General features: G+C 55.6%; 42 protein-coding genes and 3 tRNA genes (2 of these 45 only partly in view). 34 read left to right on the top strand and 11 right to left on the bottom strand.

Features of this window, described 5'->3' with window-relative positions:
- From D8M41_RS07500 to D8M41_RS07445, 12 genes are all read left to right on the top strand, one after another.
- Positions 1-1,006 carry the 3' portion of an LLM class flavin-dependent oxidoreductase gene (locus D8M41_RS07500; protein ID WP_004006498.1) on the top strand. 422 nt of this gene lie to the left of the window's left edge, so the window shows 1,006 of its 1,428 coding nt (coding positions 423-1,428); the start codon falls outside the window, past its left edge; the stop codon is at positions 1,004-1,006.
- Between the two features lie 136 nt (positions 1,007-1,142).
- The gene (locus tag D8M41_RS07495; RefSeq protein WP_238693494.1) at positions 1,143-1,580 is read left to right on the top strand and encodes a YchJ family protein; all 438 of its coding nucleotides are present in this window, start codon (positions 1,143-1,145) and stop codon (positions 1,578-1,580) included.
- 20 nt (positions 1,581-1,600) lie between these two features.
- The gene (locus D8M41_RS07490) at positions 1,601-2,278 is read left to right on the top strand and encodes a hypothetical protein (protein WP_126499519.1); all 678 of its coding nucleotides are present in this window, start codon (positions 1,601-1,603) and stop codon (positions 2,276-2,278) included.
- A 113-nt stretch (positions 2,279-2,391) separates the two neighbouring features.
- A complete protein-coding gene (locus D8M41_RS07485) occupies positions 2,392-2,904 on the top strand; it encodes a hypothetical protein (protein ID WP_126926708.1) in 513 nt (170 codons plus the stop codon).
- Between the two features lie 783 nt (positions 2,905-3,687).
- Entirely contained in the window at positions 3,688-3,903 is a 216-nt protein-coding gene (locus D8M41_RS07480; protein ID WP_037288439.1) for a bacteriocin, read from the top strand.
- 29 nt (positions 3,904-3,932) lie between these two features.
- A complete protein-coding gene (gene lanM, locus D8M41_RS07475; RefSeq protein WP_126926707.1) occupies positions 3,933-6,941 on the top strand; it encodes a type 2 lanthipeptide synthetase LanM in 3,009 nt (1,002 codons plus the stop codon).
- Between the two features lie 694 nt (positions 6,942-7,635).
- On the top strand, positions 7,636-7,824 hold the full coding sequence (locus D8M41_RS07470; protein ID WP_006888468.1) for a hypothetical protein: 189 nt from the start codon (positions 7,636-7,638) through the stop codon (positions 7,822-7,824).
- A gap of 41 nt (positions 7,825-7,865) precedes the next feature.
- On the top strand, positions 7,866-10,925 hold the full coding sequence (gene lanM, locus D8M41_RS07465; RefSeq protein WP_006888423.1) for a type 2 lanthipeptide synthetase LanM: 3,060 nt from the start codon (positions 7,866-7,868) through the stop codon (positions 10,923-10,925).
- Positions 10,926-10,928: 3 nt separating this feature from the next.
- Positions 10,929-13,304, top strand: a complete 2,376-nt coding sequence (locus D8M41_RS07460) for a peptidase domain-containing ABC transporter (RefSeq protein WP_006888614.1) — start codon at positions 10,929-10,931, stop codon at positions 13,302-13,304.
- A gap of 284 nt (positions 13,305-13,588) precedes the next feature.
- The gene (locus D8M41_RS07455) at positions 13,589-13,990 is read left to right on the top strand and encodes a LytTR family DNA-binding domain-containing protein (RefSeq protein WP_198430012.1); all 402 of its coding nucleotides are present in this window, start codon (positions 13,589-13,591) and stop codon (positions 13,988-13,990) included.
- On the top strand, positions 13,987-14,379 hold the full coding sequence (locus D8M41_RS07450; RefSeq protein ID WP_037232940.1) for a hypothetical protein: 393 nt from the start codon (positions 13,987-13,989) through the stop codon (positions 14,377-14,379). Before D8M41_RS07455 ends, D8M41_RS07450 begins: the two co-directional genes overlap by 4 nt.
- An 82-nt stretch (positions 14,380-14,461) precedes the next feature.
- A complete protein-coding gene (locus D8M41_RS07445) occupies positions 14,462-15,343 on the top strand; it encodes a CPBP family intramembrane glutamic endopeptidase (protein ID WP_006888449.1) in 882 nt (293 codons plus the stop codon).
- Positions 15,344-15,484: 141 nt separating this feature from the next.
- Here D8M41_RS07445 and D8M41_RS07440 read toward each other — a convergent pair whose 3' ends face one another.
- Together D8M41_RS07440 and D8M41_RS07435 are read right to left on the bottom strand one after the other, a co-directional pair.
- Positions 15,485-16,954 (bottom strand): NCS2 family permease, encoded by a 1,470-nt coding sequence (locus tag D8M41_RS07440; protein ID WP_006888601.1) that lies wholly within the window; start codon positions 16,952-16,954, stop codon positions 15,485-15,487.
- Between the two features lie 211 nt (positions 16,955-17,165).
- Complete coding sequence (locus D8M41_RS07435) at positions 17,166-18,638, bottom strand: NCS2 family permease (protein ID WP_126926706.1); 1,473 nt, start codon at positions 18,636-18,638, stop codon at positions 17,166-17,168.
- Positions 18,639-18,946: 308 nt separating this feature from the next.
- On the opposite strand from D8M41_RS07435, the gene D8M41_RS07430 reads away from it, so the two are divergent.
- The 10 genes from D8M41_RS07430 (at position 18,947) to D8M41_RS07385 (ending at position 27,039) form a co-directional block, all read left to right on the top strand.
- Positions 18,947-19,282, top strand: a complete 336-nt coding sequence (locus D8M41_RS07430) for a DUF2218 domain-containing protein (RefSeq protein WP_006888504.1) — start codon at positions 18,947-18,949, stop codon at positions 19,280-19,282.
- A gap of 347 nt (positions 19,283-19,629) precedes the next feature.
- Complete coding sequence (locus D8M41_RS07425) at positions 19,630-20,220, top strand: YagU family protein (protein WP_006888385.1); 591 nt, start codon at positions 19,630-19,632, stop codon at positions 20,218-20,220.
- 233 nt (positions 20,221-20,453) lie between these two features.
- The gene (locus D8M41_RS07420; RefSeq protein ID WP_023133615.1) at positions 20,454-21,857 is read left to right on the top strand and encodes an FAD-dependent oxidoreductase; all 1,404 of its coding nucleotides are present in this window, start codon (positions 20,454-20,456) and stop codon (positions 21,855-21,857) included.
- Between the two features lie 1,138 nt (positions 21,858-22,995).
- A tRNA-Glu gene (locus tag D8M41_RS07415) sits at positions 22,996-23,068 on the top strand.
- A gap of 61 nt (positions 23,069-23,129) precedes the next feature.
- Positions 23,130-23,203 (top strand) — tRNA-Asp (locus D8M41_RS07410).
- A 66-nt stretch (positions 23,204-23,269) separates the two neighbouring features.
- Positions 23,270-23,342, top strand: a tRNA-Phe gene (locus D8M41_RS07405).
- Between the two features lie 338 nt (positions 23,343-23,680).
- On the top strand, positions 23,681-24,586 hold the full coding sequence (locus tag D8M41_RS07400) for an ABC transporter ATP-binding protein (protein ID WP_126926705.1): 906 nt from the start codon (positions 23,681-23,683) through the stop codon (positions 24,584-24,586).
- A gap of 1 nt (position 24,587) precedes the next feature.
- On the top strand, positions 24,588-25,280 hold the full coding sequence (locus D8M41_RS07395) for an ABC transporter permease (protein ID WP_094758626.1): 693 nt from the start codon (positions 24,588-24,590) through the stop codon (positions 25,278-25,280).
- A complete protein-coding gene (locus D8M41_RS07390; protein ID WP_126926704.1) occupies positions 25,277-26,035 on the top strand; it encodes an ABC transporter permease in 759 nt (252 codons plus the stop codon). The genes D8M41_RS07395 and D8M41_RS07390 overlap by 4 nt, the downstream gene beginning before the upstream one ends.
- Before the next feature lie 83 nt (positions 26,036-26,118).
- Complete coding sequence (locus D8M41_RS07385) at positions 26,119-27,039, top strand: ABC transporter substrate-binding protein (protein WP_193901407.1); 921 nt, start codon at positions 26,119-26,121, stop codon at positions 27,037-27,039.
- Between the two features lie 87 nt (positions 27,040-27,126).
- On the opposite strand, the gene D8M41_RS07380 is transcribed toward D8M41_RS07385, so the two are convergent.
- Both D8M41_RS07380 and D8M41_RS07375 read right to left on the bottom strand, forming a co-directional pair.
- Entirely contained in the window at positions 27,127-27,609 is a 483-nt protein-coding gene (locus D8M41_RS07380; RefSeq protein ID WP_126926702.1) for a hypothetical protein, read from the bottom strand.
- A gap of 128 nt (positions 27,610-27,737) precedes the next feature.
- Positions 27,738-29,585: an alpha,alpha-phosphotrehalase gene (locus tag D8M41_RS07375; RefSeq protein WP_126926701.1), complete on the bottom strand. Its 1,848-nt coding sequence runs from the start codon at positions 29,583-29,585 to the stop codon at positions 27,738-27,740.
- 356 nt (positions 29,586-29,941) lie between these two features.
- On the opposite strand from D8M41_RS07375, the gene ilvD reads away from it, so the two are divergent.
- Positions 29,942-31,786 (top strand): dihydroxy-acid dehydratase, encoded by a 1,845-nt coding sequence (ilvD, locus tag D8M41_RS07370; protein ID WP_126926700.1) that lies wholly within the window; start codon positions 29,942-29,944, stop codon positions 31,784-31,786.
- Positions 31,787-31,888: 102 nt separating this feature from the next.
- Here ilvD and D8M41_RS07365 read toward each other — a convergent pair whose 3' ends face one another.
- Positions 31,889-32,185 (bottom strand): putative quinol monooxygenase, encoded by a 297-nt coding sequence (locus tag D8M41_RS07365; RefSeq protein ID WP_094758633.1) that lies wholly within the window; start codon positions 32,183-32,185, stop codon positions 31,889-31,891.
- A 327-nt stretch (positions 32,186-32,512) separates the two neighbouring features.
- Here D8M41_RS07365 and D8M41_RS07360 point away from each other — a divergent pair, with 327 nt between their 5' ends.
- A complete protein-coding gene (locus D8M41_RS07360) occupies positions 32,513-33,709 on the top strand; it encodes an RNase H family protein (protein ID WP_094758635.1) in 1,197 nt (398 codons plus the stop codon).
- 57 nt (positions 33,710-33,766) lie between these two features.
- Here the strand turns inward: D8M41_RS07360 and cls are convergent, their stop codons facing one another.
- Positions 33,767-35,245: a cardiolipin synthase gene (cls, locus tag D8M41_RS07355; protein ID WP_037285659.1), complete on the bottom strand. Its 1,479-nt coding sequence runs from the start codon at positions 35,243-35,245 to the stop codon at positions 33,767-33,769.
- Between the two features lie 109 nt (positions 35,246-35,354).
- On the opposite strand from cls, the gene D8M41_RS07350 reads away from it, so the two are divergent.
- The 10 genes from D8M41_RS07350 to D8M41_RS07310 all read left to right on the top strand — a co-directional run bounded on the left by D8M41_RS07350 (position 35,355) and on the right by D8M41_RS07310 (position 49,924).
- The gene (locus tag D8M41_RS07350) at positions 35,355-36,026 is read left to right on the top strand and encodes a TetR/AcrR family transcriptional regulator (protein WP_006888639.1); all 672 of its coding nucleotides are present in this window, start codon (positions 35,355-35,357) and stop codon (positions 36,024-36,026) included.
- 2 nt (positions 36,027-36,028) lie between these two features.
- On the top strand, positions 36,029-37,795 hold the full coding sequence (locus D8M41_RS07345) for an MDR family MFS transporter (RefSeq protein WP_006888378.1): 1,767 nt from the start codon (positions 36,029-36,031) through the stop codon (positions 37,793-37,795).
- Positions 37,796-37,934: 139 nt separating this feature from the next.
- Positions 37,935-38,888 carry a phosphoglycerate dehydrogenase gene (locus D8M41_RS07340; RefSeq protein ID WP_006888487.1) on the top strand — a complete coding sequence of 318 codons (954 nt, stop codon included), beginning with the start codon at positions 37,935-37,937 and terminating at the stop codon, positions 38,886-38,888.
- A 187-nt stretch (positions 38,889-39,075) separates the two neighbouring features.
- On the top strand, positions 39,076-39,234 hold the full coding sequence (locus D8M41_RS11575) for a hypothetical protein (protein WP_006888594.1): 159 nt from the start codon (positions 39,076-39,078) through the stop codon (positions 39,232-39,234).
- Between the two features lie 124 nt (positions 39,235-39,358).
- Positions 39,359-40,354: an ABC transporter permease gene (locus D8M41_RS07335; RefSeq protein WP_006888500.1), complete on the top strand. Its 996-nt coding sequence runs from the start codon at positions 39,359-39,361 to the stop codon at positions 40,352-40,354.
- A complete protein-coding gene (locus D8M41_RS07330; RefSeq protein ID WP_006888615.1) occupies positions 40,351-41,409 on the top strand; it encodes an ABC transporter permease in 1,059 nt (352 codons plus the stop codon). Before D8M41_RS07335 ends, D8M41_RS07330 begins: the two co-directional genes overlap by 4 nt.
- A complete protein-coding gene (locus D8M41_RS07325; protein WP_126926699.1) occupies positions 41,406-43,523 on the top strand; it encodes an ABC transporter ATP-binding protein in 2,118 nt (705 codons plus the stop codon). Before D8M41_RS07330 ends, D8M41_RS07325 begins: the two co-directional genes overlap by 4 nt.
- A 396-nt stretch (positions 43,524-43,919) precedes the next feature.
- Entirely contained in the window at positions 43,920-45,614 is a 1,695-nt protein-coding gene (locus D8M41_RS07320) for an ABC transporter family substrate-binding protein (protein WP_023133626.1), read from the top strand.
- Between the two features lie 394 nt (positions 45,615-46,008).
- The gene (locus D8M41_RS07315; protein ID WP_006888381.1) at positions 46,009-47,703 is read left to right on the top strand and encodes an ABC transporter family substrate-binding protein; all 1,695 of its coding nucleotides are present in this window, start codon (positions 46,009-46,011) and stop codon (positions 47,701-47,703) included.
- 523 nt (positions 47,704-48,226) lie between these two features.
- Positions 48,227-49,924, top strand: coding sequence for an ABC transporter family substrate-binding protein (locus D8M41_RS07310; protein WP_006888627.1), 1,698 nt, complete (start codon positions 48,227-48,229; stop codon positions 49,922-49,924).
- Between the two features lie 339 nt (positions 49,925-50,263).
- On the opposite strand, the gene D8M41_RS07305 is transcribed toward D8M41_RS07310, so the two are convergent.
- From D8M41_RS07305 to D8M41_RS07285, 5 genes are all read right to left on the bottom strand, one after another.
- Positions 50,264-52,348: a glucose PTS transporter subunit IIA gene (locus D8M41_RS07305; protein ID WP_126926698.1), complete on the bottom strand. Its 2,085-nt coding sequence runs from the start codon at positions 52,346-52,348 to the stop codon at positions 50,264-50,266.
- A gap of 389 nt (positions 52,349-52,737) precedes the next feature.
- Positions 52,738-55,293, bottom strand: a complete 2,556-nt coding sequence (locus tag D8M41_RS07300; protein WP_126926697.1) for an HAD-IC family P-type ATPase — start codon at positions 55,291-55,293, stop codon at positions 52,738-52,740.
- A 187-nt stretch (positions 55,294-55,480) separates the two neighbouring features.
- On the bottom strand, positions 55,481-56,242 hold the full coding sequence (locus D8M41_RS07295) for a heme ABC transporter ATP-binding protein (protein ID WP_126926751.1): 762 nt from the start codon (positions 56,240-56,242) through the stop codon (positions 55,481-55,483).
- The gene (locus tag D8M41_RS07290; protein ID WP_238693493.1) at positions 56,242-57,393 is read right to left on the bottom strand and encodes a FecCD family ABC transporter permease; all 1,152 of its coding nucleotides are present in this window, start codon (positions 57,391-57,393) and stop codon (positions 56,242-56,244) included. Before D8M41_RS07290 ends, D8M41_RS07295 begins: the two co-directional genes overlap by 1 nt.
- Positions 57,393-57,671 carry the end of a heme/hemin ABC transporter substrate-binding protein gene (locus tag D8M41_RS07285; RefSeq protein WP_126926696.1) on the bottom strand. Its footprint extends 885 nt past the window's final position, so only the last 279 of its 1,164 coding nucleotides appear in the window; its start codon lies beyond the right edge, outside the window; its stop codon occupies positions 57,393-57,395. The genes D8M41_RS07290 and D8M41_RS07285 overlap by 1 nt, the downstream gene beginning before the upstream one ends.

The raw sequence follows: 57,671 nt of genomic DNA, 5'->3' as shown, positions 1-57,671 counted from the left end.
CCTGCCTTCCGCAGCCGAATGTCAGGGCCTTGAAACCCAGATTGAGCACGACACCCGATACGAACTCGCCGAAGAGTTCTTGGACGTCTGCTACAAGCTCTGGGAAGGCTCCTGGGAAGACGGCGCGGTCGTCAAAGACCGCGAGAAGGGTATCTACGCCGACCCCGCCAAGGTGCACCCGATTCAGCACAAGGGTAAGTACTTCAGCGTGCCCGGCGCGGGTCTGACCGAACCCAGCCCCCAGCGTACTCCCGTGATTTTCCAGGCGGGCGCATCCAGCCGCGGGCAGAAGTTCTCGGGCAAGCATGCCGAGGTTGTGTTTATCGGTGCGCTGCGTCCCGATCTGACCCGCATTATTACCGACCGCATTCGTGACCGCGCCGAAGAGAACGGCCGCGGCCGCGACGAAATAAAGGTTTTCGCGATGCTCTCCATTATTGTGGACGAGACCGAAGAGAAGGCGAAGGCAAAGTACGAAGAGTACCGCAAGTACGTGAACCTGGAATCTTCGCAGGCCATTATCGGTGGCTGGTCCGGTGTGGATCTTTCGCAGTTCGACGAGGACGAGGTTCTCAACTATGTGAAGACCGAGTCGATTCAGTCCTTCCTCACCCCCTTCACCCTGCAGGCCAAGGATAAGCAGTGGACGCGTAAGGATATTGCCGAGCACTGCACTATCGGCGGTATGGGCGAAGTTATTGTGGGCGACCCGCAGCAGGTGGCCGACGAACTCGAACGCTGGATTGATGAAGGCGGACTGGATGGTATTAACCTGGCATACCACGTTTCACCCGGCTCCTTCGAGGACTTCATCGAGTTCGTGGTTCCTGAGCTGCAAAAGCGTGGACGCTACCGCACCTCCTACGAGGGCGAGACCCTGCGCGAAAGCCTGTTCGGTAAGGGACAGACTAAGGTTGCAGACTCCCACCCGGCCGCGAAGTACCGTGGCGCCTACGTGGGTAAGCCCTCCACGGCAGATACCCCGGCACGCGCTATCGCCAACTAAACCCGCTGCGCCTGCGCGCATGGTTGTAAAATCTTCCCTCCTGGGATGATAAAAAGAGCCTTTATTTGAATAAAGCATTAAAATGCCGCTTTATTCGAATAAAGGCTCTTTTTCACGCACGTTTAGAATGGGGTGCATGAGCGAAACAACCCTGTACGACCCTCAAGCCCGCTGTCCCTGCACAAGCGGCGAGGTATACGGTGCCTGCTGCGGGCGGTACCTGGGCGAGTTTGCCGCATCCGGAACCCTGAACGCGCCCACACCGCTGGCCCTGATGCGCTCGCGATTTACCGCTTTCGCCCTGCACGATGCGCCCTACCTGCTGGCAAGCTGGCACCCGCATACGCGCCCCGCCGAGCTGGATACAGATGAAACATTGCGCTGGTACCGGCTGGATATCCTGGGCTCTTCGAGCGGTCCCTTCGATGCGGCGGGCACGGTCGAGTTCGTGGCGTACTACCGCTCGGTTCCCGGCACGCCCGCCGAAGAACGTGTGAAAGGCACCATGCACGAAAAATCCCGCTTCAAGAAAGTAAACGGCACCTGGTACTACCTGGACGGTGAGGTCAGCTAAGTTCTTCCCAACCGGGTGGCATGGCAAAAACATTCCTCTTATGGTATGTTTTTGCCATGATGTCAGTCGCGGAATATGCCCAGCACGCCGGGGTGAGTCCCCGAAGCGTGCGTGCACGCCTTGAACGAGGGTCTTTGCGCGGACAAAAAATCGCCGGGCGGTGGATGGTTTCAGATAACCCGCACGAGCATTACTCCGCACATGGGCGCAAAATCTCGATGGCATCCTTCAATCAGCTTGCCGCCTATCTTGACGGTAACAGTGCATCCCTTACCCCCGATGCACGCCGCCGTGCCAAAGAACGTGCACATAACATCTCCGAACGTGGGGTAGAAGCTCTTAGGCAGTATGCAGTGCGTGCAGATGCGAAACCTCAATTCTATGCCGTGCCTTCTGCTGACCTGCATGACCTGATGGGCGAACGCGCATTAGTGCTTACGGGTGTCAGTCACGAATATTCGGAAATTTACGGGGCTACCGTAGACGCATATGTAACTCCCCGCGACCTCGAATCCCTGAAATTTATCTACGCACTACGTGAAGTTCATGCTCAGGATGCCAACGTCATTCTTCGCGTAATCAAAGAGTTACCTAAGATTCGCCCCTTGCATGTTGCAGTTGATCTCCTAATTTCCAAAGACCCGAGAAGCGAGCGGGAAGCGGAACGCCTAGTGAAAGGACTCATAAGCCGTGCCTGATCAGAAAACGGTGAAAATCCCAGCCCAGGGCGCAGAGCTTGAATCCTGACTACATTGTGAGCTTCCTCAATGAAAGTCTCAAAAACTAGTCCAGCGTTTGCTATGTTTATGCCATGAGTGACGTTATCTCGCAGGAATCTTTCAACACGCTCGCCCTCTATTTCAACGGGGGAGGGCACCTGCTTACCCCGGACGCGCGCCGCAGCGCCGCCGAACGCGCCCGCATCCTCTGCGCCTACGGGATTGATACACTCCGACAGTACACGCACCGCACTGGGATGACTATGCATTACTACATGGCACCCTACGATACGAGTGACCTGCTGCGAACAGGCGCGGATGCGCTCGCGCTCACCGGGGCTCGGCACGAACTTTCGAGGATAAAAACTTCCCTGATCGACGCCTACATTCTGCCCGACGACCTCACAAAATTTGCCCCGAGTTGGGGCCTGGAACCTGCCCCTCCCGAGCGGGCGAACGTGATTTTGCGTGAGGTTTCTGCCCTTCCACGGGTGCTGCGCCTGCATGTGGCGGCGGATATGCTGCACGCCTATGAGGCTGGCGCCGCTGGCGAGAGTGCCCGAAAAGCAGCCCAGCGCATCCTGAGTGAGCTGTGCAGTTCTTGAAAGCTGCTGTCAGTTTTGGTGTGCACCACCGGGTAAATAGGGGGATTTACCGCGGAAATAATGATTACCCCGCGAACCTGCTTCGGCTCTGAGAAAAGTTTTGGAAATTATGATGAGGATCTATTGCATACTTCCCCGGCGGTTTGATACAGTTGAGGAGCTAGCCAGAGTCGCAATAAGTTTATTACAGGGACGAGAACTTATTGTGGGTGTTCTATTGAGGATGCAAAGAATGGATAGCATTGAGAGCTTCCGAAAGCTGATATTGGGCTCCTATTGTGTGATAGGAACAGTTTTACACTCTCACATATCCTAAGTTTCCATTTGATGTCGCACCACTTTGTGATGTGGTGGCCGTAGTATAGCGCCATTAATGCACAGAGCAAGTGTATTGTGGCGTGGTAGCTAGGTGATAGGCATCATCGTAGAGGAAATATACTTTGCTGACAAATATAGAGAGCTTAACTTTTTCTAGCGAACTCATTCTTCAAGTCTTTTAAAGATTAAGCGGCAATTATTTTCTGCTGCAATTTTTAATAGCGGAATGTTTTGGGGAACTGCTGGCTAGGTCTCTATTCTCGACCACCCAAAATGGTCATTAAAAACTCTATAAGTTTCCTTTTGAGGGGGTTGCACCCCTGCAATAAAGGAGGTGGGTTCCAAGCTGTCACCTTTGGAACGTTGTCATCTTGGAACCCAGCCAAAGTTTGATGGAAAACATCAAACTATTGATTAACCACAATCATTCCTGAGGCTATTCAGGAATTCATAAGGAGGATAACCATGGCTAAGGATACCATGTTCATGGAAGAACTGACCGACCAGGAGCTGGAGCAGGTTAACGGCGGCTGTTACAGCAGCTGTGGATACTACGGTGGCAGCTATGGCGGTAGCTACGGTGGCAGCTACTGCGGCGGTGGCAGCAGCTACTACGGTGGCAGCAGCTACTACGGTGGCGGCTACTACTACGCTGCTGTTGGGTATGGCTACTCCTGCTAATAACAAAACATAGACAAGGGGAATACTGAGTGCTAATCAGGGAACTTCTTCCTGAGCTGGATGATGAACAGTTCCAGCAACTGGTGTCGGATGTGTCAGACGTTTCTTTACTCGACCGGTTAGACACCACCTCAGATTCCCCACCTGTAGGGCGGCCGTCAGCTCCAGTGCCTTCAGCACTGGGGCCGACGGCCGAACCTGCTATGTTTTACACGCTTTTTGCGTGGCTTTTTGAGAGTGAATATAAGCGCGTAGTACAGGCTGTTCGTGCCTCACACTATGTTGATAAAGAACACTTCCCAAACATTGTTGGTGGGCTCCTTGACGAGTTCACGGTGCGCCTGGCGAATTTCTATATTCGGCCGCTGGTCGCCCATATTAAGAAAGTTTCCTCTGAAGGGCTGCTGCAAGGGGACACCCCGGAAGAGCGGTACATAGACTACTGCCGCCGCTGGCCTAAAGATTTCATGGATGGTTTCTATGCTGACTATCCTCTTCTGCGGCGGGTCCACAGCATTATTGTGCACCAATTCCACGCTACAGTGGCGGAGCTTTTTGAGCGAATCCAGGCCCAAGAAAGCGGCATTCGTGAGCTTTTAGGAGCACAAAATGCTGAGCCCCTCACCCTTGAGTCCCTCACCATGGCGGGTGACTACCATAACGGTGGACGCACCGGCTGCCTGCTGGTGTTTAGTCAGGGGACGGTGGCTTATAAACCACGTAGCGTTGATGGTGAACGGGCGTTCTACAGGATCGTTCAGAAACTTGCGGAACAGGGCGCCCCCCGCATGCGTGCCGCCCAGGTCGTTCAGGGTGAAGACTACGGGTTCATGGAGTTTATCGAGAGAGAAGACGTAGACTTCACGGCCGAAAAATTCTTAGAGTCTTCGGGGCAGCTGTCCGCTCTTTTCTACGCTCTGCTGGGCAAAGACATGCACGAGGAGAACCTCATCCCAACGAGCGAGGGCGCTGTCCCTATTGATCTCGAAACAATACTGCACTGCTCACACCTTCTGAACGATGGTAAAGCAGACATGCCCGACAACAGCGCTCTGTTACATAAAGAACGCGGTATTTGTACCAGTGCTTTACTGCCCACCCGGCTGGTACGTAAAGACCCCTCAAAAGGGTATGTTGATATTGGCTTTATCCGGGGTGAGCAGGGGGCAAACCCCTTCAAAGGTACGGTAGTTGAGCAACCTTTCCGCGATGATGCTATTGTCCGGTCTGTCCGGTACTCTGACCTCGGCGGCCCTCAACAGGGTGATGAGCCGGATGCTCACGCCCTTGAGAAACGGCGCGCCACGGAGGTCGCCCGTGCCCGCGGTTTTGTGCGCGGGTTTGAGCAAATGTACCGGTGGGTGTGTGAGCACCGTGACGCTATGCTGGAGCTGGTACGCAGTGAATGCGCTGCGCTGACTCTTCGGGCCGTGCTGCAGCCTACCATGCAATACGAGCAGCTGGTACGGATGCTCGGCAGCCCCGAGGCGTTATCCTCTAAGAGTGTTTTTGCGACGGTGGCGCTACGTACCGCAGCTTTTGACGACGATCGTTCCCTGGAGTTGGTCTTAGCAGAAGTAGAGTCCCTGTGGCAGCTCGACATCCCGTTCTTTAAACATCGGGCCGATCGTACCGCGATCATGACACCTGACGGGCAAGAGGTGGGCTTGGGCATTAAAACCAGCGCTCTTGAGGAGACTCTTAACCACATTTCCCACATGGATGAAGACGACCTTGACGAGCAGCTGAACCAGATCTGGTCTGCTTTTATCTCCCCGTACCCTGCGAATACTCTAGCGGATGAACCGGCAGACATCCGACAGGGCCGTGGGGGAGAGCAGGAAGAGCGTGAACTCAGCACCGCGATCGCCGACCGGCTGGCGGCTACGGTTCATTCAGGCACCGCCCCGGAGGATCCGTGGACGTGGGTTAGCCCTGTCCCGAGCAGTCAGCAGCATCATCATGGTATTTGGAATACTGATGTTTTGCAGACGGATCTCTACGGCGGCTCAGTGGGTATTGCGTTGGCGTTAGCGCAAGCGGCACACGTGCTGGGGCACCAAGAATATGCTGAGACTGCTCACCGCGTATTCGACCCGCTAGCTGAGACTATTCTTTCGGGGGAAAAGCCGCTTAAGCTGCCTGAGTATATACGCGACATGGCTTTTGCCGGTGAACCCGGTATCGCTTTCGCTCTTGCCGGTGGCGCCCGCTACCTTGGTGATACGCGGCTCAAAGATGCCGCTCTTGAGCTGGGGAACCAGGTGGCTGCACGTATAGCGAAGGCGGAGCACCCAACCCCCGGCTATCTGAGCGGTCATGTGGGTGCGGCAACTCTTCTGTTGGGGCATGAGCTGGCCACTGACTGTCAGGCGCTGCTGGCCGTGTTAGACCGGCACGCCCAGGACGTTATTGCTGGCCGTATTGATGATGCGTGGTGGGTACAGAGCGGGTTTGCCACCGGCATGAGCTCGTCAATTTTCGCCCTCAGCCGGTGGAGCCAAGACATGCCCTCACCAGAGCATGCCCGGCAGGCAGTCGCCACTTTGCTGAACCGCTTGGATGAACTTGATAACGGGGAATACTGGCAGATGCGGGTACCTATTGGGGAGAGCGCCCACGACGGCACCTGGTGCCACGGTAGCGCGGGTGTCGCCTTAGCCTTAACGGCTGTTCACTGTTGGCTCCCTGAACTTTCTAACCGCGCGAGCCTTGACCGGGCAGTCCGGCGTTCCCTGCAGGAGGGAACCAAGCGTAACTTCACCTCTTGCCACGGTGCCCTGGGAACCCTTGACGTCCTTGAATGGGCGGTCTCGCACGTTCCCGATGTGTCCAATGCGGAGGCTGTCCATAATGCCGTCAAGAACGGTTATAACGTTTCCCTGCTGCGCGAAACGCTGAACGATAAATCTGTTCGTTACTCTCTGACGCCTTCTCTGATGGTGGGCACCTCCGGGGTGCTGTCGTGGTTGACTCGCCGGGCAGGGGATACCCGCTTATATACCCCCATAGTTCCTGACTCGGCCGAGGCTCACTAATAGGCAGTGCTCGGGGTTATTTTGGTGTAACGGATAACACCTCTCATTGAGGGTGGAATACTCTGATTTTCCCAGAAAATCTATTGCACCTACCCCGGGGATTTGTTATAGTTGAGTAGCTAACCAGAAACGCAATAGATTTATTACAGGGACGAAAATTTATTGCGGGTATTCTATTGAAGATGCAAAGAATAGGTAGCGTTGAGAGCTTCCGAAAACTGATATTGGGCCCCTAAATTTGATAGGGAAAGTTTTACACTCTCAAGCATCTTAAAGTTTCCACATGACGTAGCGCTACTCTGCTGTGTAGTGGCCATGTTGTTGCGCCAAAATAGTGCAGACAACATGTACGACACAGTGTGTGGCGTGATCTGAAATTGGACTTTGCCTTACTGACGAACACATTTACAGATCTTTAGAATACCTATTTCCGCTGCACATTTCTTTAGCGATGGAATGTTGTCAGAGGTGACTGGTTAGTTTATACCTTAAACCCCACTGGGGAATTAAAACTTTACAAGTTTCCTTTTTGTTTGGGTTACCTAAAACCCAGATGAAAAGGAGGTGGGTTCCAACGTGGCGCCTTGGAACGTTGTCATTGCGGAACCCAGCTAGAGTTTGATGGTAAAACATCAAACTGACACCGATAATACTATTCCTGAAATTGGTTCAGGAATACATAAGGAGGATAACCATGCCCAAGGATATCACGCTTCTGGAAGAGATCTCCGATCAGGAACTCGGTCAGGTTAACGGTGGCGGCTCCCACGGTGGCGGCTACTACAGCTCCGTTGGTGGCGGCAGCTACGGTGGCGGCTACTGCGGTGGCGGCTGCGGCGGCTACGGCTACGGCTTTGGCTTCTGGGGCGGCAGCTTCTCCTAAATCCAGAGGATAAGTAAATACGATAGATAAGGAGAATTCAGGTGTTAATCAGGGAACTTCTTCCTGAACTGGATGAGGAACAATTCCAACGCCTAGCATCTTACGTATCTAGCACTTCGTTACTAGAACGGATAGGCACCACCGCATCCGAAGCGCCTGACTCCGATTTTATTGTACGGTTGTCGGCTCCGGTGTCTTCGGCACTGGGGCCGACTGCTGAACCCTCCATGTTCCACGCGCTCATCGCCCAACTGGCGGAGAATGAACGTGGAAACGTCGAACACGCCATCACCTCATCGGGCTACGCTGTAACGTCGCAGATCCCCCGTTTAACCAACCAATTCTTGGATAACCTAACGGCGCGTTTAAACAATTTCTACCTCAGACCACTGGTTGCCCACATCAAAAAGGCCTCTGCGCAGGGGCTATTGCAGGCAGACACACCGGAAGGGCGCTACGAAGACTACTGCCGCCGCTGGCACGAAGAACTAAGCGATGACTTCCACGCAAGCTACCCACTTCTGAACCGTATCCACCAGGTGACGGTGCTGCAATTTCACGCGATGATCGCCGAGATTTTCGAGCGTATCCGCACCCACGAAAACGATATCCGTGAGCTTTTGAACACCACGGATACCGCACCACTTCAGCTTGAATCTTTCGGGCTGCCCCGAACTCGTTACGGCGGCGGGCGTGCTGGCTGCCTCCTTAAGTTCACGCAGGGCACAGTGGTCTACAAATCACGCAACGTTGAGGGCGAGCGAGCATTCTGGCAGATCGTTCAAGACCTTACTCAGCAGGGGGCACCCGCTATGCGTGCCGCCCGGGTAATCCAGGGTGAGGGTTACGGCTTCATGGAGTTTATTAAAGCTGAGGAGGTAGATTTCTCAGGCGAAGACTTCTTAGAAGCCTCCGGTCGACTAGCGGGTTTGCTCTACGCATTGCAGGGCAAAGATATGCACGCCAAGAACCTGATCCCCCTGGCCACCGGGCCCGTGCCGATTGACCTTGAGACGGTGCTTCACCCCATATACATCCTCGCCGACGACACCCCTCAACCGCCTGAAGGCAGCGCCCACCTGCGAAAACTCCGTGGGATTTCCAATAGCGCGTTTCTGCCCACCCGTATTACGCGCCGCGACGCTTCCCTGGGGTACCGTGACGTCGGCTTCCTCCACGGGGAGCAAGGGAATGACCCGTTTAATGAGGTCATTGTTGAGCGTCCCTTCCGGGACGATGCTGCCGCCCGAATGAACCGCGAACCGGCCCCAGCCCCGGAGGAGAACCAAGAAGCGGCAAGCATGGTGGCACTCGTCGGCGACGAATCCAGCGCTGAGGTGCTGGAAGAGCGGCGTCTCTATGAAGCGGCCCGTGCCCGTGCCTTCGCCCGAGGGTTTACTCAGATGCACCAATGGATCTGTGAGCACCGCGAGGCGATGCTTGAGGCGGTTCGCGCGAACTTTACCGGGCTGATGCTTCGCGCCCTGCTGCAATCAACCAGGTTTTACACCCAAATCCTTAAGATGCTCAGCAGCCCTGAGGCGTTGGCATCCCAAGAAGTGTTCGCCACGGTAGGGCTGCGCGCCGCCACCCTAAGCCACAACCGCCCCCTGGATATGGTTGCGGCTGAAGCGGAAGCTCTCTGGCGGTTCGACGTACCCTTCTTCATGCACCGGACGGATGGCTCTGACATCGTATCGTTTGAGGGTAAACCGGTGGGGCTCAGCATTAAAGGCAGCGCCCTGAAAGAAACCCTGCGGCATATTGCCGCCCTTGACGAGAATGACCTAGAGGAGCAGCTCCAACAGATCTGGGCCGCCTTCATCTCACCCTACCCGGCGAACACCCTGGCCAATAGCCCGGCAGAATTACTCTCCGCCGGGGAAGACAAACAGCACGAACGGGAGCTTTGCGCCGCGATCGCAGACCAGCTGACGGGCACTCTGCGCCTAGGAGGCAGTGAGCAAGACTCCCGGACGTGGCTCGCACCTAACCCCGGGCTCTGGCAGCAGCATATTGGCGCATGGCAAACCACGGTTCTTGGGATAGACCTGTACACCGGGTCGGTCGGGCCTGCGATGGCCCTAGCCCAGGCAGCACACACGCTAGGAAACGCGGAGTACGCTCAGGCTGCGCACCGTGTGTTAGACCCAATAGCGCAGGATGTCTTCGACAAGAGGCTCTTTAGCATTCCCCCGGAGACCTGCGACGGTGTCTCAGGCGGTGAGGCGGGTATCGCGCTCTCACTTGCCAGCGCCGCAGAGTACTTGGACGACCCCCGGCTGAAAGAAGCCGCCATTATGCTTGGCGACCGGGTTGCCGCCCGTATGGAGCAGGTGGAGCATCCGATGCCGGGGTACCTGGATAATCAGGTAGGTGCCGCCACACTACTTCTGGGGTATAACCTCGCCACCAACCGCGCCGCCCTGCTGGAGGTGCTCGAAAAGCACGCCCTGGATATTGTCGCTGGCCGGGTTGAGGAGAACTGGTGGAATGTGAGCGGGTTCGCCTACGGTGTGAGCGGGTCAATTTTTGCCCTGGCCCGCTGGGGGCAGGAGATGCCCACACCTGGGCGCGCTCAACATGCTGTGAAGATTCTCCTGCAGCGGCTGAACAGTTTCAGGTGCGCGGAAGGCTGGCGGGCCCAGCTCTCCGAACGCAGCGGCACAGGCGACGCGCACACCGGCGGCACGTGGTGCTCTGGCTCTGCGGGTATCGCCCTTGCACTCGCAGCCGTACACGTGTGGATGCCGGAGTTCTCCCCGCGTACTGAGCTCGACCGGGCGGTGCAGTACGCATTCCGTACCGGAACTAGGAGTAACTTGACGTTGTGCCACGGGGATTTAGGAACCCTGGAGGTGCTCAACTGGATTATTGCTCGCGTTCCCGATGTGTCCGGCGCCGAGGATATCCGGGCAGCCGTCAAAAACGGGTACGGCCCCTCAGCTATTCGCGCGACACTTGACGATAAGTCTTCGCGGTACTCACTGACCCCGTCACTGCTGGTGGGTACCTCCGGGGTACTGTCGTGGCTGGCTCACCGTTTAGGGGGAGGGCGTTTATACACCCCCGTCATTCCTGACGTGAGTGAGGACCGGTAAAATATGGGGTTTCCAGCGGTTCTCCAAGCGGCTGCTACTGAGTGCGGGCTAGGTGTCGGCGCGTCCGTATTGCAGCATTACGGGCGGTATCAGACGATATCTGATCTGCGCCTCATTGCCGAACCCGGGCGTGAAGGCCTGAGTATGCTCCAAGTGCGCAACCTTCTCATGGCAGAAGGCATGGATGTCGGGGCGTATAAAGCTAACTCGCTGGAACAGCTGCGCGATATCGGCAAGCCGGCTATTCTGCACTGGAATAACTCCCACTATGTGGTGCTGGTACGCATCCGTAAAGACCGCGTACATATTATGGACCCCGCAACGGGGATGAAAGTTATCCCCCTTCAGGAAGCTGAAGGCTCTTTCTCCGGTAGCGTGCTGGTTCCCACCCCCCGGAAAGACTTTAAAAAGAAATCCCGAAAAGTCTTCCAAGACTGGCAGCTGAACACGTTCTTCACGAAAAAGATGTTCGCCCAGTACGCGGTTTTCGTGGTGCTGCTGGTGATTACCTACAGTGTCACGTTCGCCGTGCCGGTGGTGATCCAAAGCGTGGTGGATGCCCAACTCAGAGGCCATGAGGACGCCATTCTCGTCGCAACTATCGGCGTGGTTGTTGGCGTGGCGGGCTACTACCTGGTGTCCATCGCCCGTGCCGCGGCTTTGGCTAGTATCGTCTCGTCCATCGGGTACCAGCTGCTGGGCGGGATGTTCAAAAGGCTGCTGAAGCTGCCGCTGACCTACTTTGCGCTCCGCTCCCCAGGCGATATTCTGTACCGTCTTTCCAGCGTCAATACGCTGCGGAACTTTCTGTCCACGAACCTGACTGAGCTCGTGATTAATATCGGTACGATGATCGTGATTCTCGTCTTCATCGCCCAGCAGTCACGCGAAATCCTCATTATCACCTTCGTGGTACTCGCCGTGCTGATGCTGATCTGGTTCGTGACGGCACGCCCCACCTCCCAGGCGCTCGACGCCGAATATGCGCACGCCTCAGAGGCTCAGGTGGTCGAACTTGATGCTATTAACACTGTGGCATCCATGAAAATGACTGGTTCGGCAAGCTCCACATATGAGACGTGGCGTGAGGCGTACAAACAGTCGCTTGCCTCAATGCGCCGCCGCATGGTGCTGCAGCAGGGTGTGCTTGGTTCCGCAGCTTCCGTGGTGCAGCTGGGCGGGCCGCTGATTCTGCTGCTGGCTTCGCTTCCTCTGGTGAATCAGGGTGTGCTCACGCTCGGGCAGGCTATTGCCACCGAGGGTATTTCTGCCATGCTGTTCTCCTCTATTTCGTCAACGATGTTCGGCATTATGAACATTATTGCCGTGGACCGGGCGGTGGCGCGTATCGTTGATATTCAGCGTTACGACCCTGAGCAGGATGGCGGCACCATCACTAAGCTTGCCAGCAGTGATATTGAGCTTGAGAACGTGAACTTTACTTACCCCGGCGGAACGCAGCCCGTGCTTTCTGAGGTGTCTATTACGGTGCCAGAGGGGCATGACATAGCCCTTGTGGGCTCATCCGGGTCGGGCAAGAGCACGCTGGCTATGCTGCTATGTTCGCTGTATAGCCCAGTGTCCGGCACTATTCGGATGGGCGGGATCAATGTGCAGGATTATTCCTTGGATGCGCTTCGCTCCCACATTGGGTATGTTCCGCAGCAGTTGCAGACAAGGGGCGGCACCCTGTACGAGAACCTCACGGCGGGGCTTGATGATGGCCGAACCCGCGAGGAGATCGAAGCGGATGTGCTGAGCATGGGTATTCTGGATTTTGTGAAGGGTCTGCCCATGGGGTTTGACACGATCATGTCCAGTGATGGTGAGAACTTCTCAGGCGGGCAGCGTCAGCGCATCGCCATTGTGACGGCGCTGCTGCGGCGCCCGCGCATCCTGGTGCTGGATGAGGCAACGAGCGCGTTAGATACCACCACTGAGCGTCAGGTGACGGAGCTGATTGCACGGTATAAGTGCACGAAGGTTGTGGTGGCGCACCGTCTCTCCACTATTCGCAACGCACAGCGGATTATTGTTTTGGAGGGCGGGCGCATTATCCAGAGCGGAAGTCATGATGAGCTGATCCGGGTCCCTGGCCGCTACCGGGATCTGTACTACCTGGAGGACCCTGAAAGCATCGCACAAGAGATCCGCGCCCATGAGGCACCGCAGACTCAAGGGAAGCCGCAGGTCCAGGAACCCCAGGACGAGCAGCGGGAATACGAAGAAAGCCTGTATGACCATATGGCGTGGGTGGGGGTTGAATCTGCCCCGCGGTTTAGGTGCAGGACCTCATTCTGGAGCAGCGGCTCCAGGTACCGGGAAGCTACTGCGGCCAGGATGCATAAGGCCGCCGATAACTCCCGGTGGCTGGGGTAAGCCTGCCTTCCGGCGAAGAAATCGGTATGTGCAGGAATCTGCGGGGCATGTCAGTGAAACTAACGATACAGCTGCCATGGCATGACGGGTAAAACATGACGGCACACGCTCTCTAAACTGTGGTGAACAACCTCTATGGGGGGGGGTATTTCTGTAGCTTGGTCGTGTCTTCATGCAGCTTAGTCGATACCCATCCTGCATAGGTTCGCCGCATGTTAGGCTGTGCATGAGGTGATGTGGTGAAGCTGAGATTATGCGAGGATCCTGCCTATCAGGAACCTGAGGTGAGTATCGTTTATGCCCAGAAGGATGTGCGGGTCAGCCGCATCGTCGATTTTGTGGAATCGGTGGAGCAGCGGATTAAATGCGAAAACGGAAGCACCGACATCATGGTGAACGCTTCAGATATTTTCTATTGTGAAAGCGTTAAGAAAACAACGTTTGTGCACGTAGCAGGAAATACGTATAGGACCGACCATAGGCTCTACGACCTTGCGGAGAAACTTCAAGATTGTGGATTTGTGCGGGTGAGTAAGTCATGCATTCTCAACATTAACGTTCTTGAGAGTGTTAAACCGCTTTTTAATAGCCGCATGGAAGCCATATTAACAACCGGCGATAGAGTCTATATAAATCGCACATACCTCAAAAACGTCAAACAAGCGTTGAAAGGATACGGTGCATGAGAAAACTTGCTGTTAATATTTGTGCGACCACGGGTATCTCCCTCATTTTATTGGCCGTCATCGGTCTGTTATCAGGTGGAACGTATCTTTACCTTGTGGGAGTTTTCCAAGTCCTTACGACCAATATGATGATTCATGTGGGTATGCTGCTGGTTTCGCGCATGGCACTGAAATATCCCTTACTGGAGGCGCTTGTCGATATAGCCCTTATCCTTGTCATGATCTGCGGCAGCGGGCTGGTATTCGGCTGGTTCTCCAGCACACCGCTCTGGATCCTGTGCATTCTGGGAATCGTGATGTATGGCGCCTCAACCGCCCTGAATATTTTGCATATGCGCCGGGAGGTTCAGGAAATAAATATGCTCATTGTTCGACGAAAATTTACTTAAAACCACTATCCCTGAAAGCAAAATATTATTTTTGCGGTAATTTTTGCGCCCTAAAACCACTATATTTTGTGGAGTATTTCGTATGCGTCTTGAAAAAATTAATGTTTTATACTGCGTGCTGGCCGTGTATTGTGTATGCTTTATTTTTCGCATATATGAGTATTTTGTGCTTCGTACCGACCAGAGCTTTTGGGGTGAAGCCTTCGTTCATAAGCTGATCGGTATAGGAATTTTAGGGTTGGTGATGCAGTCCTGCTCTCTTGGAGCCCGCAGCATTGGATTTACCCGTGAGCACATAATGCGCCCTATCCTTGCCGGGCTGGGTTTCGGCGCAGTAGTTTTCGCGATTGCCTATGTCGCTGAGATAGCGCTTTTACCGCCCACCGAATTTCGCTCCCTCGACGTTTATGTGAGCACTTACGCGGTCAGCAGCAATACGGGGCATCAGACAGCGCTCATATTCTTTGTGATCTGTCTGGCGGGGAACGTGATCAACGTGGTCATGGAAGAAGGAGTTTTTCGCGGGCTTTTTCAGAAACTTCTGGGATTCCGTTACTCGTTTATGGGTGCTGCAGCCATTTCTTCGGTGCTCTTTGGCCTGTGGCATGTGATCGCTCCTGTACGGAACTATACGGACGGAACCTCAAACTTGGGCGGAGCGGTCATGAATGCTCTGATTTTGATACTGACATCAGCCGTGGTCGGATTTAAATTTGCGCTGATGACGCGCCTAACAGGCAGCCTCTATATGGCGATGGCAAACCACTGTGCAAATAATGTGATCGTGAATCTTGTGCATGTAACGTCGGTTTCCGGGGAGGATACGCTGATGTTCGTGCGGATCTCCATAGCGCAAGGGCTATCATTTCTTGTGGTGGCAGTATGGTACCTGGTGGCCTCACGCCGCGGGAGTCTTCCTGCGGCAGGGATTGAGGGGGCGCCTGCGTCACATCCGCAGCCGTGAAATTTCTGACGTTTTCAAGCGCGTATCTACACCCCCATAGGCGTATAAAAGGCTCTTTCTGAATAAAGCCGTAGTTTTCCGCCGCTTCTCTTCAAAAAGAGCCTTTTTACACCCGATATATACCCGGGATTTCAGCCAACGCTAGTGCGTGAAACCGTTAATAATACCCATGCCGAAGTAGATGACGAACACTGCGGACACCACGTACATGAGCCAGTGCACCTCGCGCCCGCGACCCTGCACCAGGCGGATAAAGGCGTAGGAGACGAACCCTGCACCAATACCGTTAGCGATCGAGTACGACAGCGGCATGAAAATAATGGTCATAAACGCCGGGATACCCAGGCCCCAATCCTGCCAGTCGATATGCACGGCCTGGCGCACCATCAGGAACCCAACAACCACCAGGGCGGGGGCGACCGCCTCAAAGGGAACAATCGTCACCAGCGGCGAGGCGATAATCGCCACCAGGAACAGCACACCGGTGACGATATTCGCCAGACCCGTGCGGGCACCCTCACCAATACCGGTTGCCGACTCCACAAAAATCTGGTTCGCAGAGCCGGATGCGCCGCCACCGACCACGGAACCGACCGCATCCACGAGCAGAACCTCGTTAATGTTCTCGACCTTGCCGTCCTTATCAATGGTGCCCGCTTCGGTTGCTAAGCCCACCGAAACACCCATGGCGTCAAAGAAGACCGAGAGCAGAATAGCGAACACCAGCAAGGATGCACCCAGCACGCCGATAGCGCCGAACGCGCCGAATCGTGCAGACCCAATAAGCGAGAAATCGGGGGCTGAGAAGGAAAAATTATTGAGCGCGGGAACGTTGAGCGACCAGCCGGTCGGGTTCCCTTTGCTGCTGCCAATATGGAAAACAGCCTCTAGGATGATCGCCAGTACGGTAGATGCCACCACGCCAATGAGGATAGCGCCGCGCACATTGCGAATAAACAGGGCGATGGTGAGGAAAAGGCCGAAAATAAACACGAGAGTAGGCCAGCCAAGCAGGTGACCGCCCACCCCAAGCGAGACGGGAACGGTGGTTCCTGCGGCATCCGGCATGCGGCGGATAATCCCGGAATCAACCAGCCCGATAAAGGCGATAAAGAAGCCGATTCCCGCCACGATCGCGGTTTTGAGGCTCTCGGGGACCGCTTCGAATACGGCGGTGCGGAAGCCGGTGAGCACCAGCACGGTCATAATAAGACCTGCGATAATCACCAGGCCCATAATATCTGCCCATGTCAGTCCGGGAGTGGTTGCGATCGTGGAGGCCAGCAGTGCATTCACACCCAGCCCCGCCGCCATCGCGAAAGGCTGCCTGGCTATAACACCCATGAGGATGGTCATTACGCCGGCGACGAGCGCGGTGACCGCGGCGACCTGCGGCACGCCAAGGGTATTTCCCGCCGAGTCTGCGCCGGTGCCGATCACCAGGGGGTTGAGGACGACGATATAACTCATAGCGAAGAACGCGGCGAGACCGCCACGAATCTCGGCGGAAATAGATGAGCCTCGTTCAGTGATTTTGAAGTAACGGTCCAGTGCGCCGCCCGATGCGTTGGGCTTGTGTGCCTGGGGAGCCGCGGTGTTCTCAGAAGACATTTCGTTGAATCTGTAGATACTCTCGTGGGACGTGGGCGCGGGTTTGCGCCGCAATAAGAAAAGCGCCGAACCCCGGCGGGATTCAGCGCTGGTGTTACCACCCTATTCTAGGTGTTTTGTTTTTCTCCCGCATCCACCTGCCGAAAAGCCGCCGGGGTGCCTAAGCCCCCGTAACGGACTTTCCGGCAGATGGAATGCTGGGAAGCTGCCTTTACCCGTGGGTGAAACCGTTAATGAGTCCGGTGCTGAAGAACACCAGGAAAACAGCCGATACCACGTACATGAGCCAGTGCACCTCGCGCCCGCGGCCCTGCACCAGGCGGATGAAGACGTAGGAGATGAACCCTGCACCAATACCGTCGGCAATGGAGTAGGCGAACGGCATGAAAATAATGGTCATAAACGCCGGGATACCCAGGCCCCAATCCTGCCAGTCGATATGCACGGCCTGGCGGATCATGAGGAACCCCACGAAAACCATGGCGGGGGCGACCGCCTCGAAGGGGACGATGGTCACCAAGGGAGAGAGGAAGACCGCGCCCACAAAGAGCGCGCCGGTGACCACGTTCGCCAGGCCTGTGCGGGCGCCAGCACCAATACCGGTTGCCGATTCCACAAAAATCTGGTTGGCCGAGCTGGAGGTGCCACCGCCCGCAACTGAGCCGAGCGCATCCACCAGCAGCACACGGTCGATGTTCTCAATTTTGCCGTCTTTATCAATGGTGCCAGCTTCGGTGGCTAGGCCCACGGTAGTGCCCATTGCGTCGAAGAACGCCGAGATGAGGATGGTGAAGATCAGCATCGTGGCGGCCATACCGCCGATGGTGCCGAACGCCCCAAATATATCTGCTGAGAACAGCAGCGAAACATCGGGTAGGGCGCTGCCGCCGCCCCATGCGGGTACGTTCAGTGACCAGCCGGTCGGGTTGTCTTTGCTGCTGCCAATGTGGAAAACGGCTTCTAGGATTATTGACAGCACGGTGGAGGCAAGCACACCGTATAGGATGGCCCCGCGTACTTTCCGAATAAATAGGGCAATGGTGAGGAACAGCCCGACAAGGAACACCACGGTGGGCCAGCCAAGCAGGTGCCCGCCCACGCCGAAGGTGACGGGGACGGTGGTGTGCGCGGCGTCTACGGTGCGGCGGATAATACCTGCGTTGACCAGCCCGATAAAGGCAATGAAGAAGCCGATACCCACCACAATTGCGGTTTTGAGGCTCTCGGGGACCGCCTCAAAGACGGCGGTGCGGAAGCCGGTCAGCACGAGGCCAGTCATGAGCACACCCGCCCACACGACCAGCCCCATAATTTGCGGCCAGGTGAGATTGGGGGTGCTGAGGATAGTGGTTGCCAGCAGTGCGTTCACGCCCAGCCCTGCCGCCATCGCAAAAGGCTGTTTCGCATAGATGCCCATGGCGATCGTCATAATTCCGGCGATGAGCGCGGTGACTGCGGCCACCTGCGGCACGCCGAGCGCGTGGCCGTTGGCGTCTTTCACGAGGCCGATAATGAGTGGGTTTAGCACCACGATATAGCTCATGGCGAAGAAGGTCGCTAAACCGCCGCGAATCTCGGCGGAGATAGTTGAGCCTCGTTCTGTAATTTTGAAGTAACGGTCCAGGGCGCCCTGCGTTGTGCGGGTTTGGGGTGCCTGGGGAGCCGCGGTGTTCTCAGAAGACATTTCGTTGAATCCGTAGATACTCTCGTAGGGTGCGTGCCCACCGGTCGGGGGCGCGCATAAGAAAAGCGTCAGCCGTGCGGGGCGTGACGCTCTTGTTACCTCATTATTCTAGGGGGTAGCAGCGCGTGTGCGCTAGTTGCTTGATGAGGGGCGGTAGTACAGCCTGTGAGTGGGCGCGCGGTGGAGGTTTTGGGCTTTACCGCAGTGGGGGAATGAGGGTGAGGCGGGGCCCGGGCTGACTGGTAAGATGAGGAATACCTTAACTTCCATGTTGGTAGGGCTACTACCGAGAATTTGAGAGGTGAATTGTGAGCGAGTATCCCCCCGCTGAGTCTTTGCCTGTGCGCCAGCGTGCCGTGGTTGCTACTGAACGCCCAGCCCGTTATGTGAAACAGCTAGGTTCGCATATGGGCCGTAAGATTGATACCGCCGAGCTGCCGGGCGGTCTGCGGCTGACGTTTAACCGTGATGGTATTTTTCGTGGCTATGGCGATCTGCTGATTGATGAAGCTAATAACGCCCTCATTATGGAGGTGCGTGCTGAGGATGAGGAGAAAGCCACTAATATTGCGGGTGTGCTGGATCGCCACCTGGTGCGCTTTGGCGAACGTGACGAGCTGGTGGTTGAGTTCCGAAGGGTGTAGGCAGGCGTTCTATATACTGCGGCACCTCCGTGGGAAAAATGAGGGCGGATACCCCAGATATTTTCTGTAAGGGGGGTGCCGCATGCTGTTTAACTGTGTACCGGGGGTGTTTGTCTGCGGGGACGGCAAGCAAGGATACTGACACAGCGTCATTGGGTTTTATTGTGATATGGGAATCTGAAAGTATTTTAAAAAATTTTACGCTACAAACTCACTAGTCAGAGCATTATTAAAATTAGTGTTAATGTTGCTTTAAGTGGTTTTATGTGGATTTTACGGTGTGTTTTCACTACACTGGGTTATAACCCACACCACCGAATCTCGGCACAAAACCCAGGAGACATACAATGAACGCCCCCATAACCACCAAGGCCGCCGAGAAGGTTAAAGTCACTTTTACGACCATCACCGACCCTTCACGTCGTCGCCTTAAAATTGCGGTACTTGTTGGTATCATTGCCGGGTTCTTTTCCGGCATTATTAAATTTGGCTGGGAGGTACCGTTCCCGCCCCGCACCCCCGAACGCAACGCGACAAATCCGCCGCAGGCCCTTCTGGAAATGTTCGGTTTCTCACCTGAAACCACACACCAGACTTACTCATACCTGGGTAATGACCTGCCGTATATGAGCTTCATTGTGCACTTCGCATTCGCTATTTTCTTTGCGGTGCTCTACTGTGTGGTGGCTGAATATTGGCCCAAGATTAAGCTCTGGCAGGGTGTGGCTTTCGGCATTGTGCTTGATATTCTCTTCCACGTCATCATTATGCCCGCAATGGGAGTTGTGCCCGCCCCGTGGAACCAGCCTTTTGGGGAGCACTTCTCTGAGTTCTTTGGGCACATCCTCTGGTTGTGGTCGATTGAGCTGGTCCGCCGCGACCTGCGTAACCGCATTACCGGTGAACCCGATGCAGAGTACCCGGTGACTGCCCGCTAAATCACTGAGTGTATCGTAACCGGTATACGGCTGTGCCCCGCATGAGCGTCTCATGCGGGGCACAGCCGTATTGGCATATATAAGGAATAAAAATATATGAGCTATTGCTCGCTTTCCCTTTTTTAGCCCATCCTAACCGCTGTGCCCGGTAGAATGAACGAGGACTAAAAAGAGAGCTCGCCGCCGCACCAGCCTGAACCGTGTACCGGGGCGAACTTTGAAAGGAAAAATACGTGTCTGAAGCTACCCGCCCCCTGCGCGTCGCTGTTATTGGCGCAGGCCCCGCTGGCATTTACGCCGCTGACCTCATCACCAAATCTGAGGAAGTACGCTCTGGAGCCGTTGAGGTTTCTATCGACATTTTTGATCGTTACCCCGCGCCCTTCGGGCTGATTCGTTACGGTGTGGCGCCCGATCACCCGCGTATTAAGGGCATTATTACCGCCCTGCACAAGGTACTTGACCGCGGTGATATTCGATTCTTCGGCAATGTCGAATACGGTAAGGATTTGAACCTTGCCGACCTGCGCGAGCACTACGACGCCATTATCTTCGCGACCGGCGCTATTCACGATGCACCTCTACCCATTAAGGGCATCGACCTGGACGGTTCCTATGGTGCCGCCGACTTCGTCTCGTGGTATGACGGTCACCCCGATTACCCGCGCACCTGGCCGCTGAACGCGAAGGAAATCGCGGTGCTTGGTAACGGCAACGTGGCGCTGGATATTGCGCGTGTGCTCTCTAAGCACGCCGATGATCTGCTCGTCACCGAAATTCCCGAGAATGTGTACGAAGGGCTGAAATCTTCGCCCGTGACCGATGTGCACGTCTTTGGCCGCCGCGGCCCCGCGCAGATCAAGTTCACCCCCTTGGAGCTGCGCGAGCTTTCACACTCCCGCGATGTCGATATTGTGCTCTACGAAGAGGACTTCGAGTTCGACGAGGCTTCGGATGAGGCTATTCAGACGAATAACCAGGTGAAGACCATGATGAAGACCCTCACCACCTGGCTTACCGACCAGGAGGAGGGCGAGCAGACAGCATCGCGCCGCCTGCACCTGCACTTCCTGCAGTCCCCGCACGAGATTCTGGGTGAGGACGGCAAGGTCGTGGGCATCCGCATGGAACGCAATAAGCTTGACGGTCAGGGCGGTATCGAGGGCACCGGCGAGTTCGTGGACTACCCCGTGCAGGCTGTGTACCGGGCGATCGGTTATTTCGGTTCTGAGCTGCCCGAGGTCGGCTATGACGCTGATAAGGGCGTGATTACTAACGTTGAGGGCCGTGTGGTCGATGAAAACGGCGAGCACGTGCCCGGCCTGTACGCTACCGGGTGGATTAAGCGCGGACCGGTGGGTCTGATCGGCTCCACCAAGGGCGATGCGCTTGAAACCATCACGCACCTGTTGGAGGACCGCGAGAACCTGTACACCGCTGCCGAACCGGATGCGGAGACCTTCAGCGATTACCTGGATTCTAAGGGTATTCGCTACACCACCTGGGAAGGCTGGCACCGTCTGGACGACCACGAAAAGGCGCTCGGTGCGGCATCACAGGATGCAAAGGGTGAACCGCGTGAGCGTGTGAAAGTCGTTGACCGTGATGAAATGATTCGCATTTCACGTGGTGAATAGTTAACGGTAAACCATAACAATTCCCCCGCCCCTCAAATGCTGAGGATGCGGGGGAATTTTATGTTAAATATACGCTGCACATGCATAAAATATCGACTTATGGATACAAAAAACCCCGCATTTATCATAAAATGCGGGGTTCCGTTGCAGTTGGTTTTATATTGCCCACTGGGAAATGATGCTCGCAAGGAGAGCAGCATTCTAAGCGTGCACCTGGCAACTACGCCTAGGTTTTATGGTGAACTTACCATTCCTAAAAGTCCCGATATACTCCTGAAGTTTTTAGTTACTTCGGTAGCCTCATCGGTAGCGTCCCGGCTGGGAGACGCGCGGCCCTTGGCGCGCCTTTTGAGGACGCAAACAGGGGGATTCTTCAATAGAATCGGTGTGTTCACTTATCGGTGATATATATGTGCGGTGACATTACCTCAAGGGGCGGAAGATCCCCTCTTTTTGGTTCCCTGGAGAACCTCACATCCCATATCTTAGGCGCTTTTTTAGGCTGATTTCAAGCGAATTTAAGGGGGTTTTGAAGGGCTTTCATATAATCCCTAGTCAATCGGATGAGGTATATGAAATCTTTATAAAACTTTTTCCGAAGGCTATAAAGCTACTCTTGCACCTTCGAAGAGAATCCCAATAAACCCACAAAAATACCCATATGCACTCAATATATAGAAGATAAAAAGCATAAACATAAGATGCATAATTATTTCGACACTCACACCTCAGTGCCTGCTGGCCCCGTGTTTATATCTGTACGTCGCAGGGCGTCGCTGGCGGTCCTCCTGCTCTTGAAGGTGCCTGGGCGTGTGTAAAAAGCCGCTGCAGTGAATAATAAACCCACATGGGTTGTTGGAGGGGCCTTGTTGAGATGGGACTGGGGGTATCGTCAGCGAAGAAAAGGCCTAGCTGGGTATACGTTCATAAAAATATTAAAATTTTTCTACCGCATGGAAACCCCTTGTATAATGCTCTGACAAGGAAAAACACTAGTGATGTACAACCCATTAAGGGGGTTTGTGAGACCCCGGGCACGCGGGAACCTCAAAACCGGTTTGCGCACCCCTCAAATCTGTCATAGACTAATTGAGGTTCGAACAACGGGATGAGAAATGAACCCGTTCGCATCGACTAGGCCCCCATCGTCTAGCGGCCTAGGACGCCGCCCTTTCACGGCGGTAGCACGGGTTCAAATCCCGTTGGGGGTACTTGCAAACCTCATGTTTGCAAAGCCAAGTTGAAGAAGCAGATACCTGCCGAATCCAACAAGGCCCCGTAGCGCAGTTGGTTAGCGCGCCGCCCTGTCACGGCGGAGGTCGCGGGTTCAAGTCCCGTCGGGGTCGCACAGGCCGCGTATTCAGATGATTTATCATCACGAAGCACGCGGTCGTTGCGTATCTAATACGCAAGGCTCTGTAGCTCAGTTGGTAGAGCGTGCGACTGAAAATCGTAAGGTCACCGGATCGACGCCGGTCGGAGCCACAATCCGCCCTCCAGGCTTCTACAGTGGGGGCGGATTTTTTCTTTAACCACGGGCTGCTCCCAACCCGTGCACCCTATAGTCTGATGCCCGCCCTCGTACATGGGCCCGTGCCCTTCACCCTCTGCTCACAAGGTTCTTTATCTGAATGACACGGCGAAAAGTACGCTTCATCCTAAGGCTCTTTTGCCCCGAAAGAGGGGAGAACTGCGCCAGGCAGACGGGTAAACACGCCGGTTCGTTTCAATTTCCCGGAATTTTCGTTAGGGTAGAGGCGTTGTGTTATTTGAACAACACCTGTACACACGGCGGCAAAACCGGCGCATACGGAAGAGATCGAATGCCAGCATCCACTCCCCAAGACACCATACCGTCGAACTCCGCGCAGGCAACACGCACTGCGGGAATCGAATTCTCCCAGGTCACCAAACGCTACGGCGCTAACACCGTGGTCGATAACCTGACTCTGAGCATCCCCGCCGGTGAAACCACCGTTTTCGTCGGTTCCTCAGGATGCGGTAAAACCACCACCCTGCGCATGATCAACCGCATGGTCGAGCCGCAGGAAGGCGCAGTCACTATCGGCGGGCAAAATATTGCAGACCAAGACCCCTACAAGCTGCGCCGATCCATCGGGTACGTCATGCAAAGCGGCGGGCTGCTGCCGCATCGTACCGTGCTTGAGAACGTTATGACCGTGCCCCTGTTGAACGGCACCTCCAAACCGCAAGCGAAAGAACGTGCTCTTGACCTTTTGGGTACCGTGGGTTTGGACGCGTCCTTAGCGCAGCGCTACCCGGCCCAGCTTTCCGGCGGGCAGGCCCAACGTGTGGGAGTCGCGCGGGCTCTCGCAGCGGATGCCTCCATTTTGCTCATGGACGAGCCATTTTCTGCGGTCGATCCGATCGTGCGCACCGAACTGCAGGAAGAACTTTTGCGCCTGCAGGGCGAGCTGCATAAGACCATTGTTTTCGTAACCCACGACATTGATGAGGCCCTATTCCTCGGCGATAATATTGCGGTCTTCGCCCCCGGCGGCAAGCTCGCCCAATATGGCGCTCCCGAAGAGATCCTGACGAATCCCGCCAATGATTTTGTGGAATCTTTCGTTAGCCAGTCTGTGGGTGCCCTGCTGCCTGCCGATGTGATGCGCCAGGTGCGGTATATTCGCCGCGAACGCTACCGCCGCACACGCGAATCCGCAGTATCGGGCGAGGGCGCCGCATCAACCTCTGGGCGGGGATAGTATGAACCTGTTGCTGGCAGATTCGATGCACTGGGACTGGTTGGGAAATAACATCCAGCGCGTCCTTGATTTGACTCTCAATCACCTGTACCAGGGCATTATTCCGGTACTTGTGGGAACCGCCCTGTCGATTCCGGTGGCGCGGTATGCGAGCCGCCGCCGCGCACGGGAAGACGGCGCAAAAACCTACCGGAGTGGTGCGCACGCCCTGGTGCACGGCTTCGGGCTGCTCTACACAATCCCGTCGATCGCACTCTTCGTGCTCATGCCGCTGATTCTAGGAACCAGCATTATTTCGCCGGTGAACGTGCTCGTGGCGCTCACGATCTACACGATGGCGCTGATGGTGCGTTCCGGGGTAGACGCTTTTAACGCGGTTCCCGAGCACGTAGTGGAGTCATCGCGCGCCCTGGGATACACCCCGGCTCGTGCGTTTTTCACGGTGGAATTACCGCTCGCTTTGCCCGTGCTTTTTGCCGGTATCCGTGTAGCGACGGTGGCGAATATTGCGATGGTTTCCGTGGGCGCGGTTATTGGTGTTTCTTCGCTCGGCACGCTTTTTACCGACGGACTGGCGCGTAGTATCCCTGCCGAACTTATCACGGGCGTGGTGCTCAGCGCCGTCCTCGCCTACCTCGCTGATGCGCTTCTTGCCCTCACTGCACGGCGCCTGACCGCCTGGAGGACCGCATGAATGTTATAGAACGCACCTTCGCTTTTCTGGGTGATGGTGCCAACTGGCAAGGGCCTCAGGGCATTCTTGCGCGCACCATTGAGCATCTGGGCATCACCGTGTTTGCGGTTGCGATTGCCCTAGTGATCGCTGTGCCTTTGGGGCTGTGGGCTGGGCATACACGCCGCGGCGGGCACGCTCTGCTGGGATTTACCGCCGCTTTGCGCGCCCTGCCTGCTCTGGGTCTGCTGACCCTGCTGGCTCTCTGGTTTGGGGTTAACGCGATTCCGCCGCTCGTTGTGCTCGTGATTATCGCGGTGGCACCCCTGCTGGCGCATACCCTCGAAGCCGTGACCGGGATTGACCCGGATGTGGTGGATGCGGCACGCGCCCAAGGCATGACCGAAGGGCAGATTCTTCGCCGGGTTGAGATTCCTCTGGGTCTTCCGGTGTTTATGGGCGGTCTGCGCAGCGCGGTGCTGCAGGTGATCGCGACCGCGACTATTGCCGCCTACATTAATGGGAATAACCTGGGCCGGTACCTTTTTGATGGGCTCGCGGTGCGGGACTATCCGCGCATGCTCGTGGCAACCCTGCTGGTAGCGGTACTCGCCTTCGTGGTGGATGCGCTCATGGCCCTAGCACAGCGGGCCGTGACCCCCGTGCCCTTGCGGGGTGGAGGCGGGCGCGGCGGCGCATCCAAACATCATGGGCAACCGAAACACGAGAGCGCACTGGATGCAGCAAACTCGCACACGGAAGGGGCGCACGCATGAACCTGGTGCATCGCCGAAACACAAATGATCGTTCTTTTCTATCCGGAAAGAGCTCGAAAAGCCGCGGAACGGCGGAGACCGGAATGGCACGCGGCGTTACCAGGCGGCGGGCATTGGGTGTCCTCGGTGCCTTCGGGACGTTAGGAGCGCTGAGTGCCTGCGGGCTGAGTGGCGAAAACGTTTTCGGCGGTGAACACGACGGTATTATCGTTGGGTCAGCAGCGTTCGCAGAGTCGCAGATTCTCGCCGAAATATACTCCCAAGCGCTAAATAAAAACGGGTTTAAATCGAGCACCCAGCTGGGGATTGGCGCGCGTGAAGCCTACCTGGGGGCGCTCACCTCCGGGGCTATCGACGTGGTTCCCGAATACTCGGGCAACCTACTGCTGTATCTTGACGAGAATTCCACAGCGCAGACTAAACAAGAGATTCTGCAGGCGCTCGGTGGGGTACTTCAGGACAACCTCAAAGCGCTGGATGCCTCGCAGGCGGAAAATAAAGATACCCTAGTCGTCACTCAGCAGACCGCCCAAAAATACAATCTGCACACCCTGGATGATATGGCGAAGGTCTGTACCGAACTGAAGATTGGTGCCGCTCCCGAATTTGCCGAACGCGCCTACGGAATTCCGGGGCTCAAAGATAAGTACGGGTGCGTGCCGGCGGAATTCGTCTCGCTTGCAGACGGGGGAGGGGCACTCACCGTCAAAGCCCTGCAGGATAACACCGTGCAGGTTGTAGATTTGTACTCGACCACCCCGGCAATTACACAGAACAATTTTGTGATGCTCGAAGACCCAAAAAACATGATCCCGGCGCAGCAGGTACTCCCCATTATCAACACCAAACGGGTACCCGAGGATGCGCAGGCGGTGCTGAACCGCATCAGCGCGGTGCTGACGACCGACGATTTACGCTCGCTCAATGACGAGGTATCCGGCGATAAGAAACTGGACCCATCCACGGCAGCGGCAAACTGGCTCAAGGATAAGGGGCTGTTGTAGCCTTTCTTCCTTTTCTGCGCTGGACTCTGATTGCCGCTTGATTCTGGTGCTCAGCATATGCGGTTGTGGAGATGAACGGAGAGGAGTCTAAGCGACCGGGAGTTCCGTGAGGGAAAGGCCCACCCGCAGGTCACCGAGCGCATCCGTCAGGTATTCGATGCCAGCCTCTAAGGAATCCAGCACATCCTCGCCCGCGCTAGAGACTACCACCGACGTCACAATACGCCAGCCAGCCTTACCCTTCGATGGCACGCTGAACCTGCCTGAACCAACAGTCTGTGCTCCCTCATGGATCCCGGCGAGCGCCACCTTGCCCCGCCCGGATGCGGGCACCACGCCCACCGTAAACCCGCCCGCATAGTAGGGGCGCGCAAACCCCAAATCTGGGTCAAGCGCGTGCCCATCGGCGGAATCGTCACGAGTGAGGGAGCACAAGAAGGAGCGTACTGCATCCAAAATCTGCCGTTGGGATGCGCCGCCCGGCACCCGCGCCACGTCAACCCGCACGCTCAGAAGCAAGTCAAGGTCGGCACGTTGGAAGGTTTCGGAGGGCATGTAATCAAAACTCATGCTCCCACTTTAACTGCGTTTTAAACCGCGAGCAGGTCGTTTTTGCCGAACAGGTGGAAAAACACACCTGCTCGCGCATGTAACCATACCTGTAAATGCCCATGTAACCGAGCAATTAATCTGGCGATCTAAGAAGAAACGATGGGCTCTTCCACGATCAAAGCCAACGATTCGTAGGGACGCAGCGTAACCTCAACCTCGTGGGGACCGGAGCCGGAAACACCACTAACACGACCGAGCGGATTCTTGTAATTACACAAAAGCACCCGTGCAGACCGTGCGTCCGCTGGAGCTTGCGAGCTTTCACCGTCAGTGAGCGCATCCAAAACCTCGCCCGGCATGAACTCGGCAGGAACACCCACCGTTGTCTCGTCCCCAAAGAAATTATTGAGCACCAACAGCCGCGTGCGCGTGCCTTTAGCGATATGTTCACGCAGGTACCCGAAGACCCGCTCATGGTCGAGCGTATAGGGCGCATAACTGCCCTCAGAAATCACGGGGTACTGCCCGCGCAGGCGAATCAGCTCGCGATAGTACGGCAAAATCACGCCGTCACGTTCCTCATCCGCCACCGAAATACCCGCGCCGGTTGCCGCATCCACACTGGGGGCGGGCGTCAGCCAGGGGGCGGCTGTACCAAAACCAACCGCGCCGTGTTCCCCACCGGCACCAGACTCCCACTGCATGGGAACACGCGAATTATCCCGCGCCTTGGCACGCACAACCTCAAGCGCCTCGCCCTCCGAGAGTCCCCGCGCACGCAGGGTCTTAAAAGCGTTATGAGCCTCAACATCCACGTAGTCGTCAATCGAAGAATACACCGGGTCAATCATGCCGATCTCTTCGCCCTGATAAATATAGGGAGTGCCGCGCAGCAGGTGAATCACGGTCGCCAGCATGGTCGCAGATTCCGCCCGATACCGCTGAACGTCACCAAAACGGTTGAGTGCGCGCGGCTGATCATGATTATTCCAAAACAGCGCATTCCACCCGCCGCCCGCCTGCATGCCCAGCGCCCAATCGTTGAGCAGACCCTTCAGCTCAGCAAAGCGGAACGGCACCTTCGACCACTTCTCGCCGTCCTCATAATCCACCTTCAGATGGTGAAAACTAAACACCATATCGAGCTCGCGATTCTCAGGGTTGGAGTAGCCCACGCAGTTCTCGATGCTCGTCGAAGACATTTCACCCACGGTCACGGTATCCCCATACCGCCCGAAAGATGCGCGGTTCAGCTCCCGCAGACGCGTGTGCACGATGGGCGTGTCGGTATACAGGGTCTTATCGATAACCCCGGCGGGCGCATCCTCAAGCTCTTCGGATTTGCCGATCACGTTAATGACGTCGAAGCGGAACCCGCGAACACTCTTGTCATACCAGAAATTGACGACCTTATAGAGTTCCTCACGCACGGCGGGGTTGTACCAGTTCAGATCAGCCTGTGTGACGTCGTAAAGGTGCAGATAGTACAGCGGCACCCCCGATTTGTCCCGATAAACCTTACCCGCCGTATCGGTAAAAGGCGCCCAGGCCGAACCGCCAAATTTTGACTCCCAGTTCGTGGGCGGAACCACCGTGCCGTCAGACTGAACCCGCCCTGGGCGAAGATAGAAATAACCCCAGTACTCGCGCTCGCCCGCCTGCGCCCGCCTAAACCACTCGTGTTCAGTCGAAACATGGTTGAGCACCATATCGAACATGACTCCGATGCTGTGCTCCCCGAAAGCGGCGATCATCTCCTCAACTTCCTCCATCGTGCCCAGCTCGGGGTGAATGGCATAGTAGTCGGAAATGTCGTAGCCGTTATCGTGCTGGGGTGAGGCGAAGAACGGGTTGAACCACACCATGCCCACCCCCAGCGATGCCACATAGGGCACCTTCTCGATAATGCCGCGAATATCGCCGGTTGGCCGCCCGTGCGCGGAATAGAACGACTTCGGGTAGATCTGGTAGATCACGCTGTTACGGAATGACATGATGCCTCACGTTATTATCTGCATTAGAAGGCGGGGTGCCGAACCTGGGCACCAATTTCGCCGGATTTAAGGGGCTGCGCGTTCACCCTGTGAAAACTCTGGTGCCTACGATTTTCCCCTACCAGCTTAGGGGGCATAATAGGTAAACATCTGAGAAATACGGGGTGGTACCCGAAAATGGGGAAATCTGCCGCAGATCCGGCATCGCCTCACCCGCACACCAGGGCACCTACCGCGCCCGGTGCGCAGATGCGCCCCACGCCCGCTCTGGCTGCAAACCAAAGCTACCCTTCGCTGAAGAGACGTGCAGTGCGGGCGTAAAATCTATTGATGCATCACAACGGAAGGTAGAGACAATGCCCGAATTACGCTCACGCACCTCAACTCACGGTCGCAATATGGCGGGTGCCCGTGCCCTGTGGCGCGCAACCGGCATGGGTGATGATGATTTCGGCAAACCGATTATTGCGATTGCCAACTCTTACACCCAGTTCGTGCCCGGTCACGTGCACCTGAAAAATATGGGCGACCTGGTGGCTGGCGCTATTCGTGAGGCCGGCGGCGTGGCGAAAGAATTCAACACCATCGCGGTTGATGACGGCATCGCGATGGGCCACGACGGCATGCTCTATTCCCTGCCCTCACGCGACCTCATCGCCGATTCGGTCGAATACATGGTGAACGCTCACCGTGCGGATGCGCTTGTATGTATCTCGAACTGCGACAAGATCACCCCCGGCATGCTCTTGGCAGCGATGCGCCTGAATATCCCCACAATTTTCGTGTCGGGCGGTCCCATGGAATCCGGCGAGGGCATTGAAGGCGTTGTGGAGCACCGCCTGGATCTGGTGGATGCGATGGTCATGGCGGTGGACGATTCCGTGAGCGATACTGCGCTCGCCCAAGTTGAGAAGAACGCCTGCCCCACGTGTGGTTCCTGTGCGGGCATGTTTACCGCAAACTCCATGAACTGCCTGAACGAGGCGATTGGTCTGGCGTTGCCCGGCAACGGTACCACGCTTGCGACCCAGATCGCGCGTAAAGAGCTGTTTTTGCAGGCGGGGGAGCGTATTGTTGGCCTGGCGAAGCGCTACTACGAGCAGGATGACGAGTCCGTTCTGCCCCGTTCGATCGCTACCAAGGAGGCATTCGAGAACGCTATGGCGCTGGATGTGGCTATGGGCGGTTCCACCAACACCGTGTTGCATATTCTGGCGATTGCCCATGAGGCGCAGGTCGATTTCACCCTGGACGATATCGACCGTATTTCGCGGCATGTGCCCTGCCTGGCGAAGGTTGCACCGAACTCTACGAAGTATCACATTGAGCATGTGCACCGGGCGGGCGGTATCCCCGCGCTGCTGGGCGAGCTTGACCGCGCCGGACTGCTCAACAAGAACGTTCATTCTGTTCATGCGGATTCGCTGGATGAATGGCTTGCCGAATGGGATATCCGCTCCGGTACCGCGAGCGAGCAGGCTCAAGAACTGTACCTTGCCGCACCCGGCGGGGTGCGCACCACGCAGGCGTTCTCGACCGCGAACAAGTACGAATCGCATGAGACGGACGCCGAAAACGGGTGCATTCGCGCTGTGGAGCATGCTTACACGAAAGACGGCGGTCTGGCGGTTCTGCGCGGTAATATCGCCCAGAACGGTGCGATCATCAAGTCCGCCGGTATTGATGAAGAACTTTTCCACTTCGTGGGTAAGGCATTTGTGGTTGAGTCGCAGGATGAAGCCGTGTTTGAGATTCTGTCGAAGCACGTGAAACCCGGCGATATTGTGGTGATTCAGTATGAGGGCCCGAAGGGCGGCCCCGGCATGCAGGAAATGCTGTACCCCACCTCGTACCTGAAAGGCCTGGGCCTGGGCAAAAGCTGCGCACTCATTACCGACGGGCGTTTCTCGGGCGGTACTTCGGGCATTTCGATCGGTCACGTTTCGCCGGAGGCTGCCGCCGGTGGTGCTATCGGTCTGCTGGAAACCGGTGACGAGATCGAGATTGACGTGCACAACCGCATCCTGCGGGCGAATGTGCCGGACGAGGTTTTGGAGGCGCGGCGCAAGGCGAAGGGCGCCCTCCCGTGGAAGCCCACCAAGCCGCGTGAACGTCAGGTCTCGAACGCGCTGAAGGTTTACGGGATGCTGGCCGCCTCTGCCGATAAGGGTGGGGTGCGCATCCTCCCGGAGGGGTACTAAATAGCCTCTCCCGATTGGGGCATAAAAGAGCCTTTATGTGAATAAAGCGGCGAAAAACCCTCTTTATTCACATAAAGGCTCTTTTTAGCAGGGGGAACGGAGTTACATCTCGAAGATGCGCACATCCAGCTCTGCGGCGAGCAGCGGCTCCCAGGTTTTCACGGCGGTCCCGAAATGCTCGGTCGCCATATGCGCTTCGAGTGCCTGCTGTGATTCCCAACGCTCAATAAAAGCGAAGACGCGCGGTTCGCCCGCAGGGGTCTCACCGGTGGCGGGGCCGAAATCGTAGCTGATATTGCCCGCATCCTTGCGTGATGCCTCTACCAAAGCGGGGGTAGAAGCCAAAAACTCTTCAACATGCTCAGGCTTAACGGAAACACCTGCGTAAACACCAATCATGGGGTTCTCCTTCATGTGATAGCACAAAGTGGTTGTCCCTCAACTGTACCCTGTTTACGACATTGGGGCTGTTACCCCCCCAGGCATAGATGAGGGAAAGACACTTCGGATGCTTTCTATGGGGAGTCCCTAGTATAGGTAACTCATATTAGTTCTAAACCTTCAGGCCATGGGTGGGGTAATTATCTGCGAACACCTTCAGAACCGATTCGCTCACCGTAAAACCCTGCCCTGAACGTTTGCGTGCCCGAATCGGGCGACGATATAAAGGAATAAAGATACACGAATACCTGAGGGGAGAATCATGAGTTTAGGGGGTGTGGGCACATGGCTATTACACCAGCGAACATTAAGCGGTGCACATTAACGTGGGATGCGCCGGATTACAGTACGTCGTACCCCGCAGGGTACACGGAGCGCGGGGTGGCGGTGATCGCTGTTGCGGAAGAAGCCCAACAGGCGCAGGGGTTTTGTTACAGCTCAACCGCGACCTTAGTGTATGTGTCTAAAGAGAGCGGGGAACGTATCCCCCTGAATACTGAACCGATCTTGGGTGAGCACGCCCATTCCCTCATGGAGCCTTGCGAAGTGGTGCACACCAAAATGCTGGGCCGTGCGGTGCTTGAGGCGTGGGAGCTGATCCCCCCGCCGCTGACGGAGAACCTGGTGACGGTTGCAGCGGAGAGGCGCTACCTGAAGCAGCTATTCCGTCAGTTTGACCACCTTAAATGCATCCTGGAATACCGTGCGTTTGAGAAGGTTCTTGACCCTTACGATAACCACTCCTTAGGGGAGGTCCATGTGCGGCTCGCGGGCACTGCGGCGGGTAAGCTCATGGAGGGGTTTATTGAGGTGGCCAGGCGCAATACGGAGCGTATGCTCACCGATGCGCTCACCGAGAAACCGGAAGAGCAGCTGGTGGAGTATAACGTGTTCACGGACTGTTCGTTCCGTTCCACCCATAATAAGAAGTACTCGCGCGGCGGCCGGATGGGTATTGCGGGCGTTAGTGAAGACGGCTTCTATTTTCATACTCATTATGACGCGGTGAACATTATGACCGGGGAACTTTCGGCGATGCTCACCGCGTTTCACGTATTTTATACGGGCGGACGCCGCCTGGTGATTAATACTGATTCACTGGGTGCGCTCACGTTTGTGCTGCGGCTGGCTCATAGCCGCTGGAGCTTTGAGAGGTGGGCCCGTGAGGGGGTTCAGGATGAGCGGGTTATCACTGAGATGACGCGCCTGACTGAGGCGATCCGCTCACGCCGGGTGATTGTGAAGCACGTGCCGGGTCATACGGGTCATGGGCTGCAGGAGAGCAGCGATTCGGTGTCGAAAATGCACCGGCATTTTCCGGGTCAGGTGGTTGATAAGCGGCATATTCTGGAGTTTAACCAGCGGTGTGAGTCGATCATTACGGCCCTGTCTGGGTGCGATAAGGCTGTACGTCTGCCCAGCCCCGAATGGCTGTACGTGCGCCCTTCAACTATTCACATGGGTAACCGCTTGTGGCGTTAAGCTGACACGCCGTGCAGAACGGGAAATTGGCGTGGCGGGTCTGTGCTGCTGGTGTGATTACAGCAGCGATGACCAGAGCCGGCAGATATTTTCGGTGACTTTAATGCGCTGCGGGCGTGAGGACCACGGGCCGTAGCGCAGTTCCGTGCAGATACTTTCGTAGGTTCGTGCAACGTCGGCGAGTGCATCCACCATAGCGGTGTCTGCGATAAAGGTTGATACTTCGAGGTTGAGCGAGAATGAGCGGGGGTCCATATTCGAGGAGCCGATAAATGCCATTTCGTCATCTACGTACATGAACTTGGAGTGCAGTACCGTGGGGCTGGGGTATTGCAGAATGCGTACCCCGGATTGCAGCAGCGTCTCGTAGTAGGAGCGCTGCGCCATATTGGGGAGGAACTGGTCGCCTTTTTCGCAGACGATCACGGTGGTTTCGATGCCTGAGAATGCTGCGTTGGTGAGTGCCTGCAGCAGGGTTTCGTCGGGTACGAAGTAGGGCGAGCAGATGGTAATGCGTTTTTCTGCGTTGTAGATCATGTAGTTGATTAGGCGCAGGTTGTTTTCCGTCTCAAACCCGGGGCCGGAGGGAACTACTTGGGCGCGCATCGAGCCTGGAACGTAGGGGATTTTCTCCTCAATTTCTTCGAGGATCAGCTGGTTTGTTTCGGAGTACCAGTCGGAGACGAATACCGCGTTGAGCTCTTCGACGATGGGACCGGTGCATGAGAAGGTGAGGTCTTTCCACTCCAGACCTTTACGCACGTTTTCTTTGAGGTCGTAGGAGCGGTGGATGGCGTTTTGCGAGCCCGAGAATGCCACTGCGCCGTCGATCACAAGGACTTTACGGTGGTTGCGCAGGTCGGGGCGCTGCCATTGCAGCCGCCAGGGTTTGATGGGCAGCATCAGGCGCCATTCGATGCCCGATTCGTTGAGCATTTTTGTCAGCTGCCGGTATGAGGGGTATTTGCGCGAGCCGATATGGTCGATGAGCACGCGCACCCGCACGCCACGTTTTTGGGCGGCGAAGAGGGCATCCCAGAGTACTTTGGAGGCTTCGTCGTAGGCGGTGATGTAGAACTCGAAGTGAACGTACCGCTGGGCTTTGTTGACTTCCTGCGCCATGATGCGCATGGCTTCGTGGTTGTCGTTGTGCAGGGTGAAGGAGTTCCCGCCGACGAGGGGGAGCGAACCGAGCTTGTAGTTGAGTTGGCTGGCGACCAGGGTTGCTTCGTTGAGCCCGTCGGAGTCGGTGAGCTGTGGGGTGCCGCCGGTGGTCTCGCGGATCAGGTCGTTCATGGCGTGCTGCCGGGCTCGCCGGTATTGCGGAAGGTGAGAGGACCCGAAAATCAGGAAGGCTAGGAACCCGATGAACGGGATGAAGAAGATAGCCATGAGCCAGCCGAGTGCGACCACGGGCTTGCGGTTGTAGGGCAGCCAGAATAGGGACAGCACACGGATGCTCAGGTCTGCGAAGAACAGAATAATCCTGAGCCAATCGGGTAGGAAGTCGAGGTATCCGGTTGAAAAAAAGTTCACCCTATTATTATGCCTAGCATCTTGTCTTCTGTGGGGGAGAGACAGGACACGCCGTGTCGCCTGCATAGTGCAGTTGTGCAAAAAATGCAGAAATGCAATAATTGCAGTTATGCAAAAACCTGAGCCGAGTCGCACCGAGACAAGCCTGCGTGAACGCCGCCGCGAACGCACCTGGGTGAACATTCACGAAACCGCCCTGCGCTTAGCCCGCCAGCACGGCATGCGCGGCAGCACCGTCGAAGACATCGCGGCGGAAGCCGGAATCTCGCCCCGCACCTTCTTCAACTACTTCGGAACTAAAGAGGATGCGGTGCTCGGCCTGCGCGCCCCCGCCATCACCGACGACCTGCTCGCCAGCGACCGGGCGCACGAAAACGACAACCTCATCGTGCGTATCACCCATCTGCTGCTGTACATCGTGCGGCACAGCTTCAACTTTGCCAATCACGCAAAATTCCGGGAGCGCATCGACGAATTCCCCGAATTTAGGCACCGGCTGAAGGTACACCATATCAACTGCGAACAGGTGCTCATCGACTATCTCAATACCGTCGATTGGGATGCCTTCAATGCCGCAGGAAGGCGCGGCCCCTTCACCGCCCGCCCCGAGAATATGCCGCCGACAGAAATTGCCGAAGAACGCACCCGTGCCACGGTCCAGCTTGCATCTGCAGTGCTGCGGCAGCTGCACTTCGCCAAGGATATTGCCGACGAAGACGAGGTCGAGCGGCGCATCCACAACACCGTCAAAACTTTTCAAGCCCTGCTGAAGGAAAACTAGGAATGACGTCGCACTCAGACAAACCCGCTGAAGCCACCACGGCTGAAGCTAGAAAAAATCAAATAGCGCTCATGTTCTCCGGCTTGGTCATCGTGATGCTCATGTCGGCACTGAACCAAACCATCCTCGCACCCTCACTGCCGACCATCGTGGGCGAACTGCATGGCGTGGAGCATATGAGCTGGGTGATTGCCACCTTTATCTTGCTCTCCACCATCACCATGCCGGTGTACGGCAAACTCTCCGACCAGTTCGGGCGTAAACCCTTCCTGATTTTTGCCATCCTCTCCTTCATGACGGGATCTATCATCGGCGCGCTCGCTCCCGATATGACCTGGCTGATCGTCGCCCGTGCACTCCAGGGAGTCGGCGGTGGCGGCCTCATGATTCTCTCCCAATCCGTGGTCGCAGACGTGATCCCCGCCCGCGAACGCGGTAAATACATGGGTATCATCGGCGGCGTCTTCGCCTTCTCCTCGGTCGCCGGACCGCTCATCGGCGGGTGGATCACCGAAGGCCCCGGCTGGCGTTGGGCATTCTGGCTTAACCTGCCGCTTGCCATACTCTCAATCTTTGCCGTCATTTTTCTGCTCCCACACACCGCGCTCAAAGACCGCGAAAAGCGGCAGATCGACTACCTGGGCAGTATTATTCTCATGGCAGGAACCAGCGCGCTCGTGCTCGCCACCATCTGGGGCGGCAATCAGTACGCCTGGAACTCCCCGCAGATTATTGGGCTTCTCATCGCATCCGCCGTCGCGGCCCTGATCTTCATTCCGGTTGAAAACCGCGCCGCAGAGCCGATCATGCCCATGTACCTCTTCACCAACCGCAACTTCCTGCTCACCCTGGGCGCCTCTCTCGCCCTCGGTGTTGCCATGTTCGGTGCCGTCGAGTACATCCCCACCTACCTGCAAATGTCCCTGGGCGTGAGCGCAACCGTGGCGGGTCTGCTCATGATTCCCCTCATGGGCGCCCTGCTCGTGGTCTCCATTATTACCGGACGGCTGGTCTCCGCACGCGGCAAATACAAGGCATACGTGGTCACCGGTACCGCACTCGTGGCGCTTGGGCTCTACCTAATCTCCACCATCACCCCGAGCACCCCCACCTGGATCTTCTGCAGCTATATGGCGGTCATGGGCGCGGGCCTAGGCATGTCGATGCAGTTCCTCACCCTCATCGTGCAAAACGCCTTCCCCGTCACCGTCGTAGGAACCGCCACCGCGGCAAACAACTTCTTCCGCCAGGTCGGCTCAACCGTGGGTGCATCACTCGTGGGCGGCCTGTTTACCTCACGCCTGAGCAGCCTGCTCAGTGAACGAATGCCCGCGCAAGCAGTAGCCTCGGCGGGGGAACACGGAACCTCCTCCCTGACTCCCGAGCTCGTCAGTCGGATTCCTGAGCCGATTCACGGCATTATCGTGAACGCCTACAATGATGCCCTGATCCCGCTTTTCCTCTACCTGGCACCACTCGGGCTAATCTCCGCGCTTCTGCTTCTCTTCATTCGTGAGGATGCGCTCGCCACCACTATCGAAACGCACACCACTACCGATGTGGCGCGTTCGGCAACCGGTGCCATTGAGGTAATCACGCCCGAAATGGCGGCGAAAGATGCCGAATGCCTGAAGAAGATGCAGGGTGAATCGCGCACTGTGTTCGGCCCGGAACTTGCCGATGGTGCATCCGATGCACCGGCGAAAACCGAGCTTCGTACCGAGAGGCAAAAGAATACGGATGCTCCTTCGCGCGGCACCAAGCCCTAACGGCTTCTTAGGTAACCCTATACAGTTATTCCCCTCTCACGCTATGCTGGAGGGGAATAACTGTTAACCCCCTCACACGGGATGCGGGTCCCCTTCGTCGCTGAACGCCAGCCCGCATGCGCCATCCACAGGAGGACCTATGAAGATTCTGCTCCCTACCTCAATTACGCTCGACGAAGAGAAACTAGGGCTTGAACCCGGCGATATTGTGCGGCACTACAACCCCACGGAGCCTATCGCCGAGGAAGATACCGATGCCGAAGTTCTGATTGCCTGGGCGAATACCGCCGATCAGCTCGCGGATTCCGCCCGCCGTATGAAAAATGTGGGGCTTATCCAGGCGCTTCTTGCGGGGCCAGATGCGGTACGCGCGGCGGGCTTCACCCCCAATGCCGCCATCTGTGCAGGCGTGGGTCTGCACTCGAAAACCGTTGCGGAACATGCACTCGCGCTGACCCTGAACTTCGTGCGTTTCTTGCCGACGCTGGCGCAGGCGACGGTCGAGCATCGTTGGGCTGAGGAGCTAGGCGGCGCGCAGGAACTTCATCCGAAAGACCAGGTCACAACCCTGCTTGATGCCAATGTGCTCGTGTGGGGCTTCGGCTCGATTGGCCAAGAGACCGCGCGGCTCTTCAAGGCTTTCGGCGCGAACGTAACCGGCGTTGCACAGAGCGCGGGGAAGCGCTCCGGATTCCCGGTGATTGCGACCGAACAAATTGATGAATACCTGCCGACGACGGATATTCTCGTGATGGTGCTTCCCACCAGCGATTCGACCTTCAAGGTGCTTGATGCCCACAAGCTGCAGCTGCTGCCCAAGCGCGCCTACCTGGTTAATGTGGGGCGCGGTACCACTGTTGATGAGGATGCACTCGTCGCCGCCCTGAATTCCGGCTCGATTGCGGGCGCTGCGCTGGACGTGACGGCAACCGAACCGCTCCCCTCCGATTCGCCCCTGTGGGATGCGAAGAATATCGTGATTACCCCGCATGCCGCCGGTGGTCGCCCCGTAAATCCGGAGGAACTGATCGCCCACAATATTCGTGCCTTCCGCACCGGTGCTGCTGCGAGCGAGTACCGTAACCGGTTCTGAGTTCACTGCTGGGAAGTACAGCCCCGTAGACTCTGCCCTGCACCGATGATGCAGAGTTTACGGGACTTCCCATATCTTAGGTTCTCCTAAATTTCAAGAGGTATGCTGCTACAGTGTCGTGGTTTTCCTCTTTTTTAAGTGGGGATCGGTGGATTTTTGGGGTGTATTGGCCCTTAAGACACGCTTTATGACGGTCGAAAACCCGCAATATGCATTATTGTGTAAATTTTTCGTAACAATTTTTAACTCCGCTAGTTCTGTGGGGAAAATCGTTGCTGCATCACCCGAAGAAGTCTCTGAACGCAGCGGTGGCGGTGCAAAACGCAAATGTGGGTTTGGTGGATAGATAGAGGACTATATAAGATAAAGTAACTGTAATCCTAGTGACAACAGTCACGGGGTTATTTTGACATTGGAAGTCATTACACACATGCCTACGACACCGAATATTCGAGGAGGGGAGCCGTCCCATGTTTAGGTACGTCCTCCAACGCTCGCTCACGTATCTCGTCATGGTGTTCATTACTACCACGATGGGCTATTTCGCGGCGGTTATTACCCTTCAGCCTGCGCTGCTTGAGCAGGAAAAAATTCCCAGGCCGACCCCAGAGCAGGTTCAACGTAACTTTGCCTCTTTAGGCCTTGACCCGAGCAAAAGCGCTTGGGACCGTTATATCGAGTGGTTGACCAATGTTGTGACCAAATTCGATTGGGGCCGCAGCCCCAACGGCGCGTATGTGAACGAAGAATTCGGCCAGCGCGTCTGGGTTTCTTTCCGCCTGATGATTGCCGCAACCATTTTGACGATTGTTATTGGTGTGGCACTTGGCGTATTCACGGCAGCTCGCCAGTACAAACTTTCTGACCGCGTAATTACCAGCTACTCCTACCTGGTGTACATTATTCCCGCGCCCGTGGCATACTTCGTGGTGCAGCAGGGAGCGACCGCCATTAACAGCATTGTGGTTGAAAACGGCGGCGAAAAGATTTTCTACGTAACCGGTATTTCCTCTCCTGGGGTGACGGGCTTCTGGGATACCACCGTTGATTTGGCGGCACATTATGTGGTACCCACCTTCTGTATGACCGTATTGGGCTGGTCAGCCTACCAGATCGCTCAGCGCCAGTACCTCTTGGATAACGTCAATGCCGACTTTGTTCGTACTGCCCGCGCGAAGGGCCTGACCCGTAACCAGGCGATTACCCGCCATGCCCTGCGTGTGTCTTTTATTCCTGTCGCGCAGTCTATCGCCTACCAGGTACCCGCGATTTTTGCCGGTGCTTTCTTCGCCGAGACAATCTTTGCTTGGCCCGGTATCGGTAAATGGTCGATTGACGCTATTAGCCAGCAGGATGTGAACGCCGCGACCGCAACGTTGGCTTACGGTTCCGTTCTCTTCGCCATCGGCGCTATTATCGCCGATATTGCCACCAGTATCGTTGACCCCCGAGTGAGGATCTCATGAGCCAGGTAACTGAAACTCAAACCATTTCGGTGGTGAAAGGCGATGACTTTAAAGTCATCAATAAGAAGGTCATTATTCTGCGCCGTTTTATGCGAAACAAGCTGGCGGTGTTTGGCCTGGGGCTTTTCGTGTTGATGTTCCTGTTCGGAATGTTCGGCCAGTACCTCACCTCGTACACCCCCACCCAGATTGACTATCTGGCTTTGGGTGAGGAACCCAGTACTACCCACTTCTTTGGCACCAACGCAGCTGGCAACGACCTCTACGCCCAAATGGTTGAGGGCGTTCGTGTCTCGCTCTTAATCGGTGTGGTTGTGGGCACTACCTCCATCGCTATTTCCGCAGTGTACGGCTGTATTATGGCGTACTTTGGCGGTTGGATTGATAAAGTCATGCTTTTCATTCTGGAAGTCATGATTATGGTTCCTTCGCTGCTGATTCTGGCAATCGCGATGAACAGCGGCATTGGTAAAGAGATCCAGAAAAATGTTCCCGCGTGGATCGTACTTTCTGCTGTGCTCATTATCTTTAACTGGATGTCCCCGGCTCGTCTGATTCGTGCAATGGGCCAGTCTTTGATTGGCCGCGACTACGTCAAGGGCGCTCGGTATATGGGTGTTCATCCATTCAAAATTGTGCTGCGCCACCTCATCCCGAATATTGGTTCGCTGCTGGTGCTCGAATTTACACGTGGCATTATGTACGCTGTGCTGGCTGAGGTTGTTTACTCCTTTATTGGTATCGGCATCCGCTACCCGAACTACTCACTGGGCTCGCTCATTGCCGAGGCAGCAGCACAGATTAACACTCTGCCGCATATGTTCTGGTTCCCCATTATTTTCTTCTTCCTTATTGTGGCCCCGTTGGCGTTTATGAACGACGGTTTGCGTGATGCCTTCGACCCGACCTCCATGTCTGTTGGTTCAGTTAAGAACAGGAAGAAAAACAAGAAAGCTCAGAAGATCAAAACCGTAAAACCGGCTGAGTCCCTCACCACAGCAGAATCTGATACTTCGGAGTCTGAGACCAAGAAAGAGGAGGTAAAGAACTCATGAGCACCTCTCCTGTTCTGAGCGTCAAAGACCTCAATGTCCGTTTCAATACTGAAAACGGCGTGGTGCACGCGGTGCGCGGCGTGAATTTTGACCTGTATGCCGGTAAAACCCTCGGTATTGTGGGTGAGTCTGGTTCGGGTAAGTCAGTGGCGTCGATGGCGATTATGGGCTTGCACCCTACGACAGCTGATATCACCGGGTCTATTAAGTACAACGGCAACGAGCTGCTGGGGCTGAGCGATAAGGAAATGTGTGAGTACCGTGGCAAGCACATCTCCATGATTTTTCAGGACCCGCTCTCATCGCTCACTCCGGTGTATACCATTGGACAGCAGATTGCTGAAGTTCTGAAGATCCACAATAAGGGCATGAGCAAGCAGGCGATTAAAGATCGCTCGATCGAGCTAATGCGTCTGGTGGGTATTCCTTCCCCAGCGGATCGTCTGCGTTCGTACCCGCACGAGTTTTCGGGCGGTATGCGCCAGCGCATTATGATTGCAATGGCCATTGCGAATGACCCGCGTGTTCTGATCGCCGATGAGCCCACCACTGCACTGGATGTGACCATTCAGGCGCAGGTGCTTGAGGTGATAGATAAGGCGCAGGACGAAACGGGCGCAGCAACCATTATGATTACCCACGATTTGGGTGTCGTTGCCGGTATGGCGGACGATATTCTGGTGATGTACGCGGGTAAACCGGTCGAAATCGCGAAGGCCGAGGATCTGTATAAGTACCCCAGCCACCCGTACACCATTGGCCTGCTGGGTGCGGTCCCACGTGTAGACCGTTCGCAGAAGATGTCGCTGGTGCCGATTGAGGGCACCCCGCCGAACCTGATTAACCCGGTGGAGCGTTGTTCGTTCCGCGACCGCTGCCCTGTTGCTAAGAGTGGGGGCCAGTGCTGTAAGGATGAGGCTGGCGAGCCTGAGCTGATGCCGCTTGACGGCGCGGGTGAGGGGCACCTGTCATCGTGCAGCATATCCCAGGATCTGATCAGTAAGACGGCTGATGAGCTGTACTCGATCCCTGAAACCCCTGTGTCGAAGTTTGACGGTATTCCGCGTGAAGAGCGTGCTCCGGTGCTTGAGGTGCGCAACGTGAAGAAACACTTCCCGCTCATGAAGGGCTCACTTATTAAGAAACGTGTGGGCACCGTGAAAGCGGTTAATGGTGTTACTTTCGATATCCGCGAGGGCGAGTGCTTCTCTATTGTGGGCGAGTCGGGGTGCGGTAAGACTACCACCCTGCTGGAAATCATGGAGTTCAGCAAGAACACTGACGGCGAGATTCTTATTAACGGCACCTCCACGAAGGATAGCAAGTCGGCTAGTGAGATCCTGAAGCTGCGTAAGAACCAGCAGATGGTGTTCCAAGACCCCACCGGCGCGCTGGATCCGCGTTTTACGGTGTACGAGGTGCTGGCTGAGCCCCTTGAAAACCAGGGGATGAAACGTGCGGATATTAAGAAGCGCGTGATTGAGCTGATGCGGATTGTGGGTCTGCAGCCGGATCATGTGAACCGCTTCCCGAACCAGTTCTCTGGCGGTCAGCGTCAGCGTATCGGTATTGCCCGTGCACTGGCGGTGAACCCGAAACTTGTGGTGCTGGATGAGCCTGTTTCGGCGCTGGACGTTTCCGTTCAGGCGGGTGTTATTAACCTGCTGGAGAAGCTTCGCGCCGAGCTGGGGCTCAGCTACCTGATGGTGGCCCACGACCTTGCCGTGATCCGCCATGCCTCTGACCGTGTTGCGGTCATGTACCTGGGGCGTATTGTTGAGATTGGTAGCGTGGACGAGGTGTTCGATAACCCGGTTCACCCGTATACCAAGGCTTTGCTGTCGGCTATCCCCGTGCCAGACCCAGAGGTTGAGGCGAAGCGTGAGCGCACCATGCTGGAGGGCGATCTGCCGACTCCGGTGAATGCACCGGTGGGCTGTGGCTTCTCTAGTCGTTGCCCTGTCTTCAAGCTGTTGCCTGAGGATAAGCAGAAGGTGTGCCTTGAGAAACTGCCTGAGCTTGAGCCTGTTGAAGGTCAGGACCACGCATATGCTTGCTACTTCCCCGAGGGCGTTTCTCAGGCATCTCCTGAGGACGTTGCTCAGGCGGCGTAGCTTTAGAGTCGGCTTTGTCGTAAGCCGCATGTGAGCTGAGGGGCGGACACCAGATGGTGACCGCCCCTCGGTGCGTTTTCAGCATGAGATGGGGAAGAGATGCTAGAAATGACGGTACTGTGACGCTGAATGAGTGTTCTTTGGGTCGCTGAGGACACTAAGAAGCAGCAATAATTACGTCATAAATACTGATAACACAGGAATCTTGTGAATATATATGCGAAATGTATATTTTTTTATCCATTAAGAGGCAATCCGTGTTCCCTCAGGGCAAAATTGTGGTGTAAGATACTAGACTAAGACCAGGTGCTGTAGTTCAGCACACAGAACGTGCACCTGGTTGATTCGTCAGGCACTCGATGGTACGAGTGCATTAGTGAAAGTTGGGCGATAACTATGGAGAAGCAGTATATCTTCAACCGCCGCACCCTGCTTGGTGGCGCGGCTGCAACAACTACTGTGGGCCTGTTGGCTGCGTGTGGCGGTAAGAAAGAAGAAGAAAAGGTCAAGTCTGCTGGCAAGGGAGCTAAAGTAGAAGACCTGTACGATATCAATGCCCACCCGGTCTCAGATTTGAAACAGGGCGGGGAAGTTCGTCTCCCCCTGGGCTCTATCGGGCCTGATTTCAATGTCTACTCAACCGGCGGTAGTAGCAGCGATACGTATACTGCAATGAGTACACTTTATGCGGCTGGCTTGTGGTCTTCGTTGCCTAACGGCACTCTCGAACTGAATAAGGATTTTGCTGTATCTTTCGACCCGAAAGAGGAAAACGGTAAAACCGTTGTGTACGTGGCGGTGAACCCCAAAGCTAAGTTTAACGATGGTACTCCCATGGACTACAAGGCGCTGCAGGCAACGTGGCAGATCCTTAAGAGCACAGAGGGAGATTTCAAGATCGTTACCAGCGGTATTTATGGCAGCGTTGAGAAAGTCGAACGTGACGGCGATGACTTCAAGGTCAAGGTAACGATGACTTCCCCCTACTATCCGCTTAATGAGCTGTTCGCCTCTATTTTGCACCCCAAAATGGCTGACCCAAAAGTCTTTAATGATGGGTTCGTGAATAACCCGCACCCTGAGTTTGGGTGTGGTCCGTTTAAGCTCGCTGATAAAGGCTGGAACTCTACTGAGAACACTTTTACCGTGGTGCCGAATGAGAAATGGTGGGGCGAGAAGCCTGTACTGGATCGCATCATTTTCCGCACCCTCGAAGCTAGCGCGGAGCGTGCGGCCTTTAAGAACGGTGAGATTGATGTAGCCTCAGCACGTACGTCTACCGCATATGCTGAAGTGAAAAACGTTGCAAACGCTGAACTGCGTAAGGGACAGCGGTTGTTCTCAGGTGGGTTGAACCTGAACCCCAAGCGTATTGAAGATGCGAAGGTTCGTAAGGCAATTTTTATTGGCACCAACCGTGAGGCGCTTGCCAAAATCCGTTTCCAAGGCTTGCCGTGGGAGGAGCAACTGCCAGGGTCAAGGTTGTACCTGCCTTTCGAGGAGTATTATGAGGATAATTTCCCGAAAGCAGATGGTGACGCGAAAGCTGCCGCCCAGAAAATTCTGGAAGATGCCGGATATAAGAAAGACGGTGAATTCTACGCCAAGAATGGTAAGCAGCTGAGCTATAAGATCTCAATCTTTGGCGACGACCCGGTGAATAACAGCATGGCTCAGACCTTCGTTCAGAATATGAAAGAACTGGGGATTAACTTTAGTGTAAATAGCCGCGCATCCAGTGAATTCTCGAAGGCTATCCCTGCACGTGACTACGATACAACGTTCTCAGGGTTTGGGATTAGCACTGCAGACGGTACTTCTGCTACCAAGCAGTTCTATTATTCGAAGGATAATGAGGGCATAGGCTCGGAAGAAATCGACAAGATGATTGAGAAGATGCTCGTCATCAAGGACGATAAAGAACGGAACAAGAAGTGCAACGAGATTGAGAAGAAGCACATGGATGAGATCTCGACTGTGGGCACTGTATTTAACGGTCCCGACTTTATGATGTGCAAGAAGGGGTTGGCCAACTACGGTCCTTCTCTTTTCCAAACCACTGATTGGGCGAAGGTCGGCTGGCTGAAGTAAACATCCAATAGCTCCATTTCATAGAGGGTGTGGTTTCCTATTTGTTGGGAATGCCACACCCTCTTGTGGTGTCTTGAACGTGTACTTTCTGCAGAAGATCGTGTGGGGAGGAAACAGTCCTTCGGCTGCTCGGAGGGTAGAAAAGCCAAAATATGCATACAATGAATATTGTAAATGAAGGAATATTACGTATAAATATTCATATATACTGTTAAATATCCCACAAAATCTGCTTTTTCTGCCACAACCATAAAATGCGGGTGTAAGGTACTGAGATATAACCTGAACTTATAGCTTAACTTTGGATAAGTCCAAACCCGTAAAGCATATAATCCGGGTGACGCACCGGAGCACTTGGTGCAGCAAATGAACTTGTAGACGTGAGGCAATAGCTATGCAGAAACAGTACATCTTCAACCGCCGCACCTTGCTGGGCGCTGCAGCCGCAACGACTACCGTAGGCTTGTTGGCTGCCTGCGGCGGCTCGAAGAAAGAGGATAAGGTTAAAGCACCCGGTAAAGACGCTAAGTCTGAGGAACTGTACAATATCAATTCGCATCCGGTGTCTGACTTGAAGCAGGGCGGTGAGGTGCGTATCCCCCTGGGGTCCCTTGGGCCGGATTTCAATACCTATTCAACAAGCGGAGATTCCTACGACACGCAGATTGCGATGAGCTCAATCCGTGCAGCGGGACTGTGGAATATTACGCACCTAGGAAAATATGAGCTGAATAAGGATTTTGCCCTCTCCTTCAAACCTGCAGAAGAGGGTGGTAAAGACGTCGTTTACATTGAGCTGAATCCCAAGGCAAAGTTCAACGATGGCACCCCTATTGATTACAAAGCGTTGCAGTCCACCTGGAAGATACGCAAGAGCTCCGACGGTGACTACAATATTGTCAGCTCAGGTATCTATGAGTATATTGAGAGCGTCGAAAACAACGGGGACAACTTTAAGGTAAAGGTCACTATGGCCAAACCATACTACCCGTTAAACGAGATGTTCGATGCGATTTTCCACCCCGGCATGGAAGACCCGAAAGTTTTCAACGACGGGTTTGTGAATAACCCGCACCCTGAGTTTGGGTGCGGCCCGTTTAAGTTGGCTGATAAAGGCTGGAACTCTACCGAAAACACCTTCACTATGGTGCCGAATGAGAAATGGTGGGGCGAGAAGCCCGTGCTTGACCGGGTGATTTTCCGGGGCTTGGAGGAAAGCGCGAAGGTTGCTGCCTTTAAGAACGGGGAGGTAGATGCAGTTGAGTCGCGCACCTCCACATCATATGCCGAACTGAAAAATACTGCGAACGCTGAGCTGCGCAAAGGTCAGCTGCTGTATGCGGGTGGTCTGAATTTGAACCCCAAACGGATTGAAGATGCAAAAGTGCGGAAAGCGATTTTCCTAGGTATTGATCGGAAGGCTCTTAGCAATATTGCCTTTCAGAATTTGCCGTACGAAGAAGACCCATCCGGCTCAATGCTGCACCTACCGTTCGAGGAGTATTACGAGGATAATTTCCCGAAGGCAGATGGGGACGCAAAATCTGCTGCCCAAAAGCTCTTAGAAGAAGCCGGATACACGAAGGACGGCGAGTACTACGCTAAGGGTGGTAAGCAGCTGCGGTATAAAATCACCGTGTTTGGCGATGACCCCAGTAAGAGCAGCATGGCGCGTAGTTTCGCTCAGACGATGAAGGAGATTGGCATTAACTTTGAGGTCGAAACTCGCGGTTCTGCGGAGTTCTCGAAAGTTACCGGCTCTAAAGAGTACGACATTATAGTATCGGGCTTTAGTCTCATCGGCGCGGATGGCACCGCTGCCACCAAGCAGTTCTACTACTCTAAAGAGAACGACGGTGTGGGTAATGCCGAGATCGACGCAATGATCGAAAAGATGGCGGTCATTAAAGACGACGCGGAGCGGAACAAGATGTGCAACCAGATTGAGAAGAAGCACATGGCTGAGGTCTCGACCATCGGCACAGTGTTTAACGGCCCCGACCTGATGATGTGCAAGAAAGAACTGGCGAACTACGGGCCTACCCTTTTCAAGCCCATTGAATGGGAAAAGGTCGGTTGGCTCAAGTAACAAGCTGTGTATTGCTTTTCCTGTAGGGGCTGGCTCTTCACCCATAGAAGCAGTCCGCTCCTACAGGTTTAATTTAGGCAGCTAGCAGTCACTGAGGTGCAGCCCATTGGTGCGGATGCGGTTCCACATTGTTTCATGCCAAAATCACCGAAGCTACTCTCATTAGCTTCTGGTGGGAGGGACCTCTTAGTGCCGTGTGAATGGCGGTGTGCGACCCATGCGGTATATTAATATGCGCCTTGCTATGAACCTAAAGTAAACATTAAGAACAAAGTTTCTTAAACAAATCAAAACACAGTAAAGCGTATTTTATGCCCTTAAGATATGCATGGTTGTGTGAATAAATCGGCAGCCTGGGTGCGCCACAGGTCACTTTACAGCTAAAATTGCCGCTATAATTAACTCCAAGAACTCTACTTCTTTGGGGCACCCCGCCCCACATCAGGCTATCTGTGTCCTCAATGATGACAGGCTCAAAGTAGCTAGCAGATGCCTTGCCCTACTTCGAACGCTAGGAGATTCGATGACGAACATGTCAATCAATCGGCGCACCCTGCTCACCGGCGCGGTTGCACTGGGGACCGTCGGTTTGCTTGCCGCATGCGGTGGTAATAAAAAGAACGAGACTAACTCTGCGCTTGGTGCTGGGGACGATATCTCAAAGGCCGTATCATTTAACCCCAAAGACCGTTCGGAACTCAAAGAAGGCGGCGAGCTACGTCTTGCTTTCGAGGGAATCCCTAAAAATTTTAACCCCTTCAACACCAACGGCTATACTTCAGGCGCCATCGCTATCCAAGCCGCTATGAACTCAGCGTACGCTGGCGGGTACAAGTATGACTATACGGGTAAGCCCAGCTTAAACACTGATTACATTACGGAGTACAAGGCTGAAACTAAGAACGGCGTTCAAACCGTTACCTTCAAGATCAACCCCAAGGCAAAGTTCAACGATGGTACCCCCATTGACATTGAATCGGTGCGTGCAGCCCACAGGATCTTTACAGCCCCTGCTGGTGAATACCAGGTAACCGACGCTCCCATGTGGAAGCAGGTAAAGAGCGTTGAAGAGAACGGTGACAAGTTCTCGGTCAAGGTCACTATGGAAAAGCCCTACTATCCTATTGACGGGGGATTCGTTATTTCCACCTTTATTCACCCTGCGCTGGTGGATAAGAAGCTTTTTAATGACGCGCTCGTCGACAAGCCTCTCGATAAGTACTGGGCAGGGCCTTTTAAGGTTGAGAACTGGGATGTTTCTCAGAACTCCTTGATCTTGACACGGAACGATAAGTGGTGGGGGCAGAAGCCTCTGCTGGAGAAAATCTCTATTCGTTCTCTGGGTGAGGCAGCCTCTTTGGCGGCATTCAAGAACAGCGAAATTGACGTAATCTCCGCCAGCTCGCAAAATGTCTATGCCGATGTATCAAAGATGTCAAATATTGATATTCGTAAGGGCAGCGCTCTGGGTGTCGGAGATTATGAACTTAACCCGGATAAGATTCCGCTGCCCGTCCGCAAAGCAATTGTGGCGGGTATCAACCGTGAGCAGATTCAGAAGATCCGATTCGAAAAGATCGGGTGGAACGAGAAAGCCCCCGGGTCTATGTGCTTCCTGCCCCTGCAGGAAGGCTACAAGGACAGCTACCCCACGGAGATCGGCGAGGACGTGGCAAAGAAAATCCTGGAGGACGCTGGCTATAAGAAGGACGGCGATTTCTACGCTAAGGACGGCAAGAAAGCGTCGTACGAGTTGTTCACCTTTGGGGATGACCAAGACGTCAAGACGACCTCACAGTTCTTCTCGGATCAGATGAAGAAGATCGGTATTGAGCTGAAGATAGTGAATCGTGCCAATTCTGAGCTGACGAAGGTCTCAACCGAAAGGTCTTACGGTATTAAGTCTGCCGGGTACGGCATCACCACCAACCCGGTAGATTCCGCATACTATTTCTACCGGTCCGAGATTAATAACGGACACGGTAAAGAACTCGATTCCCTCGCCGATAAGATGATGGCTACGGAAGATTATAAGAAACAGCTTGAAATAGCAACCGAGCTGGAGAAGCGTCACCTCGCCGAGGTAGCTATCTACATCCCCGTATATAACGGCCCCAACTACCAGGCGTGCAAGAAGGGGTTGGCAAACTACGGGCCTCGCCTGTTTGCTACTTCTGCATATGACCCGGATGTATGGATTAACGCTGGTTGGGAGAAGTAGCCTTTAGGCTAAGCACCTAAACCAGCCAAGCGGGGTCCACCATGTGTACATGGTGGGACCCCGTTTTATAGTGGGCCATTATATTCTAAGGAGGGCACTAGCGACCTTCTAGGGTTTCTTAGGCAACGGCCTCCACACACAGATAACGCCTTGCAAACCATCCCAAGAGGTACAAGAATCTCCGTATTCTCCGCTGGTGCGGGGCAGAACCCCGTAGCCGCAAAGGTAAGCCTGCGGTTACTGACCGTCTGAGTGCTCCATAGAGTCTAGTAAACAGAAAAAGCCCCCGGCTCTCCCCAACGGTAGGGGAAGGCAGGGGCTTTTATCGGGTCCGTAGGGCTACTTTGTAGTCACCCGAATAACTGTGGACTCAGGCGTTGCTGCGCCAGGCAAGCCCTCAACATCGGCGAACTTATTCGTATTCGTGATCAGTACCGGGGTAATGAGCGGATAGCCCGCCTCTTTAATGACAGCTGGGTCAAAGGTCAGCAGCTCTTGGCCAGCCTTCACGGAATCGCCCTTAGCAACTTTCACCTCAAAGCCTTTACCGTCAAGCTGAACGGTATCCAGGCCCACATGAACGAGCATCTCAACACCGTTCTCGAACTTCAGGCCCACGGCGTGGCCCGACGGCAGAGTGGCGCTTACCTTTGCATCAGCCGGAGCCACCACGGCGGTACCGGTCGGCTCAATGGCCACACCCTTACCCAGCTTACCTGAGGCAAATACCGGGTCAGGCACCTCTTCCAGCGCCACAGCCTTACCCTCCAGGGGAGCAGTCAGCTCATACACAGTGCCGGACTCAACCGCAGGCTTTGCCGGGGCTGCCTTTGCAGCTGCTGCTGCGGTGCCAGTCTTTTTCGCGGTGTCTGCCTCATCGGCACCAGCGGCCTTAGGCCCACCCTCAGACCCGGTCTCGGCAGCGGCCTGCCCGTCTTTCTTTGAGCGCGACTCATACCCAAACAGCAGCACACCGGTCATTGCACCAAAGAACGCAATTGACAAGCCCAGAGCATACAGAGCGGAAGGCTGCATTGCGGGAATCGACAGGAGCGAGGTGAAGGCGAAAGCGTGCGACTTGACTCCCAGCAGTGAGATGGTGGCACCACCAGCCACAGCCGGTACCAGAATGAGGGGAATAACTCGCTTGTAGCGCAGAACCACACCGTAGAGAGAAGGCTCGGAAATACCACCGAGCAGGCCGGACATAGAAGCACCCACCGCAGTCTGGCGAAGCTCCTTATTCCGTGAAGCCCGAATAGCAACACCGGTCACCGCGCCGAAGACGGCGAAGTTGTAAGCACCCATGGGGGATTGGATAAAGTCGGTGCCCAGGGTCTGCAGGTTGTTAATCATCACGGCGTTCAGCGGCCAGTGCAGGCCCAGTGGCACCATGAACAGGTACAGACCCGCGATCAGCGCACCCACGGCTCCCGGAGCTACATCGTTAACATTCTTCAGGAAGTCAGAGATACCCATAGCCACGCCAATACCGATGGGGCCCACCACGAAGGCGGTTACGGGCACCAGAATAATAACGGACAGCATGGGGACGAAGACCATCTGCAGCATATTCGGGATGATCTTCTTCAGCAGACGCTCCAACGGTGCCAAGAGAGCAACCGCCAGCAGGGGCGGGAACACCTGGCCGGTGTAATCGTAGGCGTACAGCGGCAGGTGCAGACCCATAATGGATACGTCAAGCATCTTAGTAGCCGGGTCAGCAAGTTTGGTGAGGCTCTGGAAGGTGCTGGTCATCAGCGCCGCCGGAATAGCCGCACCAACCCACATATTTGCGCCCAAACGCTTTGCGGCGGTTGCGCCAAGCATAATGGGCATGAAGTTCAGCACCGACAGCGCGGCAGCCTTGAGGATGTACCAGAAAGCGAACTGCTTCATCCATTCGGCTTCGAGCGCCTTACCGGCGGTTTCATCGGAAAGTCGCGGACCGTTCACAATATCGATGTTCACGCTCTGGCCGGTCAGGTCAGTGTATTGACCGAAGAAACCGAACTGCTGCAGGAACACGATCAGGGTCAGAATCATGGAGGTGCCCAACAGCGCCCACAGCAGGGGACGGAAGGAATCGGAGAGCACATCGAAGATATTGGTGAGCCAGCCAGCCTTTTTACCGCCGGATGATTTAGCCTTGGAGTCATCATCCTCACCCAAGTTCTTCATACCCGGTAAGGTCAGCATCTCGTTATAGACCGCCTCAACGCGGTCACCAAGTACCACCTGAGTCTGACCAGACTGCTCAATAATCGACAGCACCCCGGGCAGGTTCTCAATCTTGGTGCGGTCCACCTTCTCATTCGAAGATGGGGTAACACGCAAACGTGTTGCGCAGTGCGTAAAATGGGCGATATTCTCGGGGCCGCCTAGGCCCTGAAGAATCTTCTCGCCAAGCTCGTGGTTCTTCACGGTTCATCCCTTGGATAATTAGCGATATTGTCTGTGCGGGCTGTTGCCAAAAGACGCAACCTGGAAAACAAAAAAGACCCGAGTCAGCTCCTTCACCGTGCGCAACACCCGTATAAGGGTGCCCGAATACACGGGTGCCACCAACGTAAAATACGCCCCGTGGCGGAGTAACTCAGGTCTTGCCTGCCAAACCAGTAACAACCCTGTGCTAAAGGCTGTTCAAAACAACCTTAAGTTTTATCAGTACTGTAATCGGTTTTGCCTCAGAAAGCAAGAAGAACCAAAAACTACACACAGACCCACAGGCGCGGCAAAACCCAGACACGCCGTGCATCCGTGCACCCGCTAAGATGCACAAACACACGGCGTGCTCACCAAAGCCCCAGTTGCTACTTCTGCGGGAAGAACCGCAGAGGCGCCACCTCAAGGTCTGGGTAATGACGCTTCTGCCAGCGGCGCGAGCGGTGCGCATTCACCTCAATCAGCACCGCCCCTAAAACACCAGCACCCACCGACAGCCACAACAATAGCGCCGACGGAGCCTCAAACTGGTGGTACCGCACCAAAACCGGAACCAATAACGCCGCAAAGAATACGGCAAGCAGCGCCCCAAACAGCAGGATACGTGCCTTGTTAAACGGCCTAGACACTGCCGCAAGGTTCCACAATCCCATAATCACCAGGGTGATAAAAGAAGCAGTCTGCACCTGCCGCATATCGGTTCCCGGGAACACCAGAAGCGCCGCCAAATTCACGGTCAGAAGCATCGCCACCACAATAATGGAGTTCGGAACCGTATAGTTCAGCACACGGTGCAAAAACCCTGGAACATAGCGGCGGGAGTTCGGCAGCAGTGCCAGCGCGAAAGAGGATGCCCCAACAATCAGGAAATCCGCGGTCGAGTATTGGCGGGGCAGGAACGGGAAGATCAGCCCCATCAGACCAAAGGTCACGCCCAGCAGGATCGCAAAGCCCGTCTTGGTCAGGAACAGGTTCGCCACCATCTCAATATTCGCAATCACCTGGCGGCCTTGCTCCAAGGCGGCGGGAAGTGAAGAGAACTTGCCGTCCAGAAGCACCAGGCGCGAGACGGCTTTCGTTGCGGGTGCCGCGTTACCCATCGCAATACCAAGGTTGGCGTGTTTGAGGGCAAGCGCATCGTTAATACCGTCGCCGGTCATCGCCACCACGTGCCCCTTCTCCTTGAGGGAGATCACCATGTTCTTCTTCTGCTCAGGCGAAACACGGCCAAAGATATTGTATTTCTCCGCCGCCTCAGCAAGCTCCGGGCCGTCTTCCGGCAGGGTAGAGGCATCAATCGCGCCCGCAGAAATATCCATGCCGGCGGTCTTCGCAGCTGCCTGCACGGTGTACGGGTTGTCACCGGAGAACACCTTGAGGGTTACGCCCTGGCGATTGAAATAGTCCACGATTTCAGGGGCATCAGCGCGCACATTCTCACGGAAAATCACGAACAGCACAGGCGTATGATCGGTCGGTATGCGCTGCACCGGGTTGCCGTCATCGTTACGCACCACTGCGGAGGCATGCGCCAAAACCATAGTGCGCAGCCCCAAAGATGCCAGCTCAGCGGCGCGCTCACGCTCAATAGTGCCCTGATCCAAAAGCGCCTCGGGGGCGCCCAGCAGCCACGCCCCTGATGAGGCGAACTCAACCGCGCTAAAACGCAGCGCCGAAGAAAACGGAACCACTCCGCTGGTCTTCTCAGCAGGCGCATCCGCAAAACCGCCGGTGAGCGCTTTTGCTGTAGGGTTCGCGTTCTCGTCGGCACCGAACCATGCCAGCGCCTCATCCCAGCCCTTCGGCAAGGACGCACGCCACTGGTCGCCCTCCGGTGCCTCGGTCTGGGCCGGGGTGCTCAACGGGCGCACCGAATCGAAAATCACACCGCCCTCAGTCAGGGTCCCAGTCTTATCGAAGCACACCGTATCCACGCGGGCGAGCACCTCAACAGCAGGCTGCTCCTGCACCAAAATATTGTGTTTACGTCCCAGCGCCACCGCCGCCGCCGCGAACGCCAAGGTTGTCATGAGCGCCAACCCCTGCGGAATCATTGACGCCACCGAAGAGACCACCGCGATAGCGACGTTCTCCCATAGCCCATCACGGTTCACAACCTCAAGGCCACCTGCGGCACGCACCTGGCCCCACAGTACGATCGGGATAATGACGGCAAGGCCGAAAGTAATCCACCGCACCACGCGGTCGAGCGCATCACGCAGCTCAGACTGGATACGGGAGAACTGGCGCGCCTCATCAGAGATTTTGCTCGCCCGCGACTGAGCCCCCACAGCCTGCAGCAGCACGCGGCCGGTACCGGCCAACACACTGGATGCCGAGAGCACCATATCGCCAGGACGTTTAGCAATCGGGTCATTCTCGCCGGTGAGCAGAGACTCATCCAGCTCCATCGACTCAGAGGTCAGCACCACCGCATCTGCAGGCACCTGGTCTCCACGTTTGAGCACCACCACGTCGCCCTCAACCAAGGTCTCCATAGGGACCTCGGACAGCTTGCCGTCACGCACCACAGACACCGGGGCACGATCCAGCAGAGAAATCCGGTCAAGCTCAAGTTTTGCCTTGTACTCCTGCACAAAGCCAATAATGACGTTCGCTACCACCGCGAATAAGAACAGCAAATCTGCCCAACGCTGGTACAGAATCACGACCAGCCCGCACAGCCCCAGCACCAGGTTAAACACCGTAAACAGGTGCGCCCGCATAATACTCCACAGGGTGCGGGAAGACTTATTGTTTTGTGTGTTTACCTTCCCTGCTGCGACGGCACGTTCAACCTCGGCCGTGCTCAGCCCACAGGATGCAAGCTCCGCAGAGCCATTATGGGCATCCGCCGAGTACTCGGGAACAAAACCTGCGGTCGCAGAATCCGCTGTTGATGTACTCTGCGGCTTGGAACTCATGAACCAGTACTCTCCTTCAAAGGCCACGGGCCTCTACCGACCCGCTCTCAGGCGGCAAAGCTTATTTTTCAGTCTATCGGTTCAATGGGCATAAAAGGTAATCCCACTCCCTGTGTGTTTCCTGAAAACACGCGGGAAGTGGAGTATATTCCTTATGCAGAATAGATAATGTGGGGGTGGGCTCCTGCTACCTAAGCGGCAGAATCAACAAACGCCCCGTCACAGGATGCTTCAAAACCTCAATCGGATATCCATAAACCTCACTCAACCGCTGCGCCGTACACACCTGCTCAGGGGAACCAACACACACCACCCGACCCTGCCGCAAAAGCACAATACGGTCAGAATATGCAGCGGCAACATCCAAATCATGCAGCACCGTCAACACCCCGGCCCCTTCCGACGCCAGGTCACGAGCACTTTTGAGAGTCTGCTCCTGATGCCTAATATCCAGTGCTGCCGTCGGCTCATCCAGAAGCAGCAGGGGAGTCTGCTGCGTAAACACGCGCGCCAGATGCGCCCGCCCGCTCTCACCGCCAGAAAGAGTCGTAATATCCCGCTCAGCGAACTGGGCCACCTCTGTGCGGATCATCATCCGCTCAATAACAGCTTCGTCCTCATCAATGCGGATGGTGCCGCGCCACGGAGTGCGGCCCATCGCCACCACCTCACGCACCGTATACGAAAACGCCACCTGAGTCTTCTGCAGCAGCACAGCTCGGCGACGCGCCAGATCCCGTGGAGAATACGAACTCGTCAAGGCGCCATCAAGCTGCACCACCCCAGAATCCTGTTTCACATCCCCAGCAATTACCGACAACAAGGTAGACTTACCCGCACCGTTCGGGCCAATTAGTGAGACCACCTCGTTCGCGTGCACCTCAAATGAAATATCCTCAAGGATGCGCCGAGACCCCACCGAGTACGAAATGTTTTCGACCCGCAGCATCACACACCGCCCTTACGCATCGACCGGCGGAGCAAGAAAAAGAACGTAGGCCCACCCACCAGTGCCGTGAAAATACCGATCGGCATATCGGAGAACGGGATAAGCGTGCGCGCCACCAAATCAGAGAGAGACACCAGCAGCGCCCCGCCCAGTGCAGAAGCCGGCAGCAGCACCCTATTCGACGGCCCCAACAGCAGCCGCAGCAGGTGCGGAATAATCAGGCCCACAAACGCAATAATGCCCGAATGCGCCACCGCCGCACCCGTCAAAAGAGCTGTTGCCGCGATAGCCAGCATTCTCAGACGCTCAACATTCACCCCCGAATGCTGTGCTGCGCGCTCGCCCAGCGCCAAAAGGTCAAGTTTCCCGGAGATCATGAAACAGGCCAGTAGCGCCGCAACCACAACAAACCACATATTCGATAATGATGTCCAGCTGGCCCGGTTCAGCGACCCCATCTGCCAGAACACGATCTCGTCACGGCTGGTGCTGTCAGCAACATAAACACAGAACGCGATAGCCGCATTCGCAACCGCTGTTACCGCAATACCGGTCAGGATCATTGACACCACCTGCGAGCGTCCACCCGAGCGGGAGAGAACATACACCAATACTGTGGCGGTTAGCGCCCCAATGAAGGCGAAGGTCGGTACCGCAAACGTGTCCCTCAACTGGGGGCCCAGCACAATAGCCAGGCAGGCACCCACAGCTGCACCTGAAGAAATACCAACCACTCCCGGCTCAGCCAGCGGGTTGCCAAACACCGCCTGCATAACAGCTCCCGAGCAGCCCAATGCAGCGCCCACGAACAGGGCTAAAAGCACGCGCGGGAAACGCACATTCCACAGGGTGCTGTCAGCGATCGCCCACTCCTGCTGTGGCGGGATGAAACCCCATTTGCGGGCGAACGAGGCAAGCACCTGGTCGGTGGGAATATTATATTGGCCCAGCCCGGCTGACACTATGGTGACAGTCACGAGGGTCACAACCAGTACCGAAAGCGTCACAACCGCGCGGGTACGTCGGGGGTTTGTGTATTTTGGGGCCCCAGCACCCACGGGTTTCTGCACCTTGGTGAGGTCCACTCCGTCGACTGGCTGATGCCGGGCTGTTTCTGAGGTAACCGCTAAGTCCTCTGCTACGTGTTCCACTACTGTCCTTCTGGGGCGTAGATGGCTTTCGCCAGCGATAGCAGGACTGCTGGGGTGTTCGGACCAAACGAGAGGATCTGACCGTCATCCATATCTACAATGCGCCGGTTCTTACCTGCGGTGGTCTGCTCCACTCCCGGGCGGGACACCAGCCCGTCCACGCCGCCAGTGGATTTAAGGCCGCGGCTCATGACCAGAATAAGGTCTGGGTTCAGTTTTACCAGTGCCTCGGCGTTGGCCATTGTCATCTCTTTAATCCCGTTCTCGGCGGCGACGCC

The organism is Rothia sp. HSID18069 (assembly GCF_003989155.1).
In the GTDB taxonomy this organism is placed as follows: Bacteria; Actinomycetota; Actinomycetes; order Actinomycetales; family Micrococcaceae; genus Rothia; species Rothia aeria.
Note: the sequence above shows the minus strand (reverse complement) of the source record. Positions and strands in the feature narration are given on the sequence as shown.

Excerpts from the sequence above, each read along its gene's own strand:
- ilvD (WP_126926700.1), top strand. The coding sequence starts at position 29,942 with ATGCCCGAATTACGCTCACGCACCTCAACTCACGGTCGCAATATGGCG.
- D8M41_RS07325 (WP_126926699.1), top strand. The coding sequence starts at position 41,406 with ATGAGCACCTCTCCTGTTCTGAGCGTCAAAGACCTCAATGTCCGTTTC.
- D8M41_RS07295 (WP_126926751.1), bottom strand. The coding sequence starts at position 56,242 with ATGCTGCGGGTCGAAAACATTTCGTACTCGGTGGGGTCTCGGCGCATC.
- D8M41_RS07340 (WP_006888487.1), top strand. The coding sequence starts at position 37,935 with ATGAAGATTCTGCTCCCTACCTCAATTACGCTCGACGAAGAGAAACTA.
- D8M41_RS07400 (WP_126926705.1), top strand. The coding sequence starts at position 23,681 with ATGCCAGCATCCACTCCCCAAGACACCATACCGTCGAACTCCGCGCAG.
- D8M41_RS07330 (WP_006888615.1), top strand. The coding sequence starts at position 40,351 with ATGAGCCAGGTAACTGAAACTCAAACCATTTCGGTGGTGAAAGGCGAT.
- D8M41_RS07445 (WP_006888449.1), top strand. The coding sequence starts at position 14,462 with ATGCGTCTTGAAAAAATTAATGTTTTATACTGCGTGCTGGCCGTGTAT.
- D8M41_RS07470 (WP_006888468.1), top strand. The coding sequence starts at position 7,636 with ATGCCCAAGGATATCACGCTTCTGGAAGAGATCTCCGATCAGGAACTC.
- D8M41_RS07310 (WP_006888627.1), top strand. The coding sequence starts at position 48,227 with ATGACGAACATGTCAATCAATCGGCGCACCCTGCTCACCGGCGCGGTT.
- D8M41_RS11575 (WP_006888594.1), top strand. The coding sequence starts at position 39,076 with ATGACGGTCGAAAACCCGCAATATGCATTATTGTGTAAATTTTTCGTA.
- D8M41_RS07490 (WP_126499519.1), top strand. The coding sequence starts at position 1,601 with ATGGCAAAAACATTCCTCTTATGGTATGTTTTTGCCATGATGTCAGTC.
- D8M41_RS07350 (WP_006888639.1), top strand. The coding sequence starts at position 35,355 with ATGCAAAAACCTGAGCCGAGTCGCACCGAGACAAGCCTGCGTGAACGC.
- D8M41_RS07300 (WP_126926697.1), bottom strand. The coding sequence starts at position 55,293 with ATGAGTTCCAAGCCGCAGAGTACATCAACAGCGGATTCTGCGACCGCA.
- D8M41_RS07390 (WP_126926704.1), top strand. The coding sequence starts at position 25,277 with ATGAATGTTATAGAACGCACCTTCGCTTTTCTGGGTGATGGTGCCAAC.
- D8M41_RS07425 (WP_006888385.1), top strand. The coding sequence starts at position 19,630 with ATGAACGCCCCCATAACCACCAAGGCCGCCGAGAAGGTTAAAGTCACT.
- D8M41_RS07385 (WP_193901407.1), top strand. The coding sequence starts at position 26,119 with ATGGCACGCGGCGTTACCAGGCGGCGGGCATTGGGTGTCCTCGGTGCC.
- D8M41_RS07495 (WP_238693494.1), top strand. The coding sequence starts at position 1,143 with ATGAGCGAAACAACCCTGTACGACCCTCAAGCCCGCTGTCCCTGCACA.
- D8M41_RS07485 (WP_126926708.1), top strand. The coding sequence starts at position 2,392 with ATGAGTGACGTTATCTCGCAGGAATCTTTCAACACGCTCGCCCTCTAT.
- D8M41_RS07315 (WP_006888381.1), top strand. The coding sequence starts at position 46,009 with ATGCAGAAACAGTACATCTTCAACCGCCGCACCTTGCTGGGCGCTGCA.
- D8M41_RS07480 (WP_037288439.1), top strand. The coding sequence starts at position 3,688 with ATGGCTAAGGATACCATGTTCATGGAAGAACTGACCGACCAGGAGCTG.
- D8M41_RS07435 (WP_126926706.1), bottom strand. The coding sequence starts at position 18,638 with ATGTCTTCTGAGAACACCGCGGCTCCCCAGGCACCCCAAACCCGCACA.
- D8M41_RS07380 (WP_126926702.1), bottom strand. The coding sequence starts at position 27,609 with ATGAGTTTTGATTACATGCCCTCCGAAACCTTCCAACGTGCCGACCTT.
- D8M41_RS07440 (WP_006888601.1), bottom strand. The coding sequence starts at position 16,954 with ATGTCTTCTGAGAACACCGCGGCTCCCCAGGCACACAAGCCCAACGCA.
- D8M41_RS07395 (WP_094758626.1), top strand. The coding sequence starts at position 24,588 with ATGAACCTGTTGCTGGCAGATTCGATGCACTGGGACTGGTTGGGAAAT.
- D8M41_RS07375 (WP_126926701.1), bottom strand. The coding sequence starts at position 29,585 with ATGTCATTCCGTAACAGCGTGATCTACCAGATCTACCCGAAGTCGTTC.
- D8M41_RS07460 (WP_006888614.1), top strand. The coding sequence starts at position 10,929 with ATGGGGTTTCCAGCGGTTCTCCAAGCGGCTGCTACTGAGTGCGGGCTA.
- D8M41_RS07345 (WP_006888378.1), top strand. The coding sequence starts at position 36,029 with ATGACGTCGCACTCAGACAAACCCGCTGAAGCCACCACGGCTGAAGCT.
- D8M41_RS07320 (WP_023133626.1), top strand. The coding sequence starts at position 43,920 with ATGGAGAAGCAGTATATCTTCAACCGCCGCACCCTGCTTGGTGGCGCG.
- D8M41_RS07365 (WP_094758633.1), bottom strand. The coding sequence starts at position 32,185 with ATGATTGGTGTTTACGCAGGTGTTTCCGTTAAGCCTGAGCATGTTGAA.
- D8M41_RS07450 (WP_037232940.1), top strand. The coding sequence starts at position 13,987 with ATGAGAAAACTTGCTGTTAATATTTGTGCGACCACGGGTATCTCCCTC.
- D8M41_RS07335 (WP_006888500.1), top strand. The coding sequence starts at position 39,359 with ATGTTTAGGTACGTCCTCCAACGCTCGCTCACGTATCTCGTCATGGTG.
- D8M41_RS07360 (WP_094758635.1), top strand. The coding sequence starts at position 32,513 with ATGGCTATTACACCAGCGAACATTAAGCGGTGCACATTAACGTGGGAT.